The sequence below is a fragment of the Isoptericola sediminis genome, from assembly GCF_013085345.1.
Classification (GTDB): domain Bacteria; phylum Actinomycetota; class Actinomycetes; order Actinomycetales; family Cellulomonadaceae; genus Isoptericola; species Isoptericola sediminis.
The window spans coordinates 1-55129 of record NZ_JABFAJ010000021.1; the positions used below are offsets into that span (position 1 = coordinate 1).

56 protein-coding genes (1 of these 56 cut by a window edge) are annotated in these 55129 nt (G+C 73.8%); 13 read left to right on the forward strand and 43 right to left on the reverse strand.

Translation table 11 applies throughout. The annotated features are described in order from the left end of the window. Positions 1-273: 273 nt before the first annotated feature. From tyrS to HLI28_RS11455, 12 genes are all read right to left on the reverse strand, one after another. Entirely contained in the window at positions 274-1533 is a 1260-nt protein-coding gene (tyrS, locus tag HLI28_RS11400; RefSeq protein ID WP_171247688.1) for a tyrosine--tRNA ligase, read from the reverse strand. Positions 1534-1653: 120 nt separating this feature from the next. Next, a complete protein-coding gene (locus tag HLI28_RS11405) occupies positions 1654-2325 on the reverse strand; it encodes a DNA-3-methyladenine glycosylase (RefSeq protein WP_171247689.1) in 672 nt (223 codons plus the stop codon). Then, positions 2322-2942: a (d)CMP kinase gene (locus tag HLI28_RS11410; protein ID WP_171247690.1), complete on the reverse strand. Its 621-nt coding sequence runs from the start codon at positions 2940-2942 to the stop codon at positions 2322-2324. The genes HLI28_RS11405 and HLI28_RS11410 overlap by 4 nt, the downstream gene beginning before the upstream one ends. Next, positions 2943-4391 (reverse strand): argininosuccinate lyase, encoded by a 1449-nt coding sequence (gene argH / locus HLI28_RS11415; RefSeq protein WP_343035804.1) that lies wholly within the window; start codon positions 4389-4391, stop codon positions 2943-2945. After that, positions 4388-5617, reverse strand: a complete 1230-nt coding sequence (locus HLI28_RS11420) for an argininosuccinate synthase (RefSeq protein WP_171247691.1) — start codon at positions 5615-5617, stop codon at positions 4388-4390. Before HLI28_RS11420 ends, argH begins: the two co-directional genes overlap by 4 nt. A 46-nt stretch (positions 5618-5663) precedes the next feature. Then, positions 5664-6197 carry an arginine repressor gene (locus HLI28_RS11425; protein WP_171247692.1) on the reverse strand — a complete coding sequence of 178 codons (534 nt, stop codon included), beginning with the start codon at positions 6195-6197 and terminating at the stop codon, positions 5664-5666. Continuing rightward, entirely contained in the window at positions 6194-7126 is a 933-nt protein-coding gene (gene argF / locus HLI28_RS11430) for an ornithine carbamoyltransferase (RefSeq protein WP_171247693.1), read from the reverse strand. The genes HLI28_RS11425 and argF overlap by 4 nt, the downstream gene beginning before the upstream one ends. 1 nt (position 7127) lies before the next feature. Then, a complete protein-coding gene (locus HLI28_RS11435) occupies positions 7128-8381 on the reverse strand; it encodes an acetylornithine transaminase (protein ID WP_171247694.1) in 1254 nt (417 codons plus the stop codon). Continuing rightward, positions 8378-9319 carry an acetylglutamate kinase gene (gene argB / locus HLI28_RS11440; RefSeq protein WP_171247695.1) on the reverse strand — a complete coding sequence of 314 codons (942 nt, stop codon included), beginning with the start codon at positions 9317-9319 and terminating at the stop codon, positions 8378-8380. The genes HLI28_RS11435 and argB overlap by 4 nt, the downstream gene beginning before the upstream one ends. Beyond that, positions 9316-10506: a bifunctional glutamate N-acetyltransferase/amino-acid acetyltransferase ArgJ gene (argJ, locus tag HLI28_RS11445; protein ID WP_171247696.1), complete on the reverse strand. Its 1191-nt coding sequence runs from the start codon at positions 10504-10506 to the stop codon at positions 9316-9318. The genes argB and argJ overlap by 4 nt, the downstream gene beginning before the upstream one ends. After that, a complete protein-coding gene (gene argC / locus HLI28_RS11450) occupies positions 10503-11579 on the reverse strand; it encodes an N-acetyl-gamma-glutamyl-phosphate reductase (RefSeq protein WP_171247697.1) in 1077 nt (358 codons plus the stop codon). Before argC ends, argJ begins: the two co-directional genes overlap by 4 nt. Before the next feature lie 37 nt (positions 11580-11616). Then, a complete protein-coding gene (locus HLI28_RS11455; RefSeq protein ID WP_171247698.1) occupies positions 11617-12159 on the reverse strand; it encodes a GNAT family N-acetyltransferase in 543 nt (180 codons plus the stop codon). Positions 12160-12195: 36 nt separating this feature from the next. Here HLI28_RS11455 and HLI28_RS11460 point away from each other — a divergent pair, with 36 nt between their 5' ends. From HLI28_RS11460 to HLI28_RS11470, 3 genes are read left to right on the forward strand one after another with little or no spacing between them, the layout of a single operon-like run. Beyond that, a complete protein-coding gene (locus HLI28_RS11460) occupies positions 12196-13179 on the forward strand; it encodes a quinone oxidoreductase family protein (RefSeq protein WP_171247699.1) in 984 nt (327 codons plus the stop codon). Between the two features lie 13 nt (positions 13180-13192). After that, positions 13193-13990, forward strand: a complete 798-nt coding sequence (locus tag HLI28_RS11465; protein WP_171247700.1) for a methyltransferase domain-containing protein — start codon at positions 13193-13195, stop codon at positions 13988-13990. A 25-nt stretch (positions 13991-14015) separates the two neighbouring features. Beyond that, the gene (locus HLI28_RS11470; RefSeq protein ID WP_171247701.1) at positions 14016-14807 is read left to right on the forward strand and encodes an LLM class F420-dependent oxidoreductase; all 792 of its coding nucleotides are present in this window, start codon (positions 14016-14018) and stop codon (positions 14805-14807) included. Positions 14808-14810: 3 nt separating this feature from the next. Here the strand turns inward: HLI28_RS11470 and HLI28_RS11475 are convergent, their stop codons facing one another. Genes HLI28_RS11475 through thpR form a run of 4 tightly spaced genes read right to left on the reverse strand, consistent with a single transcriptional unit; the run spans position 14811 to position 19995 of the window. Beyond that, on the reverse strand, positions 14811-15650 hold the full coding sequence (locus tag HLI28_RS11475) for an SDR family NAD(P)-dependent oxidoreductase (RefSeq protein ID WP_171247702.1): 840 nt from the start codon (positions 15648-15650) through the stop codon (positions 14811-14813). Next, positions 15643-18246, reverse strand: coding sequence for a phenylalanine--tRNA ligase subunit beta (pheT, locus tag HLI28_RS11480; protein ID WP_171247703.1), 2604 nt, complete (start codon positions 18244-18246; stop codon positions 15643-15645). The genes HLI28_RS11475 and pheT overlap by 8 nt, the downstream gene beginning before the upstream one ends. Next, the gene (gene pheS, locus HLI28_RS11485; RefSeq protein ID WP_171247704.1) at positions 18246-19319 is read right to left on the reverse strand and encodes a phenylalanine--tRNA ligase subunit alpha; all 1074 of its coding nucleotides are present in this window, start codon (positions 19317-19319) and stop codon (positions 18246-18248) included. Before pheS ends, pheT begins: the two co-directional genes overlap by 1 nt. A gap of 40 nt (positions 19320-19359) precedes the next feature. Continuing rightward, positions 19360-19995 carry an RNA 2',3'-cyclic phosphodiesterase gene (thpR, locus tag HLI28_RS11490; protein WP_171247705.1) on the reverse strand — a complete coding sequence of 212 codons (636 nt, stop codon included), beginning with the start codon at positions 19993-19995 and terminating at the stop codon, positions 19360-19362. A 132-nt stretch (positions 19996-20127) separates the two neighbouring features. On the opposite strand from thpR, the gene HLI28_RS11495 reads away from it, so the two are divergent. Continuing rightward, positions 20128-20487, forward strand: coding sequence for a hypothetical protein (locus tag HLI28_RS11495; RefSeq protein WP_171247706.1), 360 nt, complete (start codon positions 20128-20130; stop codon positions 20485-20487). 85 nt (positions 20488-20572) lie between these two features. Here the strand turns inward: HLI28_RS11495 and HLI28_RS11500 are convergent, their stop codons facing one another. The 4 genes from HLI28_RS11500 to infC all read right to left on the reverse strand — a co-directional run bounded on the left by HLI28_RS11500 (position 20573) and on the right by infC (position 22957). Continuing rightward, the gene (locus tag HLI28_RS11500; RefSeq protein ID WP_171247707.1) at positions 20573-21427 is read right to left on the reverse strand and encodes a TrmH family RNA methyltransferase; all 855 of its coding nucleotides are present in this window, start codon (positions 21425-21427) and stop codon (positions 20573-20575) included. 44 nt (positions 21428-21471) lie between these two features. After that, positions 21472-21855 carry a 50S ribosomal protein L20 gene (rplT, locus tag HLI28_RS11505; protein WP_171247708.1) on the reverse strand — a complete coding sequence of 128 codons (384 nt, stop codon included), beginning with the start codon at positions 21853-21855 and terminating at the stop codon, positions 21472-21474. Positions 21856-21915: 60 nt separating this feature from the next. Then, positions 21916-22110: a 50S ribosomal protein L35 gene (rpmI, locus tag HLI28_RS11510; protein ID WP_171247709.1), complete on the reverse strand. Its 195-nt coding sequence runs from the start codon at positions 22108-22110 to the stop codon at positions 21916-21918. A gap of 103 nt (positions 22111-22213) precedes the next feature. After that, positions 22214-22957 (reverse strand): translation initiation factor IF-3, encoded by a 744-nt coding sequence (infC, locus tag HLI28_RS11515; RefSeq protein ID WP_343035814.1) that lies wholly within the window; start codon positions 22955-22957, stop codon positions 22214-22216. 350 nt (positions 22958-23307) lie between these two features. On the opposite strand from infC, the gene HLI28_RS11520 reads away from it, so the two are divergent. The 5 genes from HLI28_RS11520 (at position 23308) to HLI28_RS11540 (ending at position 26977) form a co-directional block, all read left to right on the forward strand. Beyond that, positions 23308-23739 (forward strand): Fur family transcriptional regulator, encoded by a 432-nt coding sequence (locus tag HLI28_RS11520; protein WP_171247710.1) that lies wholly within the window; start codon positions 23308-23310, stop codon positions 23737-23739. Positions 23740-23768: 29 nt separating this feature from the next. Then, positions 23769-25214 carry a catalase gene (locus HLI28_RS11525; protein WP_171247711.1) on the forward strand — a complete coding sequence of 482 codons (1446 nt, stop codon included), beginning with the start codon at positions 23769-23771 and terminating at the stop codon, positions 25212-25214. A gap of 89 nt (positions 25215-25303) precedes the next feature. Next, positions 25304-25660 carry a DUF1844 domain-containing protein gene (locus HLI28_RS11530; protein ID WP_171247712.1) on the forward strand — a complete coding sequence of 119 codons (357 nt, stop codon included), beginning with the start codon at positions 25304-25306 and terminating at the stop codon, positions 25658-25660. 1 nt (position 25661) lies between these two features. Next, complete coding sequence (locus HLI28_RS11535) at positions 25662-26252, forward strand: hypothetical protein (protein WP_171247713.1); 591 nt, start codon at positions 25662-25664, stop codon at positions 26250-26252. Further along, complete coding sequence (locus tag HLI28_RS11540; protein ID WP_343035806.1) at positions 26249-26977, forward strand: S1C family serine protease; 729 nt, start codon at positions 26249-26251, stop codon at positions 26975-26977. Before HLI28_RS11535 ends, HLI28_RS11540 begins: the two co-directional genes overlap by 4 nt. A gap of 5 nt (positions 26978-26982) precedes the next feature. Here HLI28_RS11540 and HLI28_RS11545 read toward each other — a convergent pair whose 3' ends face one another. Genes HLI28_RS11545 through HLI28_RS11575 form a run of 7 tightly spaced genes read right to left on the reverse strand, consistent with a single transcriptional unit; the run spans position 26983 to position 31973 of the window. Continuing rightward, positions 26983-27720, reverse strand: a complete 738-nt coding sequence (locus tag HLI28_RS11545) for an SseB family protein (RefSeq protein WP_171247714.1) — start codon at positions 27718-27720, stop codon at positions 26983-26985. Next, positions 27717-28448, reverse strand: coding sequence for a bifunctional 1-(5-phosphoribosyl)-5-((5-phosphoribosylamino)methylideneamino)imidazole-4-carboxamide isomerase/phosphoribosylanthranilate isomerase PriA (priA, locus tag HLI28_RS11550; protein WP_171247715.1), 732 nt, complete (start codon positions 28446-28448; stop codon positions 27717-27719). Before priA ends, HLI28_RS11545 begins: the two co-directional genes overlap by 4 nt. Before the next feature lie 34 nt (positions 28449-28482). Beyond that, entirely contained in the window at positions 28483-29229 is a 747-nt protein-coding gene (hisH, locus tag HLI28_RS11555) for an imidazole glycerol phosphate synthase subunit HisH (protein WP_171247716.1), read from the reverse strand. Beyond that, positions 29229-29774 (reverse strand): hypothetical protein, encoded by a 546-nt coding sequence (locus tag HLI28_RS11560; RefSeq protein WP_171247717.1) that lies wholly within the window; start codon positions 29772-29774, stop codon positions 29229-29231. Before HLI28_RS11560 ends, hisH begins: the two co-directional genes overlap by 1 nt. Then, a complete protein-coding gene (gene hisB, locus HLI28_RS11565) occupies positions 29775-30377 on the reverse strand; it encodes an imidazoleglycerol-phosphate dehydratase HisB (RefSeq protein ID WP_171247718.1) in 603 nt (200 codons plus the stop codon). After that, entirely contained in the window at positions 30374-31507 is a 1134-nt protein-coding gene (locus tag HLI28_RS11570; protein WP_171247719.1) for a histidinol-phosphate transaminase, read from the reverse strand. Before HLI28_RS11570 ends, hisB begins: the two co-directional genes overlap by 4 nt. Before the next feature lie 19 nt (positions 31508-31526). Then, on the reverse strand, positions 31527-31973 hold the full coding sequence (locus HLI28_RS11575) for a QcrA and Rieske domain-containing protein (RefSeq protein ID WP_171247720.1): 447 nt from the start codon (positions 31971-31973) through the stop codon (positions 31527-31529). Positions 31974-32023: 50 nt separating this feature from the next. Here HLI28_RS11575 and HLI28_RS11580 point away from each other — a divergent pair, with 50 nt between their 5' ends. Together HLI28_RS11580 and HLI28_RS11585 are read left to right on the forward strand one after the other, a co-directional pair. Then, complete coding sequence (locus HLI28_RS11580) at positions 32024-32449, forward strand: hypothetical protein (protein WP_246246689.1); 426 nt, start codon at positions 32024-32026, stop codon at positions 32447-32449. Between the two features lie 266 nt (positions 32450-32715). Next, on the forward strand, positions 32716-34950 hold the full coding sequence (locus tag HLI28_RS11585; protein WP_171247802.1) for a RecQ family ATP-dependent DNA helicase: 2235 nt from the start codon (positions 32716-32718) through the stop codon (positions 34948-34950). Positions 34951-34965: 15 nt separating this feature from the next. Here the strand turns inward: HLI28_RS11585 and HLI28_RS11590 are convergent, their stop codons facing one another. Further along, the gene (locus HLI28_RS11590; RefSeq protein WP_171247721.1) at positions 34966-38244 is read right to left on the reverse strand and encodes a DEAD/DEAH box helicase; all 3279 of its coding nucleotides are present in this window, start codon (positions 38242-38244) and stop codon (positions 34966-34968) included. 109 nt (positions 38245-38353) lie between these two features. Then, a complete protein-coding gene (hisD, locus tag HLI28_RS11595) occupies positions 38354-39676 on the reverse strand; it encodes a histidinol dehydrogenase (RefSeq protein WP_171247722.1) in 1323 nt (440 codons plus the stop codon). Between the two features lie 58 nt (positions 39677-39734). On the opposite strand from hisD, the gene HLI28_RS11600 reads away from it, so the two are divergent. After that, positions 39735-39962 carry an RNA-binding S4 domain-containing protein gene (locus HLI28_RS11600; RefSeq protein WP_171247723.1) on the forward strand — a complete coding sequence of 76 codons (228 nt, stop codon included), beginning with the start codon at positions 39735-39737 and terminating at the stop codon, positions 39960-39962. Between the two features lie 75 nt (positions 39963-40037). Here the strand turns inward: HLI28_RS11600 and HLI28_RS11605 are convergent, their stop codons facing one another. Next, positions 40038-40445 (reverse strand): TIGR03618 family F420-dependent PPOX class oxidoreductase, encoded by a 408-nt coding sequence (locus HLI28_RS11605; protein ID WP_171247724.1) that lies wholly within the window; start codon positions 40443-40445, stop codon positions 40038-40040. 82 nt (positions 40446-40527) lie between these two features. On the opposite strand from HLI28_RS11605, the gene HLI28_RS11610 reads away from it, so the two are divergent. Next, complete coding sequence (locus HLI28_RS11610) at positions 40528-41286, forward strand: DUF899 family protein (protein ID WP_171247725.1); 759 nt, start codon at positions 40528-40530, stop codon at positions 41284-41286. Positions 41287-41307: 21 nt separating this feature from the next. Here HLI28_RS11610 and HLI28_RS11615 read toward each other — a convergent pair whose 3' ends face one another. The 13 genes from HLI28_RS11615 to murG form a co-directional block, all read right to left on the reverse strand. Then, the gene (locus HLI28_RS11615) at positions 41308-41790 is read right to left on the reverse strand and encodes an NUDIX hydrolase (RefSeq protein WP_171247726.1); all 483 of its coding nucleotides are present in this window, start codon (positions 41788-41790) and stop codon (positions 41308-41310) included. Next, positions 41787-45350 carry a DNA polymerase III subunit alpha gene (gene dnaE, locus HLI28_RS11620; RefSeq protein WP_171247727.1) on the reverse strand — a complete coding sequence of 1188 codons (3564 nt, stop codon included), beginning with the start codon at positions 45348-45350 and terminating at the stop codon, positions 41787-41789. Before dnaE ends, HLI28_RS11615 begins: the two co-directional genes overlap by 4 nt. A 64-nt stretch (positions 45351-45414) precedes the next feature. Further along, positions 45415-46347: an RluA family pseudouridine synthase gene (locus tag HLI28_RS11625; protein ID WP_171247728.1), complete on the reverse strand. Its 933-nt coding sequence runs from the start codon at positions 46345-46347 to the stop codon at positions 45415-45417. After that, entirely contained in the window at positions 46347-46967 is a 621-nt protein-coding gene (gene lspA / locus HLI28_RS11630) for a signal peptidase II (protein WP_171247729.1), read from the reverse strand. Before lspA ends, HLI28_RS11625 begins: the two co-directional genes overlap by 1 nt. Before the next feature lie 16 nt (positions 46968-46983). Beyond that, positions 46984-47445, reverse strand: a complete 462-nt coding sequence (locus HLI28_RS11635) for a TraR/DksA family transcriptional regulator (protein WP_171247730.1) — start codon at positions 47443-47445, stop codon at positions 46984-46986. Positions 47446-47574: 129 nt separating this feature from the next. After that, positions 47575-48222, reverse strand: coding sequence for a DivIVA domain-containing protein (locus tag HLI28_RS11640; protein ID WP_171247731.1), 648 nt, complete (start codon positions 48220-48222; stop codon positions 47575-47577). 177 nt (positions 48223-48399) lie between these two features. Beyond that, positions 48400-48696, reverse strand: coding sequence for a YggT family protein (locus HLI28_RS11645; RefSeq protein ID WP_171247732.1), 297 nt, complete (start codon positions 48694-48696; stop codon positions 48400-48402). Between the two features lie 68 nt (positions 48697-48764). Next, complete coding sequence (locus HLI28_RS11650; protein ID WP_171247733.1) at positions 48765-49241, reverse strand: cell division protein SepF; 477 nt, start codon at positions 49239-49241, stop codon at positions 48765-48767. An 80-nt stretch (positions 49242-49321) separates the two neighbouring features. Beyond that, entirely contained in the window at positions 49322-50128 is an 807-nt protein-coding gene (pgeF, locus tag HLI28_RS11655) for a peptidoglycan editing factor PgeF (RefSeq protein ID WP_343035807.1), read from the reverse strand. After that, positions 50125-51462, reverse strand: coding sequence for a cell division protein FtsZ (gene ftsZ / locus HLI28_RS11660; RefSeq protein WP_171247734.1), 1338 nt, complete (start codon positions 51460-51462; stop codon positions 50125-50127). The genes pgeF and ftsZ overlap by 4 nt, the downstream gene beginning before the upstream one ends. A gap of 164 nt (positions 51463-51626) precedes the next feature. After that, positions 51627-52598, reverse strand: a complete 972-nt coding sequence (locus HLI28_RS11665; RefSeq protein WP_171247735.1) for a cell division protein FtsQ/DivIB — start codon at positions 52596-52598, stop codon at positions 51627-51629. After that, a complete protein-coding gene (gene murC, locus HLI28_RS11670) occupies positions 52598-54094 on the reverse strand; it encodes a UDP-N-acetylmuramate--L-alanine ligase (RefSeq protein WP_171247736.1) in 1497 nt (498 codons plus the stop codon). The genes HLI28_RS11665 and murC overlap by 1 nt, the downstream gene beginning before the upstream one ends. Further along, positions 54091-55129 carry the 3' portion of an undecaprenyldiphospho-muramoylpentapeptide beta-N-acetylglucosaminyltransferase gene (gene murG / locus HLI28_RS11675; RefSeq protein ID WP_343035808.1) on the reverse strand. The gene runs 89 nt beyond the window's last position, so the window shows 1039 of its 1128 coding nt (coding positions 90-1128); its start codon lies off the right edge, out of view; the stop codon is at positions 54091-54093. Before murG ends, murC begins: the two co-directional genes overlap by 4 nt.

The following is a 55129-nucleotide window of genomic DNA, read 5'->3' on the forward strand; positions in this document are numbered from 1 at the left end:
ACCCCGTCCGGGGCAACCCTTCAACCTTACCCGAACCGATCCGCCCCGTCAAACTCGATCTCAGAGATCCGAGCGGTGGGACCGACCGTCTCGAGCTGATCGGGCACATAACTGTACCTGATCCGAGAGGTCTGTGGGAAGTCCGCTCAGCGAGACCGGCCACCGTTCCGGATCGTGCCGGTCTGGTGTCCGTCGCTCCCTGCCGGGCGAACGACCAGAACATTACACACCCTCTGACCCGCACGACAAATGCGCAGGTCAGAGGGTGTTTCGTCAGTCGACGACGGCAACGGCGAGGGTCTTCTTGCCGCGCCGCAGCACGGCATAGCGCCCGTGGAGCAGCCGCTCCGCCGCGAGGACGTCCTCGTCGTCCGAGACCTTGACGTTGTTGACGTAGGCACCGCCGTCGGCGATCGCCCGCCGGCCGGCAGCCTTCGACGGCACCAGACCGCTGTCCACGAACGCGTCGAGGACGCTGGCGCCCGGCCGGACGACGGCGCGCGGCAGCTCGGCCGTCGCGGCGCCGAGCGTGCCGGCGTCCAGCTCGGTCAGCTCGCCCCGCCCGAACAGGGCCTGACTGGCGGCGATGACGGCGTCGGTCGCCTCCTGGCCGTGCACGAGCGTCGTCACGTCGTTCGCGAGGGTGCGCTGAGCGACCCGGGCGAAGGGGCGCTCGGCGACCTCCCGCTCGAGCTCCTCGATCTCCGCGCGGCTGCGGAAGGTGAAGATCTTCAGGAAGCGGACGACGTCGGCGTCGGACTGGTTCAGCCAGAACTGGTAGAAGGCGTACGGGCTCATGAGCTCGGGGTCGAGCCAGACCGCGCCGCCCTCCGTCTTGCCGAACTTGGTCCCGTCGGCCTTGGTGATCAGCGGCGTGGTCATGGCGTGCACCGCGACACCCTCGGTACGCCGGATCAGCTCGACACCCGACAGCAGGTTGCCCCACTGGTCGTTGCCACCCGTCTGCAGGGTGCAGTCGTAGCGCCGGTACAGCTCACGGAAGTCGATCCCCTGGAGGATCTGGTAGCTGAACTCCGTGAACGACAGCCCTTCGTCGCTGCGCAGACGCCGCGCGACGGTGTCCTTGGCCAGCATCGTGCCGAGCCGGTAGTGCTTGCCGACGTCCCGCAGGAAGTCGATCGCCGACAGCCCGGACGTCCAATCGAGGTTGTTCACGACGCGGGCGGGGTTGTCCCCCGTCAGGTCGAGGAACCGGGACACCTGTGCGCGGATCTTCTCGGTCCACTCCGCGACGGTCTCCTTGGTGTTGAGGACCCGCTCCCCGGACTCGCGCGGGTCCCCGATCATCCCGGTGGCGCCGCCCACGAGCGCGATGGCGCGGTGACCCGCGAGCTGCAGGTGCCGCAGCAGGATCAGCTGGACCAGGTGGCCGTGGTGCAGGCTCGGCGCGGTGGGGTCGAACCCGCAGTAGTACGTGACCGGCCCCTTCGAGAGTGCCTCGCGCAGCGCGGCCTCGTCGGTGGACTGCGCCACCAGGCCTCGCCAGTGCAGCTCGTCGAGAACGTCGGTCACCGTGGTGCTCCTTCAGATCAGCAGAGACGGCCCGGGCGGGCCGACCCCCCTAGTGTGCCCGACGTCCGCGGGCGTCTCCGAGGAGCTGTCCCGGCGGAGGGCTGCCGGAGGGTCAGGGGGTCACCGCACCCGCCCGGCCACCGGGCGGTAGGCGGAGACGGTCGGCTCGTCGACCAGCCAGGACCGCCAGCCGAACCGCGCAGGATCGGCCCCCTCGCCGCTCACCCCGACGCGCGGACCGGTCGCGACGGTCCGCGGCAACGGGTCCACCGGCAGCTGGACGACGACCGTCCCCGACGGTTCGGTGACGTCGCGGGCGTCGTCCTGCAGGTCGAGCGCCATCGCGACCGCGAGCCGCGCCGGTCCACGGGCGATCTGACGGGCTGAGTCGCACCGGCCGGCGGCCTCGCGCCGTCCCTGCGCCAGCGGCTGTCCCTCGACGACCTCGCCGGCCCGGACGAGCACCGCGGCCGCCTCGCCGACGGGTCCGCACACGATGTTGACGCAGTGGTGCAGGCCGAGGTGCCGGTAGACGTACAACCGGCCCGGGCGTCCGAACATCGACCGGTTGCGCGCCGTCGGCCCCCGGAAGGCGTGCGACGCCGGGTCGTCGGCGCCGCCGTAGGCCTCGACCTCGGTGATGCGCAGCGTCACGTCGCCGTCGGGGTGCCGGCGCACGAGATAGGCGCCGAGCAGGTCGCGAGCCACGTCGTGGACGCTGCGGGCGTACCAGGACGTCCCGGGGACCTGCCACGGTACCGCGGCGGCCTGCTCGTGCGTCGAGCTGCTCATGACGCCTCCTTCGCCCGGGCGGGTCCGCGCAGCCGCCCGACACCGTCGAGACGCACGTCGGCCCGCTCGCGCGTCTGCTCAGCAGCGTAGTGCGCGGCCTCGTCGCGCATCCACCGCACCCAGTGTCCCCGCTGCCCCTCGCCGTCGCGCTCGAGGCCCCGGCGCAGGCGTTCGTCGTCGTCCGCCTCGACCCAGACGCGCAGCGCGGCCCACGGGTCGACACCGCGGGCGGCGGCCCCGCACCCCTCGATGACGAGGACGGGCGCCGGGGGCACCGTGTGGCTCTCGGCCCAGGTGCCCTCGATCCAGTCGTACCGGCGGTACTTCCCCGGCCCGCCCGCGGCGAGCGGGGCCAGCACGAGGTCGGCCAGTCGCCGGGCCCCCCCGTCGGGCCCGTCCTGCCATCCCTCGTAGAGGTCGTCCATGTGCACCACCTGGGCGTCGAGCTCGACGGCGAGCTGGACGGCGAGGGTCGACTTGCCGGACCCGGCCGGCCCGTCGACGCACACGAGCCGGGTGCGGCGCCACGCGGTCGGCGCACCCGGTCCGGGCAACCGGGGCGCCGCGGCGTGGACGCTATGCACCAGCACGGCGAGCACGTCCGGGGTGACGGTCACTCAGCCCTCGGCCCAGAAGCGGAACTCGGTGGCTCGTTCCTTGGCCGCGTCGAGCTGCTCGGCCACCCGCGCCGGCGCGGTCCCGCCCACCGCGTCACGGGAACCGACGGAGCCCGCCACCGAGAGCACCTCGCGCACGGCAGGGGTCAGGTGCTCCGAGATGGCGGACAGGTCGTCGTGGGACAGGTCCCACAGCTCGATGTCGCGGTCCTCGCACACCCGCACGCAGGTCCCGGCGACCTCGTGCGCGACGCGGAAGGGCACGCCCTGGCGCACGAGCCACTCGGCGACGTCCGTCGCCAGCGAGAAGCCCTGCGGGGCGAGCTCGGCCATCCGGGCGGTGTCGAACGTCAGGGTCCGCACCATCCCGGCGAAGGCCGGCAGCAGCACCGTGAGCGTGCTCACCTGGTCGAAGACCGGCTCCTTGTCCTCCTGCAGGTCGCGGTTGTACGCCAGCGGCAGGCCCTTGAGCGTCGTGAGCAGGCCCGTGAGGTCGCCGACGAGCCGCCCCGACTTGCCGCGCGCCAGCTCGGCGATGTCCGGGTTCTTCTTCTGCGGCATGATGCTCGACCCCGTCGACCAGGCGTCGTCCAGGCGGACGAACCCGAACTCCTTGGTGTTCCACAGGATGATCTCCTCGGAGATCCGGGAGAGGTCGATACCGATCATCGCCGCGACGAACGCGAACTCGGCCACGACGTCCCGCGCCGCGGTCCCGTCGATGGAGTTCTCCACGGGGCCGTCGAACCCGAGCCCCTCGGCCACCGCCGCCGGGTCGAGACCCAGGGAGGAGCCCGCGAGCGCCCCGGAGCCGTACGGCGACCGGGCCGCCCGCACGTCCCAGTCGATGAGCCGGTCGACGTCGCGCAGCAGCGGCCAGGCGTGCGCGAGCAGCTGGTGCGCCAGCAGCACCGGCTGGGCGTGCTGCAGATGGGTCCGTCCCGGCATGACGGCCTCGCCGGCCGCCTCGGCCTGCGTGATGAGCTCGTCGACGACGGTCACGACCTGCTCGGCGATGACGCGGGCGTGGTCGCGCAGGTACATGCGCACCTGGGTGGCGACCTGGTCGTTGCGCGACCGTCCGGCGCGCAGCTTGCCGCCCAGCTCGTCGCCGGCCCGCTCGAGCAGACCCCGTTCCATCGCGGTGTGCACGTCCTCGTCCTCGGGTGCCGCCACGAACGCGCCGGAGGCGACGTCCTCGGACAGCCGGCCGAGCGCCTCGTGCATGGCGGTCAGCTCGTCGTCGGTGAGCAGACGCGCCGCGTGCAGCACCTGGGCATGGGCGCGCGACCCCCGGATGTCGTACTGGGCCAGCGCCCAGTCGAAGTCGGTCGACTTGCTCAGCCGTGCCAGCTCGGGAGCGGGGCCGCCGGCGAACCGGCCGCCCCACAGAGCGACCGGCCCGTCGCTCGGGACGCCGTCGGGCAGGCTGTCGTCGTTCCTCGTCACAGCGTCCCCGTCCCGAGGTCCGGGCCGTTGCCGAACCGCTCGTCGCGGGCGGCGGCCTGCTTGGCGGCCAGCCCGTAGATCTCGATGAAGCCCTTGGCGTGCGACTGGTCGAACGCGTCGCCCTCGTCGTAGGTGGCGAGGTTGAAGTCGTACAGCGACGCCTCCGAGCGGCGTCCCGTGACGGTGGCCCGTCCGCCGTGCAGCACCAGGCGGATGTCGCCGGAGACGTACTTCTGGGTGTCGGCCACGAAGGTGTCCAGGCTCTTCTTCAGCGGGGAGAACCACATGCCGTCGTAGACGAGCTCGGTCCAGCGCTGCTCCACCCCCTTCTTGAAGCGGGCCTGCTCCCGCTCGAGGGTGACGTTCTCCAGCTCCTGGTGGGCCGCGATGAGAGCCATGGCGCCCGGCGCCTCGTAGACCTCGCGGGACTTGATGCCCACGAGGCGGTCCTCGACGATGTCGATGCGACCCACCCCCTGGGCGCCGGCCCGGCGGTTCATCTCCTCGATGGCCTGCAGCGGCGTGACGGCCACGCCGTCGAGCGCCACCGGCACACCGTGCTCGAACGTGACGACGACCTCGTCGGCCACCGGCGGGAACGTCGGATCGTCGGTGTAGGAGTAGACGTCCTTGGTGGGCTCGTTCCAAATGTCCTCGAGGAACCCCGTCTCGACGGCGCGACCCCAGACGTTCTGGTCGATCGAGAACGGGTTGTTCTTCGTCGTCGCGATCGGCAGGTCGTGCTTCTCGGCGTAGTCGATCGCCTTCTCGCGGGTCAGGGCGAGATCCCGGACGGGGGCGATCGAGGTCAGCTCCGGCGCCAGCGACGTGGTGGCCACCTCGAAGCGGACCTGGTCGTTGCCCTTGCCGGTGCAGCCGTGGGCGACGGTGGTCGCGCCGAACTGCCGGGCGGCGCGCACCAGGTGCTTGACGATGACCGGACGGGAGATCGCCGAGACCAGCGGGTAGCGGTCGAGGTAGAGGCCGTTGGCCTGCAGGGCGGGCATGCAGTACTCGTTCGCGAACTCGTCGCGGGCATCGGCGACGTAGGCCTCCACCGCGCCGCAGTCGAGCGCGCGCTTGCGGATGACCTCGAGGTCCTCGCCGCCCTGGCCCACGTCCACGGCGACGGCGACGACCTCGGCCCCGGTGGCCTCGGCGATCCAGCCGATGGCCACGGAGGTGTCCAGGCCGCCCGAGTAGGCGAGCACGACGCGATCAGTCATGAGGGTCTTCTTCCTTGCGTTGCGGTCGTTGTCGAGTCTGGCAGGCTCAGGCGTCCTGGGGCGCCGTGAGCTCGAGGAACCGGCGGGCGAGCTCGTCGCCGCCGGCGGGGTCGCGGCCGATCACGAGGATCGTGTCGTCCCCGGCGATGCAGCCGAGGACCCCCGGGAGGACGGAGTGGTCGATGGCCGAGGCGAGGTAGTTGGCGGCGCCCGGCGGGGTGCGCAGCACCACCTGGTTGCCGGACGACTCGGCGGAGACCAGCAGGTCGGCGCAGAGCCGGGCCAGCCGCGCCGCGAGGTAACCACCGTCGTGGCCGTCCACGCCGGCGGCCCGCACGCTGCGGTCGCCGCCCTCCCCCGGGACGGCGTAGACGAGGGCGCCGGACGCGCTGCGGACCTTCTCGGCCCGTAGCTCGATGAGGTCGCGCGAGAGCGTCCCCTGGGTGACCGACCGCCCCTCGCCGGCCAGCTCGCGGGCGAGCTCTGCCTGGGAGTGGATCGCGGTGCGCTGCAGGATCTCGGTGATGCGGGCGTGGCGGGCCGCCTTGGTGGTGGGCGCGTGGCCGGGCGAGGTGGTCATCGGTCCTCCAGCAGGAAGGTCAGCACGGCCTTCTGGACATGGCGGCGGTTCTCGGCCTCGTCCCACACCTTCGACCGGGGTCCGTCGATCACCTCGGCGGCGACCTCCTTGCCACGGTAGGCGGGCAGGCAGTGCAGGAAGATCGCGTCGGGGGCGGCCGAGTCCATCAGCTCCGGCGTCACCTGGTACGGCAGGAGGTCGGTGGCCCGCCGGGCCGCGGAGGCCTCGGAGCCCATGGAGACCCAGGTGTCGGTGACGACGACGTCGGCGCCGGTGACGGCGGACGTCGCGTCGGTCGTCACCGTGACGGACCCGCCCGTGGTGGCGGCGATCTCCTCGGCGCGGCGCACCACGTCGTCGTCCGGCAGGTACCCCTCGGGGCCGGCCACGCGGACGTGCAGCCCGGCCGTCGCCCCGCCCACCAGGTACGAGGCGCCCATGTTGTTCGCGGCGTCGCCGACGTAGGCGAGCCGCTGGCCCGCCAGTGCGTCCAGGCCGCCGCGGTGCTGGGCGACCGTGAGCAGGTCCGCCAGGATCTGGCACGGGTGGAACTGGTCGGTCAGCGCGTTGACGACCGGCACCTGTGCGACGGCCGCCATCTCCTCGATCCGCTCCTGGCCGAAGGTCCGCCACACGATCGCCGAGACCTGCCGTTCCAGCACGCGCGTGACGTCCGCGACGGACTCCCGCTCGCCGACCTGTGCGAGCCGTCCGTCGACGACCATCGGGAAGCCCCCGAGCTCGGCGACCCCCGCGGAGAACGACGTCTGCGTGCGCAGGGTGGGCTTGTCGAACAGCAGGGCGACGCTCTGCGGGCCGGCGAGCGGCGCGCGTGCGTACGGCGACTCGCGCAGGTCGAGCGCGAGCCGCAGCACCTCGCGCTGCTCGGCGGGCGACAGGTCGTCGTCGCGCAGGAAGTGGCGGGGCATCTCAGCCCTCCTTCGGGGGCTCGGGCACGGCGACCTCGGCGAAGAACCGTGCGGCGTCCAGGGCCTGGTCCGTGGTGAGGATCAGCGGCGGGGCGAGGCGGACGGCGTCCGGGGCGACGGGGTTGACGATGAACCCGGCCTCGAGCGCGGCCGTTGCCACCTGCGCGGCCACGGGCCGGGTGAGCTCGACGGCCAGCAGCAGCCCGCGTCCTCGCACGCCGGCGACGAGCGGGTTGCCGGCGGTCGTGATCGCACGGCGCAGGGTCTCGCCGACCTGCCGCACGTGCGCCAGCAGCCGGTCTCGCTCGACGACGCCGATCGTGGCCAGCGCCGCCGCGGCCGCGACGGGGTTGCCGCCGAACGTCGTGCCGTGCTGGCCACGGCCGAGCAGCGTGGCGGCACGCTCGCCGTAGGCGATGACCGCGCCGATCGGGAACCCGCCGCCCAGACCCTTGGCGAGCGTGACGACGTCGGGCACGACGCCGCCGCCGATCTCCGGCTGCTGGTAGGCGAACCAGGACCCGGTGCGCCCCACGCCCGTCTGGACCTCGTCGAGCACGAGCAGCGCACCGGCGTCGTCGGTCAGCCGGCGGGCGAGGGCCAGGTATCCGGCGGGCAGCTCGCGCACCCCGGCCTCGCCCTGCACCGGTTCGACCACCAGCGCGGCGACCTCGCCGCGTGCGGACACGGCGGCCGGCGAGAACGCCTCCTCCAGCGCCGTGGTGTCCCCGAACGGCACGTGCTCCACGCCACCGGGCAGCGGCTCGAAGGGCTCGCGGTAGGCCGGCTTGTGGGTCAGGGCGAGCGCCCCCACGGTCCGGCCGTGGAAGCCGCCCTCCAGGGCGACGATCCGGGGGCGACCGGTGCGCCGGGCCATCTTGAACGCCGCCTCGTTGGCCTCGGTCCCGGAGTTGGCGAAGAAGACCCTGGACCCCGACGGTGCCTCGGCGAGCGCCAGCAACCGCTCGGCGAGCGTGATCTGCGCCGGCGTGCCGAAGAAGTTCGACACGTGACCGAGGGTCCCCATCTGGGCACTGACGGCGGCCGTCAGCGTCGGGTGGGCGTGCCCGAGGGAGTTGACGGCGATCCCGGCCAGCAGGTCGAGGTAGCGCTTGCCGTCGGCGTCCCACACGTAGGCGCCCTCGCCCCGCACGAGGATCCGCTGCGGCGGACCGAACGTGTCCATCACCGCACCGGAGTAGGCGTTCTGCCACTCCTGGGTGGTCAGGTCGCGGCGCGCGGACATCTCGCTCATCCCTCCTCCCCCGTCGGGTTCGGGACGACCATGGTGCCGTTGCCGCGTGCGGTGAAGACCTCGAGCAGCACGGAGTGGGGCTGGCGACCGTCGATGACCGAGGCGCGCGGCACACCGCCCTGCACCGCCCGCAGGCAGGCCTCCATCTTCGGGACCATGCCGGCGCTGAGCGTGGGCAGCAGGTCGTGCAGGTCGCCGGCGGTGATCTCCTCGACGAGCGAGCCGCGGTCCGGCCAGTCGGTGTACAGCCCCTCGACGTCGGTCAGCACGATGAGCTTCTTGGCCCCCAGCGCCACCGCGAGCGCCGAGGCCGCGGTGTCGGCGTTGACGTTCAGCACCTGGGTGGGGTCGTCGACGTCGGGGGCGACGGTGGACACCACCGGGATGCGTCCGGCGTCGAGCAGGTCCTGCACGGCGCCGGGGTTGACGCGGACGACGTCGCCGACGAGGCCGACGTCGACCGGGGACCCGTCCACGGTGGCGTGCCGCCGGACGGCGCCGAACAGCCCGGCGTCCTCCCCGGACAGCCCGACGGCCCGCGGGGCGTGCGCGTTGAGCAGGCCCACGAGCTCGCGCTGGACCTGACCGGTCAGCACCATGCGCACGACGTCCATGGCCTCCGGCGTGGTCACCCGCAGGCCGCCGCGGAACTCGGAGCGGATGCCGACCCGCTCGAGCATCGTGGAGATCTGCGGTCCGCCGCCGTGCACGACGACGGGGTGCAGACCGACCTGGCGCAGGAACACCATGTCCTGGGCGAAGGCGGCCTTGAGCTCGCCGTCGACCATGGCGTTGCCGCCGTACTTGACCACGACGAGGGCGCCGGCGAACTCCTGCAGCCAGGGCAGCGCCTCGATGAGCACCTCGGCCTTCTGGTCCGGGCGCAGGTCGGTCCGGGTGTCGAAACGGAGCTCGGGGTCGGTCACGGGGTCGCTCATGAGGAGTAGGCGCTGTTCTCGTGGACGTAGTCGTGGGTGAGGTCGTTGGTCCAGACCGTCGCGGCCGCGGTACCGGCGTGCAGGTCGATCTCGACGTGCACCTCCCGGTCGGCGGCGAGGTCGACGAGCTCGCGCGGCTCGCCGACGCCCTGGGCCCGGCACACCTGGACGCCGTTGACCGTCACGTCGAGGGTCAGCGGGTCGTAGGGCGCGACGTCCTCGGGCACCGTGCCGACGGCGGCGACGATCCGTCCCCAGTTGGGGTCGTTGCCGAAGATCGCGGTCTTGACCAGGTTGGACCGGGTCACCGCCCGGGCGACCGCCACGGCGGCCTCCTCCGTGGTCGCGTTGAGCACGGACACGGCGATGTCGTGCGCGGCGCCCTCGGCGTCGCCGACGAGCTGGCGGGACAGGTCGGCGCAGACGGCGGTGACGGCCTCGGTCAGCGCCTGCGCGGTGACCTCGACGCCCGAGGCGCCGGAGGCGAGCAGGATCACGGTGTCGTTGGTGGACTGGCACCCGTCGGAGTCGACGCGGTCGAACGTCGAGCGGGTGGCGGCGCGCAGGGCCGCGTCCGCGGTGGCGGGGTCCACGACGGCGTCCGTGGTGACCACCGAGAGCATGGTGGCGAGCGCGGGGGCGAGCATGCCCGCTCCCTTGGCCATGCCGCCCACGCTCCAGCCCTCGCGGTCGGCCACGGCCGTCTTGGCGACGGTGTCGGTGGTCATGATGGCGTGCGCGGCGTCGTCCCCGCCGTCGGCGGCGAGCCCGGCGGCGGCGGCGTCGATCCCGCCCAGCAGCGCGGGCATGTCGAGCCGGACGCCGATCAGACCTGTCGAGCACACCAGCACGTCCCCCGCCCCGACCTCGTCCTCCGGCGTGGCGGCCGTGGCGGACAGCACGCTCGCGACGTGCTCGGCCGTGCGGTGGGTGTCGGCGAAGCCCTCGGGACCGGTGCAGGCGTTGGCGCCGCCGGAGTTCAGGACCACGGCACGCGCGGCCCCGTCGGAGATCGCCTGCCGGGTCCACAGCACGGGAGCGGCCTGCACGCGGTTGCCGGTGAGCACGGCCGCCGCCGTGCGCGACGGGCCGTCGTTGACGACGAGGGCGACGTCGCGCCCACCGGAGGCTTTCAGGCCGCCCGCGACCCCGGCCGCGCGGAAGCCCTGGGGGGTGGTGACGGTCACGGGGCGACTCCTTCGGTGACGAGGCCGGCGGTCTCGGGCAGGCCGAGGGCGACGTTCATCGCCTGGACGGCCTGCCCGGCGGTGCCCTTGACGAGGTTGTCGATCGCGGTGACCGTGACGACTCGGCCGGCCGCCTCGTCGAGCGCGACCTGGACCAGGGCCGTGTTGCTGCCGATCGTCGCGGCGGTGGACGGCCACTGGCCCGCCGGCAGCAGCTCGACGAACGGCTCGTGGGCGTACGCGGCCTCCCAGACGGCGCGCAGCTCGTCCGCGTCGGCGTGCCGGCCCGGGGCGAACCGGGCGGTGGCGGTGGCGAGGATGCCCCGCGACATCGGCACGAGCGTCGGGGTGAAGCTGATCGTCACTGCGTGCGCCCCGGCGGTGCGCAGGTTCTGCGTGATCTCGGGGATGTGCCGGTGGGTGCCGCCGACGGCGTACGGGGACGCGGCCCCGAGGCCCTCGGCCGCGAGCAGGTGCGGCTTGAGCGCCTTGCCGGCCCCCGAGAAGCCGTTGGCGAGCACGGCCACGAGGTCGGTCGGGTCGAGCAGCCCCGCGGCGACGCCCGGCTGCAGACCGAGGGTCACGGCCGTGACGTTGCACCCCGGGACGGCGATGCGCCGGGCGCCGACGAGCCGGTCGCGCTGGGTGCCGCCGTCGGCGACGACGAGCTCGGGCAGGCCGTAGGGCCAGGTCCCGGCGTGCTCGGACCCGTAGTAGGCGCGCCAGTCGGCGGCCGAGGCGAGGCGGTGGTCGGCTCCCAGGTCGAGGACGAGCACGTCGTCGGGCAGCTGCGCGGCGATCTCGCCGGAGGCCCCGTGCGGCAGTCCGAGGACGACGACGTCGTGCCCGGCGAGCGCCTCGGCGGTCGTCGGTGCGAGGACGCGGTCGGCCAGCGACCGCAGGTGGGGCTGCAGCGCGCCGAGCCGGCTGCCGGCGTTGGCGTGGGCGGTGAGCGCGCCGATCTCGAGGGACGGGTGCTGCGCGGCGAGGCGCAGGAACTCGCCACCGGCGTACCCGGAGGCGCCCGCGACGGCGACGCGCAGCCGGGCCGGGGTCGAGGGGGTGCTGACCATGGCGCCACTATACATACCTATGCATGCGGCACGGAAACTATTCCGAATGCTGGTCCAGCGCCCGGTACATCACGTGCAGGCCGACGTACCCGTGGGCCGGGCTGCGGAAGGCCCCGGGCACCGTGCCCACGATGTCCCACCCGAGCGACCGCCACAACCGCACGGCGGCCGTGTTGGACTCCACGACCGCGTTGAACTGGATGCCGCGGTACCCCTCGGCGCGGTGCCAGGCGACCACGTGCTCGGCCAGGGCCCGCGCCACGCCCCGGCCGCGCGCCTCCGGCGCCACCATGAACGCGGCGGTGCCGACGTGGTCGCCGTGACCGGGCTTGTTCGGCCCCATGCGCGCCGTGCCGAGGACGACACCGTCCGACTCGGCGAGCACCGTCGCGGCCGGCGGCTCCGCCAGCCACAACTCCTTCGCCTGCTCGCTCGTGAGGTCGGTGGGGTAGGTGTACGTCTCCCCCTCGCGCACGACCGGCTCGACGACCCGCCACAGGGCGGGCCAGTCGGCCGGCCGGGCCGCCCGGATCGTGGGGGGCGCTCCAGGGGACGCCGCACGGGTGCTCACGGACCACATCGTCACACGACACCCGGGAGGCCGTAGTCTCGTCGCATGCGTGCAGTGGTGGCCCGCGCCGCGGGTGGTCCCGAGGTCCTGGAGTCCGTCGACCTGCCCGACCCCGAGCCCGGGCCCGGCCGGCTGCTGGTCCGCGTCGAGGCGGCCGGCGTCAACTTCATCGACACCTACCGCCGGGCCGGCGTCTACCCGATGGAGTACCCGCACGTCGTGGGGGTCGAGGGCGCCGGGGTCGTCGTGGAGGTCGGCGCGGAGGTCCGGGGGTTCGCCCCCGGCGACCGGGTCGCCTGGCACGACGCCGCCGGCTCGTACGCCGAGCTCGCGCTCGTGCCGGCCGCCGGCGCCGTGCGCGTGCCCGACGCGCTGGACCTCGAGACGGCCGCCGCGCTCCCCCTGCAAGGGATGACCGCCCACTACCTGGTCGCCTCCACCTTCGAGGTCGGCCCCGGCCACGACGTGCTGCTGCACGCCGGGGCGGGCGGCGTCGGGCTGCTCGCGACCCAGCTCGCCACGGCCCGCGGCGGACGGGTGGTCACCACCGTCTCGTCGCCCGAGAAGGCGGCGCTGTCGCGCGAGGCCGGGGCGGCGCACACGATCGACTACGCCGCGATGGACGACCTCACCGCCGAGCTGCCCGCCGCGGTGCGGCGACTCACCGACGGCGCGGGTGTGCACGTCGTGTACGACGGTGTGGGCCGCGCGACCTTCGACGCCTCGCTGGACTCGCTGCGCCCCCGCGGCACGCTCGTGCTGTTCGGCGGCGCGTCCGGCCAGGTGCCACCGTTCGACCCGCAGCGGCTCAACACCGGCGGCTCGCTGTATCTCACCCGCCCGACCCTCGCCCACTACACCGCCACCCGCTCCGAGATCGAGTGGCGCGCGGGCGAGGTCCTGGGACTCGCCGCCGACGGCGACCTCGACGTCCGCGTGGGCGCCGCCTACCCGCTCGCCGAGGCCGCGGCCGCGCACACCGCGCTCGAGGGCCGGGCCACGACCGGGAAGGTGCTGCTCCTGCCCTGACGAGAGGATCACCGTGCCCGACTGGTCGCCGTCCGACTACCTGCGCTTCACCGACGAGCGTTCCCGGCCCTTCGCCGAGCTCCTCGCCCGTGTGCCCGGCACGCCGCGCTCCGTCCTCGACCTCGGCTGCGGACCCGGCCACCTGGCCGCGATGCTTCGCCGACGATGGCCCGGCGCCGACGTCGTCGGCCTGGACGCGTCCCCCGCCATGATCGACGCCGCCCGCACCGCCGACCCCGACGGACGCTACGTGCTGGGCGACCTGCGCGACCTCGCCGCCGGCCGGCCGCCCACGGGCGTCCCGTCACGCCCGGACCTCGTGATCAGCAACGCGACGCTCCAGTGGGTGCCGGACCACCGGGACCTGCTGCCGGCGCTCGCGGGTCTCGCCCGCGAGACGTTCGCCTTCTCCGTGCCCGGCAACCAGGACGCACCGAGCCACCGCCTGCTGCGCGAGGTCGCGGCACGTGGGTCCTACGCCGACGCGGTCGGTCCCGTGCCCCGACGGGCGGTCGGCGACCCGGCGGACTACCTCGAGATCCTGGCCGGACCGGGTCGCGCGGTCGACGCCTGGGAGACGACCTACACGCACGTCCTTCCCGGCGAGGACCCGGTGCTGCGCTGGATCTCCGCGACCGGGGCGCAGCCCGTGCTGCAGGCCCTGGAGGCCCACGACGCCGACCACGGCACCACCCTGCGGGAGCAGTTCGACGCCGAGTACGGTGCCGCGCTGCGCCGGGCCTACCCGCGCCAGCCGTACGGGACCCCGCTCGCCTTCCGCCGCGTCTTCGTCGTGGTCACCACCGGGTGACGGCGTCCGGGCGTAGCGTGGCTCCATGGACTCCCCCACCACGGAACGGCCGCTGCGCGTCGCCGTCCAGCTCCAGCCCCAGCACGCCGACTACGGCCAGATCCGCGACGCCGTCCTGCGCGCCGAGGACCTGGGCGTCGACATCGTCTTCAACTGGGACCACTTCTACCCCCTCTCGGGGGACCCCGACGGCAAGCACTTCGAGTGCTGGACCATGCTCGGGGCCTGGGCCGAGCAGACCGAGCGCGTCGAGATCGGCGCTCTCGTCACCGGCAACGGGTACCGCAACCCGGACCTGCTGGCCGACATGGCCCGCACCGTCGACCACGTCTCGGGCGGGCGTCTGATCCTCGGGATGGGGGCCGGCTGGTTCGAGAAGGACTACCGGGAGTTCGGCTACGAGTTCGGTACCGCCGGGTCTCGCATCGCCGGGCTGGCCGAGGCCATGCCCCGCATCCGCCGGCGGCTCGCCGCCGGCAACCCCGCGCCCACGCGCGAGATCCCGATCCTCATCGGCGGCGGCGGGGAGAGGAAGACCTTGCGGATCGTGGCCGAGCACGCCGACGTGTGGCACTCCTTCGGCGACGTCGACACGCTGCGCCGCAAGTCGGCGATCCTCGACGAGCACGGCGCCGCCGTCGGGCGCGACACCGGTCGTCTCGTCGAGCGGTCGGTCGGGGTCCACGGCTCGCCCGCCGCGACCGGGCCGGGTCTGCTCGAGGCCGGTGCCACGCTCCTGACCCTGGGCGTCGGCGGACCCGACTACGACCTGTCGAGGGTCGCCGACTGGGTCGCCTGGCGCGACGCCCAGGGCTGAGGCTCAGCGTCCCGTCAGCGGCCCGTGCAGCGCGTCGTCGTCCCCGGCCGGCAGCACCCGCAGCCGGCGCGGGACGGCGGCCGTCGCGCCGGCGGCCGTCTCCCGCAACGACGCCGGGGTGTCGTCGGAGACCCGCACGAACCAGCCCGAGCACTCGTCGAGCTCGCCCCGGGCGAAGGCGACCGCGACGTCGACGGTGCGCTCGACGGGCGTCCACTCCGTACGGCCCTCGTGGGTCCGCATCCCGGCGGTCATGTCCGTGGCCACGACGCCGGGTGCCAGCTCGAGGGTGCGCAGACCCTTCTCGTGGCCCATGGCGTGCAGCTGCTGGCCCAGGCGCATCAGCGCCGTCTTGGACAGGTTGTAGGCGCTGGAGTAGGTCATGTCGTGCGACCCGGCACCGCTGTTGAGGTCGACGACCCGGCCGCCGCCACGCGCCAGCATGCCCGGCACCACGTGCCGCGCGAGCAGGAACGGACCGCGGACGTTCGTCTCCATCACCTGCCACCACTCCTCGACGTCCGCCTCCCACAGGGGGACCTCGGCGTCGATGCGGCCCGCGTTGTTGACGAGCAGGTCGACCGACCCGAGCTCGTCCTCCGCCTGCCGCACGGCACTCGCGACCGCCTCGGGGTCGGTGACGTCGCAGGGCAGCACGACGGCCGTACGACCCGTCGCACGCACCTGCTCGGCGACCTCGGCCAGCCGGTCGGCGTCCCGGGCGAGGAGCGCCACGTCGAGGCCGGCGTCGGCCAGCCCGAGCGCGACGGCGCGGCCGATGCCGCGCGTCGCGCCGGTGACCAACGCCGTCCGCGCCGCGGGGAGGTCCTGGGGCTCAGCCACGGAGCACCGCCCCCACCCGCTCGGCCGTGACCCGCACCACGCCGTCCCGGGCGGCCCGGACGTCCTCGGCGGTCAGCGTCCGGTCCGCGGCCCGGAGCCGGACCGAGTACGCCAGCGACTTCTTGCCGCGGCCGATCTGCTCGCCCGTGAAGAGGTCGAACAGCTCGACCCGCTCGAGCAGCTCACCCGCTCCCGCCACGACGGCGGCCTCCACGTCGGCGGCCGGCACCGTGGCGTCCACGACGAGGGCGAAGTCCTCCTTGGCCGCGGGGAAGGCCGAGACCGGCGCCGCGACCCGGGGCGACCCGTCGGCGGCGTCGACGAGCGCCGACAGGTCCATCTCGAAGGCGACGGTGCGGCGCGGCAGGCCCAGCTCCTCGAGCACCTTGGGGTGCAGCTCGCCCGCGTGCCCCACGGTCCGGACCTCTCCGTCACCGCCGGCGACCTCGAACCGCGCGCAGCGACCGGGGTGCCAGGGCATGTGGTCGGGGTCGTTCGAGACGACGACCTCGGCACCGGCCAGGTCGGCGACCGTCCGGGCGGCCTCGACGGCGTCGGCCCAGTCGACCGGCCGTCCGGGCCCCCACCATCCGGCGGGGACGCGGTTCCCGGTCAGCACACCGGCGACGCGGCGCGGCTGGTCGGGTGTGGCGGCGGCGAGCGCCTCGAGCTGGTCGGGGGTGGGCCGCACGCCCACGGGCAGCTGCGGCGCCGCGGGTGCGTCGGCGACCGGTCGGGTCACCTGCCCCATCTCGAACACGGCGACGTCGTCGATCCCGCGCGAGACGTTGCGCCGCGCGGTGTCGAGCAGGCTGACCAGCAGCGTGGTCCGCATCAGCGGGCGGTCCTCGGCCAGCGGGTTCGCCAGGCGCAGCGCCGTGCGGCGCGGGTCGTCGGCAGGCAGACCGAGGGCGTCGAGGTCCTGCTGCCCGACGAACGGGTAGGACAGCACCTCGACCAGCCCCGCGTCCGCGAGCGCCCGGGCGACGGAGCGGCGGATGCGCTGCTCCGGCGTCAGGCCCCGACCGCCCGGGGCGGCCGGCAGGACGGAGGCGATCTGGTCGTAGCCGGCGATGCGCACGACCTCCTCGACCAGCGCCGCCGGCTCGACCAGGTCGGGCCGCCACGTCGGCGGGGTGACCGTCAGGGTGTCGTCACCGGCCACGGTGCACCCGATCTGCTCCAGGATCTGCACGACCTGCTCGCGGGTGTACGGCACGCCCGAGGTACGGGTCGGCAGGGAGACGTCCATGGCCAGGGGCGCCGGGGTCGTGGTGGTGTCCAGGTCGCTCACCGCCGGGTCCGCCGTGCCGCCGCCGAGCTCGACGAGCAGGTCGACGACGCGCTGCGCGGCGACGGCGGGCAGGCGCGGGTCGACGCCGCGCTCGAAACGCTTGGCGGCCTCTGAGGGCAGCTTGTGCCGACGGGCGGTGCGGGCGACGGTGACCTGGTCGAAGTGCGCGGCCTCGACGAGCACGTCCGTGGTGGCCGCGGAGACCTCCGAGGACGCGCCGCCCATGACGCCGGCCAGACCGAGCACCCGCGAGCCCGGGCCGTCGGGCGAGTCGGTGATGAGCAGGTCCTCGGTGTCCAGGGCGCGGTCGACGTCGTCGAGCGTGGTCAGCCGCTCCCCCGGTGCCGCACGGCGCACCACGATCGGTGCCGTGACCGCGTCGAGGTCGTAGGCGTGCAGCGGCTGACCCAGGTCGAGCATCACGTAGTTGGTGACGTCCACGGCCAGGGAGATGGACCGCATGCCGGAGCCCTCGAGCCGCCGCTTCATCCACGGCGGCGTCGGCGCGGTCGGGTCGATCCCCCGCACGATACGCGTGACGAACCGGTCGCAGCCGACCTGCCCGTCGATCGGCGCGGTGTCGTCCACCGCGACGGCGAACCCGTCCGCGGTGGCGGCCGGCGGCGCGGTGGGCAGCGCCTCGGCCAGCCCGCGGTCGGTGAACGCGGCGCCGGTCGAGTGCGCGTACTCCCGGGCGACGCCGCGGTAGCTGAAGGCGTAGCCGCGGTCCGGGGTGACGTTGATCTCGAGCACCTCGTCACCCAGGCCGAGCAGCGCGACCGCGTCCTGCCCGGGGGTGAGGTCGGCGGCGTCGAACCCGGCCTCGGTCAGCACCAGGATGCCCCCGTGGTCCTCGCCGAGCCCGAGCTCCTTGGTCGAGCAGATCATGCCGTCGGAGACGTGCCCGTAGGTCTTGCGCGACGCGATCGCGAACCCGCCGGGCAGCACCGTGCCCGGCAGGGAGACGACGACGAGGTCGCCGACGCCGAAGTTGTGCGCGCCGCACACGATGCCCCGCGCACCACCGGCGGGCACGTCGGCGTCGTCGACGCCCGTGATCCGGGTCGCGTTGTGCTCCGGCCCGACGTCGACCAGGCACCAGTTGATCGTCTTGCCGTTCTTCTGCGGCTCGCCGGTCATCTCCAGCACCCGGCCGACGACGAGCGGCCCGGAGACCGCGGCGGGGTGGATCTCCTCCTCCTCGAGCCCGACCCGGACCAGGTCGGCGGCGAGCTGCTCCGTGGTGAGGTCCGCGGGCAGCTCGACGTGGTCGGCCAGCCAGTCTGCAACGATGCGGGGCATCAGATCTCCGTCCCGAACTGCGTGGAGAAGCGCACGTCGCCCTCCACGATGTCGTGCATGTCAGCGATGGAGTGGCGGAGCATGAGCGTGCGCTCGATGCCCATGCCGAACGCGAACCCGGAGTAGACCTCGGGGTCGACGCCGGCGGCCCGCAGCACGTTCGGGTGCACCATGCCGCAGCCGCCCCACTCGATCCAGCCGGCACCACCCTTCTTCTGCGGGAACCACAGGTCCATCTCGGCGCTGGGCTCGGTGAAGGGGAAGAAGCTCGGACGCAGCCGCGTCTTCGCCTCCGGGCCGAACATCTCCCGGGCGAAGGCGTCCAGGGTGCCCACCAGGTTCGCCATCGTCAGCCCCTCGTCGACGGCCAGGCCCTCGACCTGGTGGAAGACCGGCGTGTGCGTCGCGTCCAGGGCGTCGGTGCGGAACACCTTGCCGGGGCAGGCGATGTACAGCGGCACGCCGCGGGCCAGCAGGGACCGGGCCTGGACCGGGGAGGTGTGGGTACGCAGCACGAGGTTCGCACCGTCGGTGCGGTCTCCCCCGTCGGTGCCCGCGACGTAGAAGGTGTCCTGCATCTGGCGGGCCGGGTGGTCCGGACCGAAGTTCAGCGCGTCGAAGTTGAACCACTCCGCCTCGACCTCGGGTCCGTCCGCGATCTCCCAGCCCATCCCGACGAAGAAGTCGGCCACGCGCTCCTGGATCAGCTCGATCGGGTGGCGGGCACCGGCCGGGGTCCGGTTCGTCGGCAGCGTGACGTCGACAGTCTCCTCGACGAGCACCCGCGCGTCGCGCTCGGCCTCGAGCTCGGCCTGCCGGGCCGTGAGCGCTTGGTTGATGCGTCCGCGCCGGGGACCGACGTTCTTGCCGGCCACGGCCTTGTCGGGGCCGGGCAGCGCCCCGATGGCACGGTTGGCCAGGGCCAGCGGGCTCTTGTCACCCGTGTGACGGGTGCGGACGGTCTTCAGCTCGTCGAGCTGGGTCGCTGCGGCGACGTCGGCCAGCGCGGCGTCCACCGCGGCGTCCAGGGCGGCGACGTCCAGCGGGTCGGGCAGCGGTTCGGGCGCAGTCATGCGTGCCTTCCTGCGTGGTGTGAGAGCGGCACCGCACAGTCTATGGTCCCGCGAGCGGCAGCACCGCGACGTCGTCGTGGGCCGGACCGCCCGACCGGCCGGCGCCGAGCCGCGAGGCCACCACGTGCACCGTCCGGACCGGCCAGGAGGGCCCGCGGTAGACCGCCAGGGCGTGGGCCCACCGGGAGAAGGGCGTGACCGGCTCGGCCGGCTCCGCACCACGCCGGCCGCGGCGCCCGCCGGACCGGTCGCCGCCCACCCGCGCGCCGGAGGACCGGGCCACCGTCAGGTGCGGTCTCCCGCCGGCGCGGTCCGCCCCGTGGATCCCGGCCTCGGCGGCCGCGGCGGAGACGTCGCGCGACAACGACCGCAGCCGGTCCACGTCACCGCCGACACCGACCCAGAGCGTGCGGCCGCCGAACGTCCCGCTGCCCACCAGCACGAGCTCGAAGGCCGCCGTCCCCTCCAGCACGGCGGCCAGCTCGGCGACGTAGTCCTCGACCGCCCCGTCGGGAACCCCTCCGTGGAAGGCGAGCGTCACGTGCCGCTGCTCCCGGGGCACCCAGCGCGGGCCGCCGGCCGGCGCCGTGGGCGACCCGCCGCCGACCCCGCCGAGCGCCAGGTCGAGGTGCTCGAGCGCCTCGCGGGGCGGGTAGACGGCCGTGAAGAGTCGCACGCGCCGATCGTACGGCCGGGCGTCGACGGGGGTCTGGGTGATCCGTCGAAAAAACTTCGATCCGTGTGCATCCGACCGAGGGGTCCCCGACGAACACACGGGTGTCATGGCCCCGAAGGAGAGGAAAGACCCATGAAGCGCATCGCGATCGCCGGCGTGTCCGCGGCCCTCGCCGCCCTGGCCACGGTGGGAGCCGCCGGTTCGGCCTCCGCCCACGCCCCGGTGGGTGCGGGTGAGGGCGGCAAGCCCACCGGCATCGAGTGCCAGCAGTTCGGTATCGGCGTGCTCCAGGACACCGGCGTCCTGAGCGGCGTGGCCGCGAACGGGCTCGAGTGGCCGATCGGGAGCGGCGACTACCTGCCCTTCAGCACGGTGCTGAACATCCACCGCACCGACCCCGGTACCGCGAACGTGGTGCTGAAGGCCTACGCGGACGTGCTGCTGCCCGGCGCGGACGTCGACGGCGCCATCGACGCCGCCTGCCCGGCCTGATCTCGGGCCCATCGACCGGCCGAGGGCCCCGCGTGTTCGTCCCACGCGGGGCCTTCGGTCATGCCCGGACGGGTGCGCCGGGGTCTCAGCGCTGCGCGCGTCCGGAGGCGTAGAGGCAGACCGTGGCGGCGGTGGCGAGGTTCAGCGACTCGGCCCGGCCACGGATCGGGACACGGACGACGGCGTCGGCCAGCGCCCGATCCTCGCTCGGCAGGCCCCAGGCCTCGTTGCCGAACACCCAGGCGGCGGAGGCGGCCAGGTCGGGCACACCCTCGGGGCTCGCGCCGGCGACGTCGAGCAGATCGTCCAGGTCGTGGTCGCCGGTGCCGTCGGCGGCCAGCACGGCGCACCCGGCGGCCCGGACGCCCTCGACCACGTCGGACAGCGGCACCCCCGTCACGACCGGGAGGTGGAAGAGCGAGCCCGCCGTCGAGCGGACGACCTTCGGGTTGTGGACGTCGACGCTCTCACCGGCCAGCACCACCAGGTCCGCCCCCGCCGCGTCGGCGGCACGGATCACGGCGCCGGCGTTGCCGGGGTCGCGGACGGAGGCCAGCACGGCCACGAGCAGCGGACGGTCCGGCGACCTGCGCCGGTCCAGGGCCTCGCCCAGCTCGGGCTCGTCGGTGCGCACGACGGCGAGGACGCCCTGCGCGTCCGGGCTCATGGCGTCCAGCACCTCGGGCGTACCCAGGTGCACGTACAGCCCGGCGGCCAGCGCCGTGTCCAGGATCTCGGGGTGCCGTCGCGCCGCGGGGGCCGTGAGGTAGACGTCGCGCACCCGGGCGGACGCGTGCCGGACGGCCTCGCGCACGCCCTGGGGTCCCTCCACGAGGAACTGTCCGTGCTTCGCACGTGCAGAACGCCCGGACAGCGCCCTGACCTGCTTGACGCGACCTGCTCGCGGGTTGGCGAGGGTCACGTCCGGGATGCGGGGCATCGGCAGGAGGGCTGTCCGGGCGTCCTGGAAGACCGAGCCGGAGCTCAGGCGGCCTTCGGCGCGTTGACGTCCTGGGGCAGGGCGTCCTTGGCGACCTTGACCAGCGCGTTGAACGCGGCGGTGTCGTTGACCGCGAGCTCGGCGAGCATGCGACGGTCGACCTCGACGCCCGCGGCCTTGAGGCCCTGGACGAAACGGTTGTAGGTCAGACCCTGCTGGCGGGCCGCAGCGTTGATGCGCTGGATCCACAGCTTGCGGAAGTCGCCCTTCTTGGCCTTCCGGTCACGGTACGAGTAGACGAAGGAGTGGGTGACCTGCTCCTTGGCCTTGCGGTACAGACGGGAACGCTGGCCGCGGTAACCGCTGGCGCGCTCGAGGGTCGTACGACGCTTCTTGTGGGCGTTGACCGCCCGCTTCACGCGTGCCACGTGATGCTCCTTGCAGTTCGGGTCGACAAGTGCTCCCGGCGGCGCGAGCCGCCGGAGAGATCACTTACCGAGCATCTTCTTGATTCGCTTGACGTCGGCCGGGGCGACGTCCTGGTCCACGGCGAGCCGACGCGTACGGCGGCTCGACTTGTGCTCGAGGTAGTGCCGGGCGTTGGTCTGCTCACGCATGAGCTTGCCCTTGCCGGTCGTCCGGAAGCGCTTCTTGGCACCGGAGTGCGTCTTGTTCTTCGGCATGACTGCCGTCTCTCCTCGTGTCGGTCACCCACCCGAGGGCGGGGACGTGATGCTGACCGTGGCCGGTGGGGGCCGACCCGGTGTCAGATGGTTCGTGCGGCGCTCAGCGCTGCTGAGGGCCGGGCTTCGGACCCGGCTTCGGACCCGCCGCGGCGCTGGGCTCCGGCGCGGTTTGCTCCTCGGCCGGCTCCGGCGCGGTCTGCTCCTCGACGGGCTCCGGCGCGGTCTGGTCCTCCGCGGCGCGGCGCGCCTCGGCCTTGACCTCCGACTTGGTCTTGCGCTGGGCGTTGACCTCGGCGGACCGCTTGCGCTGCTCGCTCTTGGCCTCGGACTTCTTCTTCACCGGCCCGAGGACCATGGTCATGTTGCGGCCGTCCTGCTTCGGCATGGACTCGACGAAGCCGAGCTCCGCGACGTCGTCCGCGAGCCGCTCCAGCAGACGCACGCCGGCGTCAGGGCGGGACTGCTCACGACCACGGAACATGATCATGACCTTGACCTTGTCGCCGGCCGCGAGGAACCGCTCGACGTGGCCCTTCTTGGTGGCGTAGTCGTGCGGGTCGATCTTGAGACGGAACCGGATCTCCTTCAGGAGGGTGTTCGCCTGCTTGCGCCGCGCCTCGCGCGCCTTCATGTCCGACTCGTACTTGTACTTGCCGTAGTCCATGAGCTTGGCGACGGGGGGACGGGCTGCCGGGGCGACCTCGACGAGGTCGAGGTCAGCGTCCTGGGCAAGCTTCAGGGCGACTCCCGTGGCGACCACGCCGACCTGTTCCCCGCCCGGGCCGATGAGCCGGACCTCGGGGACGCGGATCCGGTCGTTGATGCGAGGCTCGCTGATGGTGATGCTCCTAGGTGCTCGACGTGACGACCGTCAGGAACGAGAAAGGCCCCCGTCCTGAGTCAACAGGCGGAGGCCATCGGTACCGTCGTCCGCTGGTGCCCCGCACCGACGGACGACCTGGTGGACGACGCGAGTCGTCCGACCGGACCCGGCCCCTGTCGGCATCTGCCTGTCGGTGCTCGGGTGGGATGATCTCCACTTGCTGCACCCGGCCACTGGGCAGCCGGGTCGGTCGACCACACACTGTAGCACGGGGGCACCCCGGGACGGCCACGGGAGCCCGTGTCGCCTCCGTCACCCCGTCACGACCGTCAAGACTGGAATGATTCCAGAGAACGATCTAGGGTGACGCCATGACCAGGACACCGATCGACGAACCGGCGGAGCGCCAGCTGCTGCGCGACGCCGGTCTGCGCGTGACGGGCGTACGGCTCGCCGTCCTGCGTGCGCTCGGTGAGCACCAGCACTCGACGGCCGACACCGTGGTGCGGGCCGTCCGGGACGAGCTGGGCACGGTCTCGGTCCAGGCGGTGTACGACTCGCTGCACGCCCTGACCGACGCCGACCTGCTCCGTCGGATGGAACCCGCCGGCCACCCCGCCCGCTACGAGCGTCGGGTCGGCGACAACCACCACCACATCGTCTGCCGCGCGTGCGGAGCGGTCGCGGACGTCGACTGCACGGTGGGGCACGCGCCCTGCCTCCTGCCGAGCGACGACCACGGCTTCACGGTCGACCTCGCCGAGGTGACCTTCTGGGGGCTGTGCCCCCGGTGCCGCGGCTGACACAACCCCCTGAGAAAGGACGTCACTCCATGACGACCCCCACGACGACGCAGACCGGTAGCCCGGTCGCGAGCGACCAGTACTCCCTCACGGTCGGTGCCGACGGCCCGACCGTGCTGCACGACCGGTACCTGGTCGAGAAGCTCGCCTCGTTCAACCGCGAGCGCGTCCCCGAGCGCAACCCGCACGCCAAGGGCGGTGGCGCGTTCGGTGAGTTCGAGGTCACCGAGGACGTCTCGCGGTACACCGCGGCCGCCGTGTTCCAGCCCGGCGCGACCTCCGAGACCCTGCTGCGGTTCTCGTCCGTCGCGGGCGAGCAGGGTTCGCCCGACACCTGGCGCGACGTGCGCGGGTTCGCGCTGCGCTTCTACACCACCGAGGGCAACCTCGACGTCGTCGGCAACAACACGCCCGTGTTCTTCCTGCGCGACGCGATGAAGTTCCCGGACTTCATCCACTCCCAGAAGCGGCTCGGCGCCTCCGGCCTGCGCGACGCCGACATGCAGTGGGACTTCTGGACGCTGTCGCCCGAGTCCGCCCACCAGGTCACCTACCTCATGGGCGACCGCGGGCTGTCGCGGTCGTGGCGCCACCTCAACGGCTACGGCTCGCACACCTACCAGTGGATCAACGCCGAGGGCGAGCGGTTCTGGGTGCAGTACCACTTCATCTCGCACCAGGGCGTCGAGCACCTGAGCAACGAGGACGCCGAGCGCATCGCCGGTGAGGACGCGGACTACTACCGCCGCGACCTGTACGAGGCGATCGAGCGCGGCGAGCACCCCTCCTGGGACGTCAAGGTCCAGGTCATGCCGTACGAGGACGCCAAGACCTACCGGTTCAACCCGTTCGACATGACGAAGGTCTGGCCGCACGCCGACTACCCGCTCATCAAGGTCGGGACCTTCACCCTGAACCGCAACCCGCGCAACTTCTTCGCGGAGATCGAGCAGGCCGCGTTCTCGCCGGGCAACCAGGTGCCGGGGACGGACATCTCCCCCGACAAGATGCTCATGGCCCGCGTGTTCTCCTACAACGACGCGCACCGCCACCGCATCGGCGCCAACTTCAACCAGCTCCCGGTGAACCAGCCGCACGCCTCCGAGGTGCACACCTACATGCACCAGGGCCCGATGCAGTACCACTTCAACGGCCCGGAGCACCCGGTCTACACGCCGAACTCCTTCGGCGGCCCGGCCGCGGACCCGACGCGCACCGCCGAGGGGAGCTGGGAGACCGACGGCGAGCTGATGCGCTCCGCCTACACCCTGCACTCCGAGGACGACGACTTCGGGCAGGCCGGCACCCTCTACCGGGAGGTCTTCGACGACGCCGCCAAGGCGCGTTTCCTCGAGACCCTGACGGGTCAGGGCAAGGCGATCACGATCGACGAGATCCGCGAGCGCTTCTTCCAGTACTGGACGCACGTGGACGCCGAGCTCGGCGCCAAGCTGCGTTCCGAGGTCGCCGCCTGACCGGTGTGACCTGACGTCCCGAGGCCGGACCCGCCGACGCGGGTCCGGCCTCGGCCGTGCGGGCGCCCGAAGGTGCCAAGATGTACCCCATGAACGCCAGCACCGACCCCCTCGACGCGACCGGGGCCACGCGTGACATCGCCGACGTGGCCGCCGTCGAGGTCATCACCACCTCCGCGGTCCACCTGATGAGCGCCGCCGCGGTCAAGTGCGGCCTCGCCGCCGAGGACGACGCCTCCGAGCACCTCGACCTCGACGAGGCCCGCAAGCTCATCACGGCGCTGGCCGCGCTCGTCACCGCCAGCGCACCGGACATCGGCAACCAGCACGCACGGTCGCTGCGGGACGGGCTGCGGTCCCTGCAGCTGGCGTTCCGCGAGGCGTCCGTCGTCCCGGACGCCCCCGGCGAGGGTCCCGGGGAGTCCTACACGGGTTCCGTCGTCTGACATGACGTCGCCGACGCCGTCCTGGGAGGCCGCGGGGCCGGTGCACCGCACCGAACCCGCGCCCGGGCGCGGGACGCCCCGGAGAGGACGGGGCTGGCGGGTCGCCACGATCGTGCTCGCCGTGGCCCTCGTCGTGGCCGTCGCCACCGCCGGGTACCTGTGGCAGACCACGGACGCGTGGGAGGACCACGCCGCCGAGTGGGAGGGTGAGGCGCAGCGATACGCGGAGCAGGTCGCGGCGCTGCAGGTGGAGCTGGACGGCGTCACCGCCGAGCTCGTCGCCGCACGCGAGCAGCTCGACACCGCCACGGAGCGGATCACCGCGCTCGCCGACGAGAAGGCCCAGCTCGGCGACGAGAACGTCGCCAGCCAGCAGTACCTGGACTACCAGCGCCGCGTCAGCGAGGCGGCGGGCGTCGTGGCCACCGCGCTCGGGCAGTGCACCCAGGCGCAGTTCCAGCTGATCGGGTACCTGGAGAACCGGGAGGCCTACGACCCGGCCGACCTCGAGCGGTTCGGCGAGGACGTGCAGGCGCTGTGCGACGAGGCCACCGAGGCCAACGACCAGCTGCAGCAGGAGCTCTCGCGGTGAGGGCACCGCTGCGCGCGGGCGTCGTGGCGGCGGCGGTGGCGCTCGCGGCGTCCTGCGGCACGCTGCCCGACATGCCGCCACCGGTCCCGGCCGACCTGGTCCCGACCGTGGCGGTCCCGTCGCTGGACCCCGAGGAGTCGGCCCGGCTCTCCCCCGACGGTTTCGACGCGGTGCAGCGGATGGCTGTGCGGATCCGCAACGTCGGCTGCCAGGGACTGTCGACCGGTTCCGGCTTCGCGCTGGACGCCACCACGCTGATCACCAACCGTCACGTCGTGGCGGACTCGGAGTCGCTGCAGGTCAACACCTACGACGGACGCGACATCGACGTGTCGGCGGCGAGCACGGCCGCCCTCGCCGACCTCGCGGTCGTGCGCACCGAGGACGAGCTGCCGTCCGCCCCCGAGCTGGCCGAGGCCGACCCGGAGCCCGGGGCGTCGGTCAGCGTGGTCGGGTACCCGTCCGGTGGCGCGCTGACCGTCACCGCGGGCGAGGTCATCGGCACCACGACCGACCCGCTCAACGAGAACCTCGGCGAGGTGCTCGTGACGGACGCTCCCGTGGAACCTGGCTCCTCCGGGTCTGCCGCCCTGGACGAGGCCGGGCGCGTCATCGGCGTGGTCTACGCCAAGACGACCGACGGACGCTCCCTGGTCGTCCCGCAGTCGACGCTGCGCGAGCTGCTGGAGGACACCAGCGCGTTCACGCCGCTGCCGGCCTGCTGACGGCCTCAGCGAGCGGCGGCGATGCGCAGCTCGAGGGAGTCCACGCGCTCGGCCACCACCGTGGCGGCGGCGAGCCGCGCGTTGACCTGGCCGAGCACCGCGTCGAGGCCCGCGCGGTCGAGCCCGGGGTTCAGCTCCAGGCGCACCGCCACCTCCGCCGACCGGCCGGGCAGCGCCGTCGCGCGCACGACGTGCTGCACCGGGGCGGCCGCGTCCGCGATGGCGCGCGCCACCTCGGCGTCGACCTCCAGCCCGTCGTCGGTGGGCACCAGCGCCGGGCGCCACTCGACACCCTGCGCGAGCGCCCAGACGGCGGGCCGGGGCACCAGGGCGGTGACCGGCCCGGCAGGGTCCAGCACCAGCAGCGACCACTTCTCGTCCACCGCCGACAGGGCGGCGCGGGCCGCCTCGGCGGGCACGGGCCGCGCGTCGGCCCGCCACGCCTGCATCGCGGCCACCGAGGAGAAGATCGGCAGGGCGCGACGCCCGTCGGGCGACTCGAGGGCGACGACGCCCGCCGAGGCCTCCTTGTCGACCGCGAGCTCGGCGCCGTCGTGCTCGACGGTGCCCTGCGACTCGACCTCGGCGAGGACCGGGACGAGCACACGCGTCTCGGCGAGGCGGGCGACGACGTCGCGCAGCGGCGTCGTCCCGGCGCGCCACCCCTCGAGGCGACGCACCAGCTCGGCGTCCGCGGACCCGTCGTCGCCGGCGAACTGGCTCGTGGGCTGGATCGACCTCATGGCCGGCCCGCCACGTCGAGCGCCTCGGGCAGCGTGAACGCCCCCGCGTACAGCGCCTTGCCGACGACCGCACCCTCGACACCGTCACCGGTGAGGGTCCGCAGCGCGGCGAGGTCGTCCAGGGAGGAGATCCCGCCCGAGGCGACGACCTTGGCCGGGGTGCGCGCGGCGACCTCCCGCAGCAGGTCCACGTTGGGGCCGCGCAGCGTCCCGTCCTTGGTGACGTCGGTGACGACGTAGCGGGCGCAGCCGGCCGCGTCGAGCCGCTCGAGCACCTCCCACAGGTCACCGCCGTCACGGGTCCAGCCGCGGGCCGCCAGGGTCGTGCCCCGCACGTCCAGGCCGACGGCGACGGCGTCGCCGTGCTCGGCGATGACGCGGGCGGTCCAGTCCGGGTCCTCCAGCGCGGCGGTGCCGATGTTGACGCGCCGGGCACCGGTGGCCAGGGCGCGTTCGAGGGAGGCGTCGTCGCGGATCCCGCCGGACAGCTCGACCTGCACGTCGACCTCCTGGACAACGCGGGCCAGCAGGTCGGCGTTCGCACCTCGGCCGAAGGCGGCGTCGAGGTCGACCAGGTGGATCCACTCGGCACCGCCCTCCTGCCAGTCGAGGGCGGCGGACAGCGGGTCGCCGTACGAGGTCTCCGAGCCGGCCTCGCCCTGGACGAGACGGACGGCCTGGCCGTCCGCGACGTCGACGGCGGGCAGCAGCACCAGTCGTTCGGTCATGCGGGAGTTCTCCAGTCGTGGTGGGAGAGGACGGTCAGAGCGAGCGCACCCAGTTCTCGAGCAGGGTGGCGCCGGCGTCGCCGGACTTCTCGGGGTGGAACTGCGTGGCGGACAGCGGGCCGTCCTCGACGGCGGCGACGAACCGCGCCGGCGAGTCCGCCGGTCCGTGCGACGACCACGTGACGAGCGGCGGGGTGAAGCGCGGGTCGGCGTCGTCGTCGTGACCCTGGGTGAACGACTGCGCCGCGTAGGAGTGGACGAAGTAGAAGCGTTCGTCCTCGACGCCGCGGAACAGCGTCGAGCCGGTAGCGGCCTCCACGCGGGACCACCCCATGTGGGGCACGACCGGCGCGTCCAGACGCTCGACGACGCCACGCCACTCCCCCAGGCCCTCCGTGCGCACACCGTGCTCGACGCCCGCGTCGAACATCACCTGCATGCCCACGCAGATGCCCAGCACGGGGCGCCCGCCGGCGAGGCGTCGGTCGACGACCTGGTCGCCGCGCACCTCGCGCAGGCCCGCCATGCAGGCCGCGAAGGCGCCCACGCCCGGGACCACCAGCCCGTCGGCCTCCCCGGCCGCGTGCCGGTCGGCGGTCAGCTCGACCTCGGCACCGACACGCTCGAGGGCACGGACCGCGGAGCGCACGTTGCCGAACCCGTAGTCGAGGACCACGACGCCCGGACGGTGCGACGACCGGGCGGCGGGTGCGGGCCGTGCGTTGAGCTCGGCGGAGGCACCACCCTCGGGCAGCAGCTCGGGGGTCTCCGAGGCGCCCATCACTTCTTCTTCCGGGCCTTGCGGGACACGGCCGAGAGCATCCGGACGGCCTTGAGCCGGCCGATCCCGTCCGAGGACACCACGCCGGGCAGCTCGTCGAGCGAGAGGTGGCCGGTGAGCAGGTCCTCCAGCGCCTCGGGCGCGCCGCCGAGCACCAGCCCGGGCGGCAGCTCGCCGTCGTCGGCGCCGTCGGTGTAGCGGCGGCAGGTGAGCTGCTCGCCGTCCCGCGTCACCAGCACGAGGGGCACCCCCTTGACGACCTGCGAGATGCGGGCCGCCGCGGCGCGCGGGGCCTCGCCGGAGCGGTCGCGCAGGACCGCCAGCGCGCCGACCGGCGTCGGCACGGCGTCGACCTCGATCTGGGCCAGCACGCAGGCCGCCGCGAGCGCCTCGGCGTCGGCGACCTGGGTGATGAGCACCGCGATCTCGGGCTCGTCGGAACCGGTCAGAGCCGACAGGTCGTCCGGGATCTCCAGGCCCTCCGGCAGCTCGGGCTCGGACGACCCGGACGGGCCGGGCCGGTCGGATTCGGGGAAGTTGGGCACCTACAGCGCTCCCTTGGTCGACGGGATGCCCTCGACCCGAGGGTCGAGCGCGACGGCGGCCCGCAGCGCACGGGCCAGGGCCTTGAACTGGGCCTCGACGATGTGGTGCGGGTCCCGGCCGGCCAGGACGCGCACGTGGAGGCAGATGTCCGCGTGGTGGGCGATCGACTCGAGCACGTGCCGGGTCAGGGACCCCGTGAAGTGCCCGCCGATCAGGTGGTACTCCTGCCCGGCCGGCTCCCCGGAGTGCACGAGGTACGGACGGCCGGAGACGTCCACCACGGCCTGGGCGAGCGCCTCGTCGAGGGGGACGAGGGCGTCGCCGAAGCGCGCGATGCCCTTCTTGTCGCCGAGGGCCTGCTTGAGCGCCTCTCCGAGGACGATCGCGGTGTCCTCCACGGTGTGGTGCGCGTCGATGTCGGTGTCGCCGGTGGCGCGCACCGTCAGGTCGATCAGCGAGTGCTTGCCCAGCGCGGTGAGCATGTGGTCGTAGAACGGCACCGTCGTGGAGATGTCGGTGCGCCCGGCCCCGTCGAGGTCCAGCTCGACGACGACGGTCGACTCGCTCGTGGCGCGCTCGATGCGCGCGGTGCGGCCTGTCATCCCTGCTCCTGTTCGGCGATCACGTCGGTCAGCGCGTCCTGGAACGCCTGGGTCTCCTCCCGGGTGCCGACCGAGACCCGCAGCCAGCCGTCCGGCCCGGTCTCGCGGATCAGCACGCCGCGGTCCAGCAGCCCCTGCCAGACCGCGTGCCGGTCGGCGAAGGTCCCGAAGAGCACGAAGTTGGCGTCGCTCTCGGCCACCTGCACCGGACGACCGGCGCTGTGCTGCCGACGCAACCATGCCACGAGCGCGTCCCGCTGCGCACGCAGGTCCGCCACCTGAGCCAGCAGGACGTCGCGGTAGGACAGCGCGGCCCGGGCGGCGGCCTGGGTCACGGCCGACAGGTGGTACGGCAGGCGGACCACCCGCAGGGCGTCGACGAGCGGTGCCGACGCGGCGAGGTAGCCGAGGCGCAGACCGGCCGCCGCGAAGGCCTTGGACATGGTGCGCGTCACCGCCAGGTGCGGGTAGGTGTCCACCAGCTCCAGCGCGGACGGCGTCCCGGCGCGTCGGAACTCGGCGTAGGCCTCGTCGACGACGACCACGGCGGGGATCCGTGCCGCGGCCTCCAGGACCACCTCGAGGGTGGCGCGCGGCAGCGCGGTCCCGGTCGGGTTGTTGGGGCTCGCCAGCAGGATCACGGAGGGCTGCTCGGCCTCGATCGTGGCCACGGCCGTGGTCGCGTCGATCGTGAAGTCCTCGGCCCGGCGACCGGTCACCCACCGGGTGTGCGTGTCGCGCGCGTACTCCGGGTACATGGAGTAGGTCGGCGCGAAGGACAGCGCCGTGCGCCCCGGGCCGCCGAACGCCTGCAGCAGGTGCAGCATGACCTCGTTCGACCCGTTGGCCGCCCACACCTGCTCGGGTGCGACCCGGACGCCGGACTCCACGGCGAGGTAGTCGGCCAGGTCCTGGCGCAGCGCCGGGAAGTCGCGGTCCGGGTACCGGTTCAGGGTCCGCGCGGCGTCGGCGACGCCGGCGGCGATACCGGCCACGACCTCCTCGGAGGGCGGGTACGGGTTCTCGTTGACGTTCAGCAGCACGGGGACGTCGAGCTGCGGGGCGCCGTACGGCACCTGGTCGGCGAGCTCGGGGCGCAGCGGCAGGGCCGGGGCGTCAGGGGTGGTCACCGCCCCAGTCTACGAACTGTCAGACGACCACGACGTCGCCGCCGGACACCTCGACCGCGATCTCGGCCAGCGGCTCGGGAGCCGGGCCGGACTGCACCGCGGCGTCGTCGAGGGCGAACACGGACCGGTGGCAGGGGCACTCGAGCACGCCGTCGCCCGGGGTGACGGTGCATCCCTGGTGCGTGCACACCGCGCTGAAGACGTGCACCTCGCCCTCCGCGGGCTGGGTCACCAGGACCGGCACTCCCCCGACCTCGGCGCTCACGGCGCCGCCCACCGGGACGTCGGCGAGCGCGACGACCGCCTCGCCCGCGCCGGACGAGGCGGCGTCGTCCGCGGACGCGCCGGGGTCGGTGCCCTCGCTGCAGGCCACGAGCACCCCGCCGGCGACCGCGACGCCGGCGGCGGCACCGGCACCGCGCAGGAGCTGGCGGCGCGAGCAGCAGGGCGGGGTGGACGGCGTCATGGCGACTCCTCGGGTGTCAGGGGTGACGGATCTCACGCTCCGGTGGCAGCATGACCATCATGGACGCACCCAGCGGACCGGTGCCAGCGAAGCACGGCGTGTCCGGCACGCACGTCGCCTGGTTCTGGCGCTCGGCGGCCGCCGTCGGCGTGGCCGCCTCGGCGGTCGTGCACCTCCTGCTGTGGAACCAGGGGTACCAGGACCTGGACGTGGTCGGCCCGCTGTTCCTCCTCAACGCCGCCGGCGGGGCCGTGCTGGCGGTGCTGCTCGTCGTCTGGCGGCACTGGATCCCGCTGGTCGGCGGCATCGTGTTCGGCGCGACCACCCTGCTGGCGTTCGTGGCCTCCGGCACGGTCGGGTTCTTCGACGTGTCCGGACCGCTGATGTTCGGCCGGGACGAGACCATCGCCGCGGTCGCCGAGGTCCTCGCCGTGGTCGCCTCCACGGTCGCGCTGCTGCGCGAGCAGCGCCGCTGAGGCTGTGGACCGGCACCCGTGCTGTCCGCCCCGCCCCCTACGATCGCAGGGTGACCTCCGCCGACGACCCGTACGCCGACCTCGAGCCCGTCTGGACGGACGCCGACGTGCCGCCGGACGACGACGCCCCGCCGCCGGACGACGAGAGCGGGCCGCCGGCGGACGCCCACCTGGCCCGTCCCGCGGCCGCTCCCGCACCCGGTGCGGCCCCCGGGTCGTCCGCGGGCGCTGACCGCGCCGAGGCGACGCGGCGGGCCAAGCTGGCGATGCTGCGCGGCCTGATGGACACCGCCGGCGGCGCCGACGGCTCGAGCACCCTGCGCGACGAGGCCGCAGCCGCGCTGCGGGCGCTGGTCGGCCGCGACGACGCCGTGCTGCGCGAGGACCAGTGGACCGCGATCGAGGCCCTCGTCGCGTTCCACCGGCGGGCGCTGGTGGTGCAGCGCACCGGCTGGGGCAAGTCCGCCGTGTACTTCGTCGCCACGCAGCTGCTGCGGGCACGGGGCGCCGGGCCGACGGTCATCGTCTCCCCGCTGCTGGCGCTCATGCGCGACCAGATCGCGGCGGCCGACCGGGCCGGCATCCACGCCGTGACGATCAACTCCTCGAACGTCACCGAGTGGGACGCGATCCACGCCCAGATCGCCGCCGGCGAGGTGGACGTGCTGCTGTGCTCGCCGGAGCGGCTGAACAACCCGGCCTTCCGCGACGAGGTGCTGCCGCGGCTCGCGGCGGACGCCGGCCTGGTCGTCGTGGACGAGGCCCACTGCATCTCCGACTGGGGCCACGACTTCCGTCCGGACTACCGGCGCATCCGCACGCTGCTCGCCGACCTGCCGCCGGGCATCCCGGTGCTCGCGACCACGGCCACCGCGAACGAGCGGGTCACCCGCGACGTGGCCGAGCAGATGGCCGTCCACGGCGAGGGGGTCTCGAGCGCCGACGGCACGCTCGCCACCAGCGACGACGTCCTCGTGCTGCGCGGCGGGCTCGACCGCGAGTCACTGCACCTGGCGGTGCTCGAGCTCGGCGACCAGCCCACCCGCGTGGCCTGGCTCGTCGAGGCGCTCCAGGAGATCGACGGGTCGGGGATCGTGTACTGCCTGACGGTCTCGGCGGCGGAGGAGATCGCCGCCCAGCTCCGGTCCGCCGGACTCGCCGTCGCGGCCTACACCGGACGCACCGACCCGACCCAGCGCGCCCAGCTCGAGGAGGACCTCAAGACCAACGAGGTCAAGGCGCTCGTGGCGACCTCGGCGCTCGGCATGGGCTTCGACAAGCCGGACCTCGCCTTCGTCGTGCACGTGGGCGCGCCGTCCTCGCCGATCGCGTACTACCAGCAGGTCGGCCGCGCCGGCCGCGGCGTCGACGACGCCGTGGTCGTGCTGCTGCCGGGCCACGAGGACAAGGCGATCTGGGACTGGTTCGGGTCGCAGGCCTTTCCGGCGGAGCACCAGGTCCGCGCCACCCTCGCCGCACTGTCCGACGCCGGGGCCCCGCTCTCGACGGCCGCGCTGGAGACGCACGTCGACCTCAAGCGGTCACGGCTGGAGACGATGCTCAAGGTCCTCGACGTCGACGGCGCCGTGCGCCGCGTGCAGGGCGGCTGGGTCGCGACCGGCGCCGAGTGGGTCTACGACGCGCAGCGCTACGCCCGCGTGGCGGAGACCCGCCACCGTGAGCAGCAGGCGATGCTCGACTTCATCGCGACCCCGGGCTGTCGCATGCGGTTCCTGCGGGAGCAGCTGGACGACCCGCAGCTGCCCGACGGGTGGAGCTGCGGGCGCTGCGACCGCTGCGGGGGCGTGACGCTGCCGCCGCCCCCCGCGGACGACACCGTCGCCGAGGCGCGCTCGGAGATGGACCGACCCGGCGTCGGCGTCGAGCCGCGCAAGATGTGGCCCTCGGGACTGGCCACCCTCGGGCTGGACCTCAAGGGCAAGATCGACCCCGGCGAGCGCGCCGAGCCCGGACGGGCCGTGGCACGGTTCGACGGTCTCGGCTGGTCCAACCCGGTCCGCGACCTGTTCGCCCCCACGACGCCCGACGGCGAGACCCCGGTCGCCCTGCGCGGTGCGGCGGCACGCGTGCTGGACGACTGGGACGCCCTGCACGGCGACGGCACCCAGGAGGGCGGGGAGCGCCCGGTGGTCGTGGAGGGCGTCGTCGCCGTGCGCTCCGTCACACGGCCGCAGCTGACCTACCACCTGGCCCACGGCCTGGCCGCCTATCTGGGTGTGCCGCTGATCGGGGCCGTCGGCCCGGCGCCGGGCGCCGAGGAGCCCGGGCGGCACGACGTCAACTCCGCGATGCGCCTGGCCGGCGTGGCCCGACGGCTGCGGCTGGAGCTCAACGAGGCGGCGTTGTCCGGGCTGCCCGGTCGCCGCGTGCTCCTGGTGGACGACTGGACCGACTCAGGGTGGACGCTCACCGTCGCGGCCCGGCTGCTGCGTCAGGCGGGCGCGGCGGCCGTGCACCCGTTCGTTCTCGGCGTGCGCTGAGCGCCGCGGGTCGGGCTACTCCCCCAGCAGGCCCCGGACGTCGTCGGCGTCCAGGACGCCGGCGAACCGCCCGGCGGCGTCGTCGACCACGGCGTCGAACAGCGCGGCCTTGCGCCGCGCGAGCGCCATGACCTTCTCCTCGATGGTGTCGGCCGCGACCAGCCGGGTGACCTGCACCGGCCGGGTCTGGCCGATCCGGTGGGTGCGGTCGATCGCCTGGGCCTCGGCGGCCGGGTTCCACCACGGGTCCAGCAGGTAGACGTGGTCGGCCTCGGTGAGATTCAGCCCGAACCCGCCCGCCTTGAGGCTGATGAGGAACACCGGTGCCTCGCCGGCCTTGAACCCGGCGATCACCCCGGCGCGGTCCCTGGTGCTGCCGTCGAGCGACACGGTCGCCAGCCCGGCCTGGGCGCACCGGGCGGCCACCCGGCGCAGGAAGGAGGGGAACTGGGAGAAGACGAGCGCCCGGTGCCCCTCGGCGACGAGCTCGACGAGCTGGTCGACCACGAGGTCGAGCTTGGCCGACGTCACCCCGGCGTAGGCGTCGTCGACGAGGGCGGCGTCCAGGGCCAGCCGCCGCAGCGTGGTCAGCGACCGGAAGATCGCGGCGCGGTTGGCCTCGAAGTCGGTGAGCAGCCCGAGCAGACGTTGGCGCTCGCGCTGCAGGTGGGTGTCGTAGATCTTGCGGTGGTCGGCGGTGAGCGGGACCCGCAGCACCTGCTCGGTCCGGGCGGGCAGCTCGGGGGCGACCTGCTCCTTGGTGCGGCGCAGCATGAGGGTGCGCAGCCGACGCTGCAGTCTCCCGAGGGCACGGTTCCCGGCGGCCACGACCTGCGGGTCGTCGTCGCGTGCTGCGGCCTCGACCGGGCGCACCACCTCGGCGCGGAACCGGTGCGACGACGGGTACAGCCCCGGGGCGACGATCGCGAGCATCGCCCACAGCTCGGTGAGGTTGTTCTCCAGCGGGGTGCCCGTGACGGCCAGCTTGAAGGGGGCGTCGAGCCGGCGGACGGTCTGGTGGGCCCGCGTCCGGGGGTTCTTCGCGAACTGCGCCTCGTCCAGGACCAGCCCGGCCCACGGGCGTCCCTCGAAGGCGGCGACGTCCAGCCGGAAGACGGCGTAGGAGACCACGACGACGTCGGCCCCGTCGGTGAGGTCGGCCAGGGACCGGCCGAGCTTCTTCGTGGTCGACGGGACGGGCACGACGCGGAGGTCGGGGGTGAAGCGTGCGGCCTCGTCGACCCAGTTCCCGACGACGGAGGCGGGAGCCACCACGACGAACGGTCGACGCGGGCCGTCCTCGGCCCGTGCCCGGACCCCGGCCACGAAGGCGAGGACCTCGAGCGTCTTGCCGAGGCCCATGTCGTCGGCGAGGATCCCGCCCAGCCCGTGGCCGTGCAGGAAGCTCAGCCACTCGTACGCGCGGTGCTGATACGGCCGCAGCTCGGCGCGCAGTCCGGGCGGCGCGGGCACCGGTGCCACGGTCCGGTCGCCGGCGGTGAGGAGACGCAGGTCCGCCACGGTCCGCCGCCACCGTGCGGACACGTCGACGGAGTCGGCGAGGTCCTCCAGCTCCCCCCACAGCTCGGCGTCGTACCGGCTGACCCGCAGCCGGCCGGGCACGTCCTCGAGGGCGGAGGCCTCGTCGACGAGGTTCCGCAGGCGACGCAACGAGGCGTGGTTCAGCCGCAGCCAGGAGCCGTCCGTGAGCAGCAGACGCTTCTGCCCGCGGACCAGGGCCGTGAACAGGCGGGTGAAGGGAACCTCCCGACCTGCCACCGTGACGGAGATCCCGAGGTCGAGCCAGTCCGCGTCGCCGGACGCGGCGCCGTCGACCACGACCCGGGGCGGGGCGTCCAGGTGCCGGTAGTCGGGGACGTCGGGCGCCTCGACGACGACACCGGCGCCGGCCAGGGCGGGCAGCACCTCACCGGCGAGGTCGAGGGCCTCCAGGCCGGTGTACGTCTGCTGCCGGGCGATCTCGAAGCGCTCGAACCCGGCCAGTCCCCGCACGGCCGCGACGGCAGCGGACCGGATCTCGTCCTCGGCCTCGGGTCCACGGGAGGGGTCGTGCGCCGCACCGTCCAGCGGCACGTCGCGAGGCGCACCGGACGGGCGCGGGTACCGCCACGACCAGCGCACGACGGCGCGCTGCGGGGAGTCGAAGTCGGCGCGGGCCACGAGCACCGGCCGCGCGGGTTCGGGCAGCTCGACGCTGCCGTCGGAGACGACGGTGACGGCACGACGCAGGGCGGGCAGGTGCTCGCCGACCAGCTCGTCGACGTCGGCGGCCGGCACGTCCAGCGACCCGCCACCGACGAGCTCGCGCGCACCGTCGGTCAGCCGGGACCCGGTGGGCGCGAGGCGCAGCAGCGTGCGGCCGCCGCGGGTCTCGACCGTGAACAGCCCGCTGGTGCCGACGGCACCCTGACGCTCGGGTCCCACGACGTCCTCGCCGTCGATCGACACCACGGGGTCCAGCCGGACGCCGTCCGCGACGGACCGGGCGGTCAGCCGCAGGGAGGCCGTGCGCCCCAGCAGCACCTCGTCGCGGCTCCCCTGCCCCACCAGGGGGATCTGCAGCTCGGCGGCCTCGGCCAGCAGCGGCCAGAGCCCTCGTCCTGCCGTGGCCAGCGGTCGCCAGGCCTCGCGGCTGCGGGTGACGCCGTCGCTGAGCGCGGCCCCGAGGTCGGCGAACCAGCGCCGCACCGCGGGGGCAGGCGTGGCCCGGACGTCGGCGAAGGCGTACAGGCCCCGGGCCAGCGCCTCCCAGCCGGCCTCCGGTGCCGTCTTCCACCCGCCGTTGCGGGCCGGGACGACCGGTCGCACGGACAGCTCGGGGGGTGCCTCGGCGAAGGCCCCGTCCAGGCGGAACCGCAGGCCGACCGGCAGGACGGCGCCGGCGCTCGCCGGGTCGGGTCCGGCCGACGTCACCGCGGCGAGCCGACCGCGCCATCCATCCGGCCCGTCCTGCCCTCCGGGGCCGTCCGCGCCGTGCCGGCCCACGTGCAGCAGGGCTGCCGCCACGTGCTTGCAGTCCGTCGCGACCGGGCAGCTGCACGACGCCTCGTCGACCGCGTACCGCCCGTCGGCGTCGACCGTGAACCGGATGCGGCACCCGTACGGGCGCACCGCGCTGCCCGCGACCCGCGCTGCGAGGACCCGGGCCTCGGCGTCCCAGCTCCACGAGACGACCATGCCGCCGCGCTCGTAGCCCTGGGCGCGGCGGAAGGTCGTGGCTCCCACCAGTCCGCCGATCTCGAGCGGGTCGACGCGGGGCGGGACGGTGGGCATGGCGTCCATGCTGTCACGCCCCACCGACGGCCGGCGGCGGGGTGCCGTCGACCGCTTGGCACACTATTTCGCGGAATCACGACACCGGTCGCGATGCGCGCCGGGCCGCTCAGAAGCGCCCGCGGACCGCCTCGCCGTGCGCCGGCAGGTCCTCGTCGTCGGCGACCGCGACGATCCGGTCGGCCACCTCCGCCAGGGCGTCCCGGTCGTACTCGATCACCTGCACCGACTTCAGGAACGCGTGCACGCCGAGCCCGCTGGCGAAGTGCGCCGTCCCGCCCGTGGGCAGCACGTGGTTCGACCCCGCCAGGTAGTCGCCGAGGGAGACCGGCGAGTAGGGCCCGACGAAGATCGCCCCCGCCGACCGCACCCGCTCGGCCCACGCGGCGGCGTCGACCGTCTGGATCTCCAGGTGCTCGGCACCGTAGGCGTCCACCACCGCGAGCCCCTGCTCGAGGTCGTCGACGAGCACGACGGCCGACTGCGGACCGGACAGCGCGGTGGTCACTCGTTCGGTGTGCTTCGTGGCGTCCGCGAGGTCGGTCAGCTTCGCCTCGACGGCGCCCGCGAGCTCCGGCGACGGCGTCACCAGCACCGAGGCGGCCATCGGGTCGTGCTCGGCCTGGCTGATGAGGTCCAGGGCGACGTGACCGGCGTCGGCCGTGTCGTCCGCCAGGACGGCGATCTCCGTGGGGCCGGCCTCCGAGTCGATGCCGACGACGCCGCGGACCAGGCGCTTCGCCGCCGCCACGTAGACGTTGCCCGGGCCGGTGACGACGTCCACCGGCTCGCACAGCACGTCGCCGTCGACCGTGTCGGTCCCCGCCGCGCCGTAGGCGAACATGGCCACCGCCTGGGCACCGCCGACCGCGTAGACCTCGTCGACCCCGAGCAGCGCGCACGCGGCGAGGATGGTCGGGTGCGGCAGCCCGCCGGCGTCCCGCTGGGGCGGGGAGGCGACCGCGAGCCCCGGCACCCCCGCCTCCTGGGCCGCGACCACGTTCATGATCACCGAGGACGGGTAGACGGCCAGCCCGCCCGGCGCGTAGAGGCCCACGCGCTGCACCGGGATCCAGCGCTGACGCACCTCGGCCCCGTCGGCCAGCACGGTGGTGTGCTCCCGCGGGACCTGGGCGGCGTGCACCGCCCGCACCCGGCGGATCGACTCCTCGAGCCCGGCACGGACACCCGGGTCGAGCTCGGCCAGCGCGGAGCGCATCGCCGCGGCCGGGACCCGCAGATGCTCGGGACGCACCCCGTCGAAACGCTCGGCCAGGTCGCGCAGCGCGGCAGCGCCACGGGACCGCACGTCGGCCAGGACGGGAGCGACGGCCTCGGTCGCCTGCTCCACGCCGACCTCGGGGCGCGGCAGCACCCCGATCAGGTCACGGCGGGACAGGGACCGGCCCCGAAGATCGATGCGTCGGATCACCCCACCAGTCTAGGTGCGGCGTGCCGCAGCACGTCCGGGCGTCCCGGACAATGGGCGCATGGACACCCCGATCGAGGTACCGATCCGCGACGACGTCATCCGCCTGGGCCAGTTCCTCAAGCTGGCCGGCCTGGCCGAGTCGGGCACCCACGCCCGCGACCTGGTGGCCGACGGCGACGTGAGCGTCGACGGCGAGGTCGAGACCCGACGTGGGCGCCAGCTCACGCGCGGCATGCGGGTCACCGTCGCGGGCCCCGAGGGTGACGAGACCGTCGTCGTCGCCTGACCCTCGACCTCGACCTGAGGGTGACCCTCGACCTCGACCTGAACCTGAGGTCGACCTCCTCCGCGGTCCGTCGCCTCAGGACGCCATGTACGCCGAGGACATGGTCCGGTCGACGGTGAGCTCCAGCACGATCCGCCGCGGGTCGTAGGCGACCTGTCGGTAGCGACGCGCGTAGCGCCGCACCGCCTCGGCCACGGCGTCGGGGTCCTCGACCGCCTCCAGCGTGCCTTCCAGGGTGAGCCACCGCCCGCCGTCGACCTGGCACAGCGCGGCCCGGGGCGGTTCGCCGTCCGGCCCGCGCCGTCGCGCGTTGGCGGCCTTGACCGACCCCCGGCGTGCCGTGATGCGGGCGATCCCCCGCTCGGCGTCCCAGGTGAAGCCGACCGGCACGACGTGCGGGGTGCCGTTCGCGCGCAGGGTGGTCAGCGTGGCCAGGTGGCGCTCGGTGACGAAGACGAGCTGCTCGGGGTTGAGTCGGATCATCGCCGCCAGCCTACGCGGCGCACCGATGAGTTCCGGCGGGTGCGGTCGTCACACCCTGCACACGTCACCCGAGGAGGTCTCGATGTCCGTCCAGCCCTCGGCGTCCACCCGGCCCGGACGCCCCGCCGTCGTCGACCGCGCGAACTGGCTGCGAGCGCGGCGGACGCTCCTGTCCCGCGAGAAGGCGCACACCCGCGAGGGCGACGCCCTCGCCGCCGCGCGGCGCCGACAGCCGATGACGGCCGTCGACCCCGCGACGGTCCTCGTCGGCGCCGGCGGCCGTGTCACGCTGCTGGACCTGTTCGAGGGGCGGGACCAGCTCGTGACCTACCAGCACATGTGGCACGCCGGGCACCCCGTCGAGGGCCAGTGCGTCGGGTGCACGGCGAGCGTGTGGAGCCTCCAGGACGCCGTCTACCTCCACCACCGGGGCGTCTCCTTCGCCGTCGTGTGCGATGGCCCCTGGGACGAGGTCGCGCCGTACGTGGCGTTCATGGGGTACCGCGTGCCCTGGTACTCGCTGCAGGAGGCCGACGACGAGGCGGTGCACGGCGGTCTGAGCGACGACCGCGGCCTGCTCTCGTGCTACCTGCGGGTCGGCGAGGACGTGTACCTGACGCACGAGACCACCCACCGCGGGGTCGAGGCCGTCATGGCACAGCTCCAGGTGCTCGACCTGACGGTGTACGGCCGCCAGGAGGCCTGGGAGGACTCCCCCGACGGCTGGCCGCAGCACCCCACGGGGACCTGGTGGACGGACCGGGGGCGGCCGGTGCCGCAGTGGACGCGTCCCGGTGCTGCGCCGTTCGACCCGGACGCACCGCGCGGGCACCACCACTGAGGCCGGCGGGCGCCCGGCCGGTCAGAGACCGAAGGTGAGCACGGCCGGCAGGACCCCGTCGTGCAGGCCGCGCAGCACCGGCAGCTCGTGCGGGACCACCGGGTGGGGCAGCGCGACCAGCGGGAACCACCGCAGGTCCGCGGTCCGCTCCGGCTCGCGGATCTGCAGCTCGCCGTCCCAGTGGTCGGCCGCGAAGTAGAAGTCGACGCGCTGCTCCAGGGCCGGCCCGCCCGGGATGCCCCGGTGCTGGACCGTCAGTGGCACCAGGTCCGTCGGCGCCACCCGGACCCCGAGCTCCTCGTGCGCCTCGCGCACCGCCGCCGCGACCGCGGACTCCCCCGGCTCGACGTGCCCGGCGGCACCGGCGGCCCAGTGGCCGTCCATGTAGCCGGTGCCGCGGCGCAGCTGGAGCAGCACCTGACCCTCGCGGCGCAGCAGCAGGTAGGCCGCCGGCACCAACCGGAAGCGGTCGCCGGCGCTGCCGTCGTCCCAGGTGCCGCTCATGACAGGCAGCTCGGTCCGAGCAACGCCTTGAGGTCGCCGAACAGGGCGGGCGACTTCTCCACCCGCAGCCCGTCCCCGGCCTGCACGAGCGTCTTCTTCCCGGGCTCGGCGACGGCCACGTGCACGGGCGCGGACCCCGGGTGCGTGGACAGCACCTCCCGCAGGCGGATCATGACCGGTTCGACGCAGCGGGTGTGCGGCACGGTCACGTGCACCGGGGCGTCGGCCACCGCGGAGGTGTCCGGCAGCGAGACCTCCTGGGCCTGCAGCTGCATCTGCTCGTCACGGCGCCGGATCCGGCCCCTGATCGTCACGACCTGGTCCTCGGCGAGCACCGTGGAGTAGGCGAGGTACGTCTCCCCGAAGAACATCACCTCGACGCCGCCGTCGAGGTCCTCGATGGTCACGGCTGCCCACGGGTTGCCGTTCTTGCTGATCTTGCGCTGCACGGAGGTGAGCAGCCCGGCCACGGTCACCACCGACCCGTCGGAGCGGTGCTCGTCGGCGACGAGCGTGGCGATCGACGTGTCCGCCGCCCGGGCCAGCACGTGCTCGAGGCCGGACAGCGGGTGGTCCGAGACGTAGAGACCGAGCATCTCCCGCTCGAAGGACAGCCGCTGCTTCTTGTCCCAGTCCGGCAGGTCCGGGACGTCCACGGAGAAGCTCACCACCTCGTCGTCGGCCCCGCCGAAGTCGGCGAACAGGTCGAACTGCCCCTCGGCCTCCTTGCGCTTGACCGAGATCACCGAGTCCACGGCCTGCTCGTGCACCACGAGCAGCGCCCGGCGCGGGTGGCCCAGCGAGTCGAACGCGCCGGCCTTGATCAACGACTCGATGGTGCGCTTGTTGCACACCACGGCCGGGACCTTGTCCAGGAAGTCCGTGAACGAGGTGAACGCGCCGTGCTCCTCGCGCGCCGCCACGATCGCGTCCACGACGTTGGCACCGACGTTGCGCACCGCCGTCAGACCGAACCGGATGTCCTCGCCGACGGCCGTGAACTTCGCGGCCGAGTCGTTGACGTCCGGCGGCAGCACCGTGATGCGCATGCGACGGCACTCGTTGAGGTAGAGCGCCATCTTGTCCTTGTCGTCCCGCACGGACTGCAGGAGGCCCGCCATGTACTCGGTCGGGTAGTTCGCCTTGAGGTAGGCCGTCCAGTAGGCGACCAGGCCGTAGCCGGCCGAGTGGGCCTTGTTGAAGGCGTACCCGGCGAACGGCACCAGCGTGTCCCACACCGCCTGGATGGCGGCGTCCGAGTAGCCCCGCTCCTTGCAGCCGGCCTCGAAGTTCACGAACTCCTTGGCCAGCACCTCGGGCTTCTTCTTGCCCATGGCACGACGCAGCAGGTCCGCCTGGCCCAGGGAGTACCCGGCGAGCACCTGGGCGGCGCGCTGCACCTGCTCCTGGTAGACGATCAGGCCGTAGGTCTCGTCGAGCACCTCGGACAACGGCTCGGCGAGCTCGGGGTGGATCGGCTCGATCTTCTGCATGCCGTTCTTGCGCAGCGCGTAGTTGACGTGCGAGTTCATGCCCATCGGCCCCGGTCGGTACAGGGCGATGACGGCCGAGAGGTCGTCGAACTTGTCCGGACGCATCTGCCGCAGCAACGACCGCATGGGGCCGCCGTCGAGCTGGAACACGCCCAGGGTCTCCCCGCGGGCCAGCAGCTCGTAGGAGGCCTTGTCGTCCAGGGCGATCGTCTCGATCTGGACCGGGTCCTTGCCGTTGGCCTCGATGATCTCCAGGGCGTCCTCGAGGATCGTGAGGTTGCGCAGGCCCAGGAAGTCCATCTTGATCAGGCCGAGACCCTCGCAGGTCGGGTAGTCGAACTGCGTGATCACCGCCCCGTCCTGCGGGCGCCGCATGATCGGGATGACGTCGATCAGCGGGTCGCTGGACATGATGACACCGGCGGCGTGCACACCCCACTGGCGCTTGAGCCCCTCGATGCCGCGGGCGGTCTCGACCACGCGCTGCGCCTCGGGGTCCGTGTCGTGCAGCTGACGGAACTCGCCGGCCTCGGAGTACCGGTCGTGCTGGGGGTCGAAGATGCCGGACAGCGGGATGTCCTTGCCCATCACGGGCGGCGGCATCGCCTTGGTGAGCTTCTCCCCCATCGCGAACGGGAACCCGAGCACCCGGGAGGCGTCCTTGAGGGCCTGCTTGGCCTTGATCGAGCCGTAGGTGGCGATCATCGCCACCCGGTCGTCGCCGTACTTGTCCGAGACGTAGCGGATGACCTCCGAGCGCCGGCGCTCGTCGAAGTCGACGTCGACGTCGGGCATGCTGACGCGTTCGGGGTTGAGGAACCGCTCGAAGATCAGGCCGTGCTCGAGCGGGTCCAGCTCGGTGATGCCCATGACGTAGGAGACCATCGACCCGGCGGCCGAACCACGGCCCGGGCCGACGCGGATGCCCTGCTCCTTGGCCCAGTTGATGAAGTCGGCCACCACGAGGAAGTACCCGGGGAAGCCCATCTGGACGATGACCTCGGTCTCGTACTTCGCCTGGGCGCGCACGGCGTCCGGGACCCCCTGCGGGTACCGGACGTGCATGCCCTTCTCGACCTCCTTGACGAACCAGGAGACCTCGTCCTCCCCGGCGGGCACCGGGAAGTTCGGCATGTAGTTCGCCCCGGTGTCGAACGAGACCTCGCACCGCTCGGCGATGAGCAGCGTGTTGTCGATCGCCTCGGGCATCTCGGCGAACAGGCGGCGCATCTCGGCGCCGGACTTGACGTAGAAGTTGTCGCCGCTGAACGCGAACCGGCTGCCGCCCTGGTCGTAGGTGGGCTCGTCCAGGGTCGACCCGGAGTTGACCGCCAGCAGCACCTCGTGCGCGTGGGAGTCCTCCTGGCGGGTGTAGTGCAGGTCGTTGGTGGCCACCAGCGGGGCCCCGATGTGGCGGGCCAGCTCCAGGAGCTGCTTCGACGTGCGGGACTCGATCTCGATCCCGTGGTCCATCAGCTCCACGAAGTAGTTCTCGCGGCCGAAGATGTCCTGGTACTCCCCCGCCGCGCGGACCGCCTCGTCCCACTGACCGAGCCGGAGCCGGGTCTGGATCTCGCCCGACGGGCAGCCGGTGGTGGCCATCAGCCCCTCGGCGTACGTCTCCAGCAGCTCGCGGTCCATGCGCGGCCACTTGCCCATCTGCCCGTCGAGGGACGCCAGCGAGGACGCCCGGAACAGGTTGTGCATGCCGGTGTTGTTCCGGGACCACAGCGTCATGTGGGTGTAGGCGCCGCCGGCGGAGACGTCGTCGCGCTTCTGGTGCTGCTCGCCCCACTGGACCTTCGTGCGGTCGTGGCGGCTGGTGCCGGGGGTGACGTACGCCTCGACGCCGATGATCGGCTTGACGCCGTACTTCTGCGCGGTGCTCCAGAAGTCGAAGGCGCCGAAGAGGTAGCCGTGGTCCGTGATGGCGATGGCCTTCTGGCCGAGCCGCGCGACCTCGGAGAACAGGTCGTCCATCCGCGCGGCGCCGTCGAGCATCGAGTACTCGGTGTGGACGTGCAGGTGGACGAAGTCGTCGGTCTTCTGGGTGGCGGCGTCCGGCATGCCCCGAGTCTAGGCGCGGCCTCCGACGTCCCCGCCCGGCCCCGCCGTGAGAGCGGTCACCGGCTCACCGGTAGGCGTCGCGCAGGGTCTCCAGGGCGTGCGCCAGGTCCTCCGGGTACTCGGACTCCACGACGACGTCCTTGCCCGTCACGGGGTGCGTGAAGCCGAGGCGCATCGCGTGCAGCCACTGCCGCTGCAGGCCGGTGCGCGAGGCCAGCACCGGGTCGGCCCCGTAGGTGAGGTCCCCGACGAGCGGGTGCCGCAGCGCGGCGAAGTGCACCCGGATCTGGTGGGTGCGCCCGGTCTCCAGGTGCACCTCGACCAGCGAGGCCGCCGGCAGCATCTCGAGGACCTCGTAGTGGGTCACCGACGGTTTGCCCTCCGCGACGACGGCGAACTTGTAGTCGTGGTGCGGGTGGCGGCCGATCGGCGCGTCGATGGTGCCCGTCGTGGGCTCCGGGTGCCCCTGGGCGAGCGCGTGGTAGACCTTGTCGACCGTGCGCTCCTTGAAGGCGCGCTTGAGGCCCGTGTACGCGGCCTCGGACTTGGCGACGGCCATCAGCCCCGACGTGCCGACGTCGAGGCGGTGCACGATCCCCTGGCGCTCCGCCGCACCCGAGGTGGCGATGCGGTAGCCGGCCGCCGCCAGCGCCCCGACCACGGTGGGGCCGGTCCAGCCGGGCGACGGGTGCGCGGCCACGCCGACCGGCTTGTCCACGACCACCACGTCGTCGTCCTCGTAGGCGATCGTCATGCCCTCGACGGGTTCGGCGACGACCTCCACGGCGTCCGCCCGCGCGTCCGGGACGTCCACCTCGAGCAGCGTGTCGGGCAGCAGCCGGTCCGACTTGCCCACGGTGCGCCCGTCCGCGCGCACGGCGCCGGAGGCCGCGAGCTCCGCGGCCTGGCTGCGGGAGAAGCCGAGCATCCGGCCCAGGGCGACGTCCACCCGCTCGCCGGCCAGGCCGTCGGGCACCGGCAGGGTCCGCAGGGCCATCAGTCGCCGTCCTCCGTGTGCCGCGACCCGTCCAGCCCGATCCCGCGGAAGGTCAGCAGGATGATCATCCCGGCCGCGACCACGATGGCGATGTCGGCGACGTTCCCGACGAACAGGTCGGCGTAGGCGATCATGTCGACGACCTCCCCCCGGGCGAACCCGGGCTGGCGCACGAGCCGGTCGACCAGGTTGCCGAGCGCTCCCCCGAGCAGCAGTCCCAGGGCGACCGCCCAGCCGACCGACCCGATGCGGCGCATCGCCCGCAGGATCACCACCACGACCGCCACGACGACGATCGTCAGGACCCAGGTGTAGCCGTTGGCCATGAACGACAGCGCCGCGCCGGGGTTGAAGACGAGGGTCAGACCCAGCAGGTCGCCGAGCAGCGGGACCCGTTCGCCCTCGCTGAGCGTGGCGAGCGCCCACCACTTGGTCAGCTGGTCGACGACCAGCACCACGGCGGCCAGACCCAGGGCCCCGGCCCCGAGCCGGCGACGGCGCGCGGCCGTCACGGCCGCGTCATGATCCGCGGCGGTGCCGGCGGCGTCCTGCGGAGCGGGTGACACGGGCTCGTGCGGGAGGTCGGGAGCCGGGTCGGACCCGGCGGGCGTCGTGGACATCGCGCAGAGTCTACGGTCAGCGCCGCTCCTCGCGCGCCTTCGCCTCGACCGACAGGGTGGCGCGAGGGAAGGCCTGCAACCGGGCCTTGCCGATGGGCGCGCCCGTGACCTCGCACGTGGCGTACTTCCCGTTGCGGATGCGGTCCAACGCGTGGGTCGTCTGGTCGAGCAGGTCCCGCAGGTTGTTCACCAGGGTGAGCTCCTGCTCGCGCTCGAGCGCGCTCGATCCGTAGTCCGCCTGGTCGTCACCGGCGCCGTCGCCGGAGTTGCGCAGGAGGTCGGACAGCTCGGCGTCCGCGGCGGCGAGCTCGTCGGTGTAGCGCTCCTTGTCCTCCAGGAGCAGCAGAGCGAGCTCGGAGACCTCCTGGAGCGTCCACGGCTCCTCGCCGTCACGCACCGGGAAGTCCTTGACGTCACGCGCCAGGTTCGGGAACTCCTCGCGGATCGTCGCCCGCTGGGAGGTGGAGAGCTTGGACATTCGGCGCCCTTCCGTTCTTCGAGGTCACCGAAGAGTAAGCGCACGGATCGGCCCGCACAACAGCAGGCGCCCTTCGGGCGTGTCTGCCGGTGCGGGCCGATCCGCGCGCCGCGTGCTCCGGGTGCGGTGTCAGAGGTCCTGCGAGCGTCCTGCCCCGGCGTTCTGCCGCTGCGGGGGGAGCGCCGAACCGCGGGCGTCCAGGTCGCCGAGCAGGTTCTGCAGGAAGCTCTTCAGACGGGTGCGGTAGTCCCGCTCGAACAGGCGCAGCTCGTCGATCTTGCGCTCCAGCAGCGACCGCTCCTGCTCCAGCTGGGACAGCGTGCGGTGGCTGGTCTCCTCGGCCTCGCGGACGATGCGCGACCCCTCGGCCTTCGCCTCCGCGATCAGCCGGTCGCCCTCCTCCTGGCCGGAGCGCACGTAGTCGTCGTGCAGCTTCTGGGCGAGCTGCAGCATGCCGGTCGCCGACTCGGGCTCGGCACCCTGCTTGCCGGCGGCGGCCTCGGCCAGCGCGGGCGCCGGGGTCGGGGCGGCCTGCGGCGCCGGGGCCTCGGGCTGCTCGGCCGACTGCGCGGCGGCCTCGTTGCGGCTCAGCTCGCCCACACGGCTCTCGGCCGCGGAGAGCTTCGAACGGAGGTCGTCGTTCTCCTCCTGCACCGCCGTCAGAGTCCGGACGACCTCGTCCAGGAAGTCGTCGACCTCTTCGACGTCGTAGCCCTCGCGGAACTTCGTCGCCGAGAACTTCTTGTTGAGGATGTCCTCTGCCGTCAGCAGTGCCATCGTGTCACCTCGTTGCCGTAGCGCGTTCGTGCACGGACCCGGAGCGTCCGTGGGTGCCCACGGTAGCCCACGGCCGACGCCACGGCCCTCCGAGCGCGGCGAGCACACGACGTCTTCACAGGCGGCGAACAGTCCGCCGTCCCCGCCCTGGACCGCGGCCCGGACGGGGAGGGGTCGTCACAGGCTGGCGGCGAGCCCGTTGGCGACCTGCATGAGGATCGACGTGGCCAGGAAGAGGACCAGGAACGCGAGGTCCAGACGCACGCTGCCCAGGGTGAGGGGCGGGATGATCCGCCGCAGGGCGCGCAGGGGCGGATCTGTGACGGTGTACACACCTTCCGCGATGACGAGCACGACACCGCGCGGGCGCCAGTCACGGGCGAAGAACTGGACCCAGTCGAACACCAGCCGGACGATCAGGCAGACGAGGAACAGCAGCAGGACGAAGCCGACGAGGCTGAAGATCACGCTCACGAGGGCAACCTACCCGACGCACGACGCACGGCCCGAGGGGCGTTCTCGGGCAGCGGGCCGTGCGCGGGTCAGCTCTGGTTGTAGAACGCGCCCGCGCGCGCCTCGGTGGGACGCGGCGCGACCTGCTCCTCGCCCGTGATCTCCACGTGCTCGGGCGACAGCAGGAACACCTTGTTGGTCACCCTCTCGATCGAGCCGCGCAGGCCGAAGATGAGACCGGCGGAGAAGTCGACCAGCCGCTTGGCGTCGGAGTCGTCCATGTCCGACAGGTTCATGATGACCGGGGTCCCCCCGCGGAACGCCTCACCGATCAACCGCGCGTCGTTGTAGGACCGCGGGTGGATCGTCGTGATGCGGCGCAGGTCGGCGCCGACGAGGGCGTCGGCCGGCACACCGTCACGGTGCAGCGGTGTGACCTCGGCCTGGTAGTCGTCGTCACGCACCGGCTCCAGCTCCTCGTCGTACTCGTCGAGGTAGTCCCCGTCGGGGCGCTGGTCGTCGGCCAGCCCCAGGTACAGCATGGTCTTGCGAAGCGCTCCGCCCATCGCTCTGCTCCGTTCGTCGGTACGTCAGGTACTTGACGGTATCCAGCGGGACACGCTATGCGGAGCGCGACACGCCGAGGTCACGAGAGGACGACGACACCGGCCTGTCGCCCGGTGACCTCCCCGGCGGCCGTCGCACGGCGGTGCGAGAACAGGTCCGGGTCGGTCATCGTGCAGCGGTCCACGCGCGTGGTGGCGACCCCCCGCGCGACGAGCCGGGTCACCACGGCGCCCGGCAGGTCGAGCCCGGGCGTGCCCGCCGACGTCGTGGACCACGCCTCGGGCACCACGGCCGTGACCTCGTCGCGCATCTGCTCGGGCACCTCGTAGCACCGACCGCAGACCGCGGGGCCGACGGCGGCGCGCAGCCGACCGGTCTCGGCACCGCGGGTCAGCAGCCGGTCGACGACCTCGTCGACGACGCCGGCCACCAGCCCGCGCCGACCCGCGTGGGCGACACCGACGACCCGCGCGGTGGCGTCGGCGAGCAGCACCGGCACGCAGTCGGCGACGAGCACCCCGACACCGAGCCCCGGTTCCGCCGTGACCAGACCGTCCGCCGTGCCGGCACTGGTCGGGGGCGCGCCGGACCACTCGGCCCGCTCGTGGGGCCCGAGCTCGAGGACGTCGGCTCCGTGAACCTGCGTGGCGAACGCCACGGGGCTGCCGACCCAGTCGGCCAGCAGGTCACGGTTGCGCTGGACCCGGGCGCTGTCGTCACCGGTGCCGTCGGACAGGTCGAGCGACGACCACGGCGCCGGCGACACGCCGCCGTGCCGCGTGGTGAAGCCGGCGACGACTCCGGCGCCGAGGTCGACACGGAGCAGTCCGGCACCGAAGTCCTCGGGCAACATGGCCTCCTGGGCCCACGGGACGGACGAGGTCACTTGAGGAAGTCGGGGACGTCGAGGTCCTCGGCGGGCCGGGACTGGTCCACCATGCGGGGCACGTCCACCGGACGCTCGACCGTGACGCCCTCCCCCGCGCCCTCCTCGACCACGCCGAGGCTCGTCGGCCGCTGGACGTTGCCCACCGGCTCCAGGCTGGCGGGGACGTCGTCCGGACCGGCCGGGATCGGCCGCGGGCGCGCGTGCGCGGGCTCGGCGGCCGGCAGGGGCACCGGCGCCGTGGCCGGGGAGCCGCCGTGGCCGGTGCCCGGGCTCGCCGCGGACGAGCCCTGACGTGCGGCCGCGCCGTCGTCCCCGCCCGCACGGCTCGCCGAGGAGCTGCCGGCGACCTGGCCCAGGGCGCGGGAGTCCTCGCGCGCCTTGGGCAGCCCGCCGTCGAACCCGGCCGCGATGACCGTGACGCGCACCTCGTCGCCGAGCGCGTCGTCGATGACCGTGCCGAAGATGATGTTCGCCTCGGGGTGGGCCGCCTCCTGCACGAGCCGCGCGGCCTCGTGCACCTCGAACAGTCCCAGGTCGCTGCCACCCTGGATCGACAGCAGCACGCCGTGCGCACCGTCGATCGAGGCCTCCAGCAACGGCGAGGAGATCGCCAGCTCGGCGGCCTGGACCGCGCGGTCCTCCCCGCGGGCCGACCCGATCCCCATGAGCGCCGACCCCGCCCCCTGCATGACGGACTTGACGTCCGCGAAGTCGAGGTTGATCAGCCCCGGGGTGGTGATGAGGTCGGTGATCCCCTGCACACCCGAGTGCAGCACCTGGTCGGCGGAGTGGAAGGCGGCGATGGCCGACACGTTCCGGTCCGACATCGACAGCAGCCGGTCGTTCGGGATGACGATGAGGGTGTCCACCTCCTCGCGGAGCTGCTCGATCCCCTGCTCGGCCTGCACCGACCGGCGCCGGCCCTCGAAGGTGAACGGGCGGGTGACGACCCCGACCGTCAGCGCGCCGAGGGAGCGCGCGATGCGCGCCACGACCGGGGCGCCCCCGGTCCCGGTGCCGCCGCCCTCGCCCGCGGTGACGAAGACCATGTCGGCGCCACGCAGGACGTCCTCGATCTCGTCGGCGTGGTCCTCGGCGGCCTTGCGGCCGACCTCGGGGTCGGCGCCGGCCCCGAGCCCGCGCGTCAGCTCGCGACCGACGTCCAGCTTGACGTCGGCGTCCGACATCAGCAGGGCCTGCGCGTCGGTGTTGATGGCGATGAACTCGACACCCTTGAGGCCGACCTCGATCATGCGGTTCACGGCGTTCACGCCGCCACCGCCGATGCCGACCACCTTGATCACTGCCAGGTAGTTCTGCGGAGTTGCCACGTCGTTGCCTCTCGGGTCGTTCGGGTCCTGACCCCACCGGTCAAACCTTCAGGTTATAGTTGAAGGTGAGTGTTATGTCAGGTTGCTGCTTGTGACGACGGTATTTCGCCGGAACCCGCCCGCGCCGCACGTGCCTCGGCGTGTCGCGACGGGTCGGACGGCGGTCACCGGGTCACCGGCAGCTCGGGCGACGAGACGTCGATGACGGCGACGTCCCCTCCGACCGCGCGCAACGTGCGCACGACCTCCACCTTCAGCGGCAGGCGGTCCGCCCCGCCCCAGCGGATGCTGAGCCCGTCGCGCAGCACGGTCTCCACGTCGTCCTGGGTGCGGGCGCTGACCTGGTCCACCCGCGCGGACAGCCCGGGCGGGAGCGCGGCGACGACCGCCAGCGCCGCCTGCAACGCCCGGGCGGACTCCTTCTCCAGCGGCACGGACACCACCGGGAGCCCCTCGGGCACGCCGGCACGGCGGCCCAGCCGCACCCCCTCGTCGTCCAGCAGCACGTAGTCCGTGCCGTCCGGGACCGCCGCCACGGGTTCGCGGGCGACGACGACGACGCCGAGACCGTGCGGCCACGACCGGGCGAGCGTGACGTCCTTGACACCACGCAGGGAACGGATCTCGGCCGCCATGCCCGCCGTGTCGAGACGCAGCAGCGGTGTGCCGGCCGCGCCCAGGACGATCTCGTGCACCCGCTCGCCGTCGACCACGGGCACGTCCGCCCCCGTGACGGTCACCTCCTCCGCGTCGAGCGCGAGCAGGTCGGACCACCCGACCACCCAGCCCGCCCCGCCCACGAGCCCGAGCACCAGCACCACCACGAGCGCCGTGCGCCAGGACCGGTGGCGGCGCATGGCCGAACGCTCGGCGAGCCGGTCGGCCATCGCGGTCGAGACGCGGGGGTCGCGGGCGGCGGGCGCCGGAACCGGGCGGGGACCCCGCTCCGGCGCGGACGCCACCGGCCGGGGCCGCGCCGGGGACGCGGCGGACCGCGCGCTCGCCGCCGACCGCGCGCTGCCGGCCGACCGTGCCGCACCGGCCGGACGACGTCCGGACCCCGCCGGGGACGCCGAGGACGCCGCCGGGCCGGGCCGTGGCCGCTCGGGCGCGCGGGGACGAGGTGGTGGACGCATCACCCCATCGTCGCGTCCGGCGCCGGTCCCGGGGGGTCCGCCACGCCGTGGCGCGCCGCCAGCTCGGCGAGGACGACGGGTCCGAGCTCGGTGACGTCGCCCGCCCCGACGGTCAGCACGACGTCCCCCGGGCGGGCCAGGCGGGCCACGGCGTGCGCCGCCTCGACCCGGTCCTCGACGGCCCGCACCCGCCCGCCGGAGACCGTCGGACCGGCCAGGTCCGTGATCGTCCTCGCGGTCACCTCCGGGTCGACGTCCTCACGCGCCCGGTACACCCCCGTCACCACGACCTCGTCGGCCAGGGACAGCGCGCCGGCGAACCGGTCGGCGAAGATCCGCGTGCGGGAGTACAGGTGCGGCTGGAACAGCACGAGGACCCGGCCCGTTCCCGCCACGGGCCGCGCCGCTCGCAGCAGCGCCTCCACCTCGGTCGGGTGGTGGTCGTAGCTGTCGAACACCCGGACGCCGCCGGCCTCGCCGCGGGGCTCGAAGCGTCGCCCGGTGCCCACGAAGGTGCCCGCCGCGGCCACCGCGGCCGCCGGGCCGGCGCCGAGCAGGACGGCGGTGACCACCGCGGCGGTGGCGTTCAGCACGTTGTGGGCGCCCGGGACGTCGAGGGCCAGCAGCCGCTCCGCGTCGCCCAGGGGCCCGCCGGAGACCGTCGCCCGCGCGGTCCCCGCCCCGACCTCGACGCCGCGGACCCGCACGTCGGACTCCGGGACGGTCCCGTAGGTGACGACCCGGCCGCCCGCCGCCCGGTGCGCGGCCGCGAGCCGGGCCGAGCCGGCGTCGTCGGCGCACGCCACGAGCGTCCCGTCGGGGGTGATCCGGGCGGCGAAGTCGACGAAGGCCTGCTCGAACGCCTCCTGCGACCCGTAGTGGTCCAGGTGGTCGGCCTCGACGTTCGTCACCACGGCCACCGTCGGGCTGTAGTTGAGGAACGAGCCGTCGGACTCGTCGGCCTCGGCGACCAGCACGTCGGCCGTCCCCGCGTGACCTCCCGGGACCGTCCGCTCCCCCGCCCCGTCGCGCCGTCGGACGGTGCCGCCGATCGCGAACGACGCGTCGACGCCCACCGCGGCCAGGACCGTGGCGACCATGGCCGAGGTGGTGGTCTTGCCGTGCGCACCGGCCACCGCGACCGTCCGCCGGCCCTCCATGAGGACGGCGAGCGCCTGCGAGCGGTGCAGCACCTGCAACCCGGCCGCGCGCGCCGCGGCCAGCTCCGGGTTGCTCTCCCGGACGGCGGTGGACACGACCACGGTGTCCACCCGCGGCGTGCCGTCGGGGGCGACCACGTGCCCGGCGTCGTGCCCGACCCACACCGGGATCCCGTCGGCGCGCAGCGCGGCCAGCGCAGGCCCCTCCGCCGCGTCCGACCCCTGGACCGGGACGCCGCGGGCGGCGAGCAGCCGCGCGACGACGGAGACCCCGGCGCCCCCGATGCCGATGAGGTGGACGCGACCGAGCGCCGCCACGTCCGTCGGGGCGCTCATCGGGCTGCCCCGGCGACGTCCGCGACCATGTCCGCGACCCGTGCGGCCGCGTCCCGGACCCCGACGGATCCCGCGGCCTCGGCCATGGCGGCCAGCCGGTCCCGGTCCTGGAGCAGGGCGGGCACCTCGGCCGCGACCCGTTCCGGGGTGAACGCGGCGTCGTCGATCACGATCCCGCCCCCGGCACCGACCACGTCGCGGGCGTTCAGCCGCTGCTCGCCGTTGCCGATCGGCAGCGGGACGTACACCGCGGGCAGACCGAGAGCGGCCAGCTCGCAGACGGTGCCCGCCCCGGATCGCGCGACGACGAGGTCGCAGGCCGCCAGCGCGTGCTGCATCTCACCGAGGTACTCACGCACGTGGTAGCGCGACACGTCGTGGTCGCGGGCCAGCGCCGCCACGGCCTCCCGCACCTCGGTGTCCTTGCCCCGTCCCGTCAGGTGCAGCACCTGGACCCCGGCGTCGAGCAGCGTCGCGGCGGCACCCGTGACGGCCCGGTTGACGTTCAGCGCGCCCGAGGAGCCGCCGGTGACCAGCAGGGTCGGCAGGGCGGGGTCGAGCCCGAGCGCCGCGGCGCCGCGGGCGCGGGAGCCGGCCGGGTCCGCCCGGCGCTCGTCGACCAGCGCCGCGATCGCCGGGCGGAGCGGCAGGCCCACGCAGGTCGCACCGGCGATCCGCGTGTCGGCGAAGGTGGTGCCCACCGCCGCCGCCCAGCGCGCCCCGAGCCGGTTGGCGAGGCCCGGGCGGGCGTTCTGCTCGTGGATCACCACCGGCACGCCGAGGCGGCGGGCCGCCAGGTAGGCCGGCGTGGAGACGTAGCCGCCGAACCCGACCACCGCCTGGGCATCGATCTCGGTGATCGCGTCCTGGGCCGACCGCACGGCCGCGCGGAGCCGGACGGGCAGGCGGAACAGGTCCGGGCTCGGGCGGCGCGGCAGCGGGACGCGCGGGATCTCGTGCAGCCGGTAGCCGGCGGCGGGCACCAGGTCCGCCTCGAGACCGCTGGCGGTGCCCAGGACCCGGAACGCCGTCTCG

What these genes read in the sequence shown, in the direction of transcription:
- HLI28_RS11625 (WP_171247728.1), bottom strand. Translation starts at nt 46,347, where the DNA reads ATGGCCCTGCGGACCCTGCCGGTGCCCGACGGCCTGGCCGGCGAGCGG.
- HLI28_RS11610 (WP_171247725.1), top strand. Translation starts at nt 40,528, where the DNA reads ATGTCCGTCCAGCCCTCGGCGTCCACCCGGCCCGGACGCCCCGCCGTC.
- HLI28_RS11460 (WP_171247699.1), top strand. Translation starts at nt 12,196, where the DNA reads ATGCGTGCAGTGGTGGCCCGCGCCGCGGGTGGTCCCGAGGTCCTGGAG.
- HLI28_RS11495 (WP_171247706.1), top strand. Translation starts at nt 20,128, where the DNA reads ATGAAGCGCATCGCGATCGCCGGCGTGTCCGCGGCCCTCGCCGCCCTG.
- HLI28_RS11545 (WP_171247714.1), bottom strand. Translation starts at nt 27,720, where the DNA reads ATGAGGTCGATCCAGCCCACGAGCCAGTTCGCCGGCGACGACGGGTCC.
- dnaE (WP_171247727.1), bottom strand. Translation starts at nt 45,350, where the DNA reads ATGCCGGACGCCGCCACCCAGAAGACCGACGACTTCGTCCACCTGCAC.
- pheT (WP_171247703.1), bottom strand. Translation starts at nt 18,246, where the DNA reads ATGCCCCGCATCGTTGCAGACTGGCTGGCCGACCACGTCGAGCTGCCC.
- HLI28_RS11635 (WP_171247730.1), bottom strand. Translation starts at nt 47,445, where the DNA reads ATGTCCAAGCTCTCCACCTCCCAGCGGGCGACGATCCGCGAGGAGTTC.
- HLI28_RS11425 (WP_171247692.1), bottom strand. Translation starts at nt 6,197, where the DNA reads ATGACCACCTCGCCCGGCCACGCGCCCACCACCAAGGCGGCCCGCCAC.
- argF (WP_171247693.1), bottom strand. Translation starts at nt 7,126, where the DNA reads ATGCCCCGCCACTTCCTGCGCGACGACGACCTGTCGCCCGCCGAGCAG.
- HLI28_RS11470 (WP_171247701.1), top strand. Translation starts at nt 14,016, where the DNA reads ATGGACTCCCCCACCACGGAACGGCCGCTGCGCGTCGCCGTCCAGCTC.
- HLI28_RS11605 (WP_171247724.1), bottom strand. Translation starts at nt 40,445, where the DNA reads ATGATCCGACTCAACCCCGAGCAGCTCGTCTTCGTCACCGAGCGCCAC.
- pheS (WP_171247704.1), bottom strand. Translation starts at nt 19,319, where the DNA reads ATGACTGCGCCCGAACCGCTGCCCGACCCGCTGGACGTCGCCGCCCTG.
- HLI28_RS11435 (WP_171247694.1), bottom strand. Translation starts at nt 8,381, where the DNA reads ATGAGCGAGATGTCCGCGCGCCGCGACCTGACCACCCAGGAGTGGCAG.
- argC (WP_171247697.1), bottom strand. Translation starts at nt 11,579, where the DNA reads ATGGTCAGCACCCCCTCGACCCCGGCCCGGCTGCGCGTCGCCGTCGCG.
- HLI28_RS11665 (WP_171247735.1), bottom strand. Translation starts at nt 52,598, where the DNA reads ATGCGTCCACCACCTCGTCCCCGCGCGCCCGAGCGGCCACGGCCCGGC.
- HLI28_RS11650 (WP_171247733.1), bottom strand. Translation starts at nt 49,241, where the DNA reads ATGGGCGGAGCGCTTCGCAAGACCATGCTGTACCTGGGGCTGGCCGAC.
- hisB (WP_171247718.1), bottom strand. Translation starts at nt 30,377, where the DNA reads ATGACAGGCCGCACCGCGCGCATCGAGCGCGCCACGAGCGAGTCGACC.
- HLI28_RS11580 (WP_246246689.1), top strand. Translation starts at nt 32,024, where the DNA reads ATGACCATCATGGACGCACCCAGCGGACCGGTGCCAGCGAAGCACGGC.
- HLI28_RS11600 (WP_171247723.1), top strand. Translation starts at nt 39,735, where the DNA reads ATGGACACCCCGATCGAGGTACCGATCCGCGACGACGTCATCCGCCTG.
- lspA (WP_171247729.1), bottom strand. Translation starts at nt 46,967, where the DNA reads ATGTCCACGACGCCCGCCGGGTCCGACCCGGCTCCCGACCTCCCGCAC.
- argB (WP_171247695.1), bottom strand. Translation starts at nt 9,319, where the DNA reads ATGAGCGACCCCGTGACCGACCCCGAGCTCCGTTTCGACACCCGGACC.
- HLI28_RS11405 (WP_171247689.1), bottom strand. Translation starts at nt 2,325, where the DNA reads ATGAGCAGCTCGACGCACGAGCAGGCCGCCGCGGTACCGTGGCAGGTC.
- murC (WP_171247736.1), bottom strand. Translation starts at nt 54,094, where the DNA reads ATGAGCGCCCCGACGGACGTGGCGGCGCTCGGTCGCGTCCACCTCATC.
- HLI28_RS11585 (WP_171247802.1), top strand. Translation starts at nt 32,716, where the DNA reads ATGCTGCGCGGCCTGATGGACACCGCCGGCGGCGCCGACGGCTCGAGC.
- HLI28_RS11455 (WP_171247698.1), bottom strand. Translation starts at nt 12,159, where the DNA reads ATGTGGTCCGTGAGCACCCGTGCGGCGTCCCCTGGAGCGCCCCCCACG.
- priA (WP_171247715.1), bottom strand. Translation starts at nt 28,448, where the DNA reads ATGACCGAACGACTGGTGCTGCTGCCCGCCGTCGACGTCGCGGACGGC.
- HLI28_RS11520 (WP_171247710.1), top strand. Translation starts at nt 23,308, where the DNA reads ATGACCAGGACACCGATCGACGAACCGGCGGAGCGCCAGCTGCTGCGC.
- HLI28_RS11525 (WP_171247711.1), top strand. Translation starts at nt 23,769, where the DNA reads ATGACGACCCCCACGACGACGCAGACCGGTAGCCCGGTCGCGAGCGAC.
- HLI28_RS11590 (WP_171247721.1), bottom strand. Translation starts at nt 38,244, where the DNA reads ATGCCCACCGTCCCGCCCCGCGTCGACCCGCTCGAGATCGGCGGACTG.
- rpmI (WP_171247709.1), bottom strand. Translation starts at nt 22,110, where the DNA reads ATGCCGAAGAACAAGACGCACTCCGGTGCCAAGAAGCGCTTCCGGACG.
- HLI28_RS11535 (WP_171247713.1), top strand. Translation starts at nt 25,662, where the DNA reads ATGACGTCGCCGACGCCGTCCTGGGAGGCCGCGGGGCCGGTGCACCGC.
- HLI28_RS11530 (WP_171247712.1), top strand. Translation starts at nt 25,304, where the DNA reads ATGAACGCCAGCACCGACCCCCTCGACGCGACCGGGGCCACGCGTGAC.
- HLI28_RS11420 (WP_171247691.1), bottom strand. Translation starts at nt 5,617, where the DNA reads ATGACTGATCGCGTCGTGCTCGCCTACTCGGGCGGCCTGGACACCTCC.
- hisH (WP_171247716.1), bottom strand. Translation starts at nt 29,229, where the DNA reads ATGGGCGCCTCGGAGACCCCCGAGCTGCTGCCCGAGGGTGGTGCCTCC.
- HLI28_RS11615 (WP_171247726.1), bottom strand. Translation starts at nt 41,790, where the DNA reads ATGAGCGGCACCTGGGACGACGGCAGCGCCGGCGACCGCTTCCGGTTG.
- HLI28_RS11575 (WP_171247720.1), bottom strand. Translation starts at nt 31,973, where the DNA reads ATGACGCCGTCCACCCCGCCCTGCTGCTCGCGCCGCCAGCTCCTGCGC.
- HLI28_RS11500 (WP_171247707.1), bottom strand. Translation starts at nt 21,427, where the DNA reads ATGCCCCGCATCCCGGACGTGACCCTCGCCAACCCGCGAGCAGGTCGC.
- HLI28_RS11640 (WP_171247731.1), bottom strand. Translation starts at nt 48,222, where the DNA reads ATGGCACTGCTGACGGCAGAGGACATCCTCAACAAGAAGTTCTCGGCG.